The organism is Peribacillus sp. NPDC101481 (assembly GCF_044767165.1).
Taxonomy (GTDB): Bacteria; Bacillota; Bacilli; order Bacillales; family DSM-1321; genus Peribacillus.
Window position 1 is genome coordinate 1,716,824 of record NZ_JBIWNJ010000002.1, and the last position, 57,671, is coordinate 1,774,494.

At 39.3% G+C, this 57,671-nt stretch carries 50 protein-coding genes, 1 other RNA gene and 2 pseudogenes (1 of these 53 cut by a window edge); 40 read left to right on the forward strand and 13 right to left on the reverse strand.

The features are described 5' to 3' along the window. Window positions 1-495 precede the first annotated feature (495 nt). The 3 genes from ACIROD_RS18240 (at window position 496) to ACIROD_RS18250 (ending at window position 2,502) form a co-directional block, all read left to right on the forward strand. A complete protein-coding gene (locus ACIROD_RS18240; RefSeq protein ID WP_101221999.1) occupies window positions 496-732 on the forward strand; it encodes a hypothetical protein in 237 nt (78 codons plus the stop codon). Window positions 733-1,198: 466 nt separating this feature from the next. Next, complete coding sequence (locus ACIROD_RS18245) at window positions 1,199-2,077, forward strand: YitT family protein (protein WP_230176572.1); 879 nt, start codon at window positions 1,199-1,201, stop codon at window positions 2,075-2,077. 236 nt (window positions 2,078-2,313) lie between these two features. Then, window positions 2,314-2,502 (forward strand): PepSY domain-containing protein, encoded by a 189-nt coding sequence (locus ACIROD_RS18250; RefSeq protein WP_260357585.1) that lies wholly within the window; start codon window positions 2,314-2,316, stop codon window positions 2,500-2,502. 420 nt (window positions 2,503-2,922) lie between these two features. Here ACIROD_RS18250 and ACIROD_RS18255 read toward each other — a convergent pair whose 3' ends face one another. Then, window positions 2,923-3,984: a DUF3900 domain-containing protein gene (locus ACIROD_RS18255; protein ID WP_402942715.1), complete on the reverse strand. Its 1,062-nt coding sequence runs from the start codon at window positions 3,982-3,984 to the stop codon at window positions 2,923-2,925. A 508-nt stretch (window positions 3,985-4,492) separates the two neighbouring features. Between ACIROD_RS18255 and bcaP the strand changes: the two genes are divergently transcribed. Together bcaP and ACIROD_RS18265 are read left to right on the forward strand one after the other, a co-directional pair. Beyond that, window positions 4,493-5,908, forward strand: a complete 1,416-nt coding sequence (gene bcaP / locus ACIROD_RS18260) for a branched-chain amino acid transporter BcaP (protein ID WP_402942718.1) — start codon at window positions 4,493-4,495, stop codon at window positions 5,906-5,908. 373 nt (window positions 5,909-6,281) lie between these two features. Next, window positions 6,282-7,580 carry a globin-coupled sensor protein gene (locus ACIROD_RS18265; RefSeq protein WP_260357588.1) on the forward strand — a complete coding sequence of 433 codons (1,299 nt, stop codon included), beginning with the start codon at window positions 6,282-6,284 and terminating at the stop codon, window positions 7,578-7,580. Between the two features lie 296 nt (window positions 7,581-7,876). Here ACIROD_RS18265 and tatA read toward each other — a convergent pair whose 3' ends face one another. Continuing rightward, the gene (gene tatA / locus ACIROD_RS18270; RefSeq protein ID WP_101222064.1) at window positions 7,877-8,083 is read right to left on the reverse strand and encodes a twin-arginine translocase TatA/TatE family subunit; all 207 of its coding nucleotides are present in this window, start codon (window positions 8,081-8,083) and stop codon (window positions 7,877-7,879) included. A 361-nt stretch (window positions 8,084-8,444) separates the two neighbouring features. On the opposite strand from tatA, the gene ssrS reads away from it, so the two are divergent. From ssrS to ACIROD_RS18295, 5 genes and pseudogenes are all read left to right on the forward strand, one after another. Further along, a non-coding RNA gene (ssrS, locus tag ACIROD_RS18275) (6S RNA) lies at window positions 8,445-8,632 on the forward strand. A gap of 285 nt (window positions 8,633-8,917) precedes the next feature. After that, window positions 8,918-10,285, forward strand: a complete 1,368-nt coding sequence (locus ACIROD_RS18280) for an MFS transporter (RefSeq protein WP_101222065.1) — start codon at window positions 8,918-8,920, stop codon at window positions 10,283-10,285. A gap of 311 nt (window positions 10,286-10,596) precedes the next feature. After that, complete coding sequence (locus ACIROD_RS18285; RefSeq protein WP_063233876.1) at window positions 10,597-10,785, forward strand: hypothetical protein; 189 nt, start codon at window positions 10,597-10,599, stop codon at window positions 10,783-10,785. Window positions 10,786-10,910: 125 nt separating this feature from the next. After that, window positions 10,911-11,068 (forward strand): annotated as a pseudogene (locus tag ACIROD_RS18290) (IS1595 family transposase); the annotation flags it as partial. Between the two features lie 532 nt (window positions 11,069-11,600). After that, window positions 11,601-12,944, forward strand: coding sequence for an MFS transporter (locus ACIROD_RS18295; protein WP_260357589.1), 1,344 nt, complete (start codon window positions 11,601-11,603; stop codon window positions 12,942-12,944). Window positions 12,945-13,053: 109 nt separating this feature from the next. On the opposite strand, the gene ACIROD_RS18300 is transcribed toward ACIROD_RS18295, so the two are convergent. After that, window positions 13,054-13,380: a YnfA family protein gene (locus ACIROD_RS18300; RefSeq protein ID WP_101222067.1), complete on the reverse strand. Its 327-nt coding sequence runs from the start codon at window positions 13,378-13,380 to the stop codon at window positions 13,054-13,056. Between the two features lie 292 nt (window positions 13,381-13,672). Here ACIROD_RS18300 and ACIROD_RS18305 point away from each other — a divergent pair, with 292 nt between their 5' ends. Further along, window positions 13,673-14,620, forward strand: coding sequence for a DMT family transporter (locus tag ACIROD_RS18305; RefSeq protein ID WP_230176332.1), 948 nt, complete (start codon window positions 13,673-13,675; stop codon window positions 14,618-14,620). 40 nt (window positions 14,621-14,660) lie between these two features. Here ACIROD_RS18305 and ACIROD_RS18310 read toward each other — a convergent pair whose 3' ends face one another. After that, window positions 14,661-15,746: an MBL fold metallo-hydrolase gene (locus ACIROD_RS18310; RefSeq protein WP_311735939.1), complete on the reverse strand. Its 1,086-nt coding sequence runs from the start codon at window positions 15,744-15,746 to the stop codon at window positions 14,661-14,663. A gap of 222 nt (window positions 15,747-15,968) precedes the next feature. Between ACIROD_RS18310 and ACIROD_RS18315 the strand changes: the two genes are divergently transcribed. Further along, window positions 15,969-16,715: a type II toxin-antitoxin system SpoIISA family toxin gene (locus ACIROD_RS18315; protein ID WP_402943000.1), complete on the forward strand. Its 747-nt coding sequence runs from the start codon at window positions 15,969-15,971 to the stop codon at window positions 16,713-16,715. Then, the gene (locus tag ACIROD_RS18320; RefSeq protein ID WP_230176330.1) at window positions 16,712-16,891 is read left to right on the forward strand and encodes a hypothetical protein; all 180 of its coding nucleotides are present in this window, start codon (window positions 16,712-16,714) and stop codon (window positions 16,889-16,891) included. Before ACIROD_RS18315 ends, ACIROD_RS18320 begins: the two co-directional genes overlap by 4 nt. 276 nt (window positions 16,892-17,167) lie before the next feature. Here ACIROD_RS18320 and ACIROD_RS18325 read toward each other — a convergent pair whose 3' ends face one another. After that, window positions 17,168-18,127 (reverse strand): sensor domain-containing diguanylate cyclase, encoded by a 960-nt coding sequence (locus tag ACIROD_RS18325; RefSeq protein ID WP_402942726.1) that lies wholly within the window; start codon window positions 18,125-18,127, stop codon window positions 17,168-17,170. Window positions 18,128-18,691: 564 nt separating this feature from the next. On the opposite strand from ACIROD_RS18325, the gene ACIROD_RS18330 reads away from it, so the two are divergent. Then, on the forward strand, window positions 18,692-21,262 hold the full coding sequence (locus tag ACIROD_RS18330; protein ID WP_260357591.1) for a helicase-related protein: 2,571 nt from the start codon (window positions 18,692-18,694) through the stop codon (window positions 21,260-21,262). Window positions 21,263-21,336: 74 nt separating this feature from the next. Here ACIROD_RS18330 and ACIROD_RS18335 read toward each other — a convergent pair whose 3' ends face one another. Beyond that, entirely contained in the window at window positions 21,337-21,546 is a 210-nt protein-coding gene (locus tag ACIROD_RS18335; RefSeq protein ID WP_101222258.1) for a YqaE/Pmp3 family membrane protein, read from the reverse strand. Window positions 21,547-21,841: 295 nt separating this feature from the next. Here ACIROD_RS18335 and ACIROD_RS18340 point away from each other — a divergent pair, with 295 nt between their 5' ends. Then, on the forward strand, window positions 21,842-22,513 hold the full coding sequence (locus ACIROD_RS18340; RefSeq protein ID WP_402942731.1) for a hypothetical protein: 672 nt from the start codon (window positions 21,842-21,844) through the stop codon (window positions 22,511-22,513). Window positions 22,514-22,625: 112 nt separating this feature from the next. Here ACIROD_RS18340 and ACIROD_RS18345 read toward each other — a convergent pair whose 3' ends face one another. Together ACIROD_RS18345 and ACIROD_RS18350 are read right to left on the reverse strand one after the other, a co-directional pair. Next, entirely contained in the window at window positions 22,626-22,937 is a 312-nt protein-coding gene (locus tag ACIROD_RS18345) for a hypothetical protein (RefSeq protein ID WP_101222074.1), read from the reverse strand. A gap of 213 nt (window positions 22,938-23,150) precedes the next feature. Further along, the gene (locus ACIROD_RS18350) at window positions 23,151-23,480 is read right to left on the reverse strand and encodes a four-helix bundle copper-binding protein (RefSeq protein ID WP_402942734.1); all 330 of its coding nucleotides are present in this window, start codon (window positions 23,478-23,480) and stop codon (window positions 23,151-23,153) included. A 171-nt stretch (window positions 23,481-23,651) separates the two neighbouring features. On the opposite strand from ACIROD_RS18350, the gene ACIROD_RS18355 reads away from it, so the two are divergent. Further along, entirely contained in the window at window positions 23,652-24,038 is a 387-nt protein-coding gene (locus tag ACIROD_RS18355; protein WP_402942737.1) for a DUF948 domain-containing protein, read from the forward strand. Window positions 24,039-24,130: 92 nt separating this feature from the next. Further along, window positions 24,131-24,496: a DUF948 domain-containing protein gene (locus ACIROD_RS18360; RefSeq protein WP_260357595.1), complete on the forward strand. Its 366-nt coding sequence runs from the start codon at window positions 24,131-24,133 to the stop codon at window positions 24,494-24,496. Window positions 24,497-24,690: 194 nt separating this feature from the next. On the opposite strand, the gene ACIROD_RS18365 is transcribed toward ACIROD_RS18360, so the two are convergent. Next, window positions 24,691-24,882 carry a DUF3934 family protein gene (locus tag ACIROD_RS18365; protein ID WP_260357596.1) on the reverse strand — a complete coding sequence of 64 codons (192 nt, stop codon included), beginning with the start codon at window positions 24,880-24,882 and terminating at the stop codon, window positions 24,691-24,693. A 172-nt stretch (window positions 24,883-25,054) separates the two neighbouring features. Then, the gene (locus tag ACIROD_RS18370; RefSeq protein ID WP_101222079.1) at window positions 25,055-26,386 is read right to left on the reverse strand and encodes an oligosaccharide flippase family protein; all 1,332 of its coding nucleotides are present in this window, start codon (window positions 26,384-26,386) and stop codon (window positions 25,055-25,057) included. 378 nt (window positions 26,387-26,764) lie between these two features. On the opposite strand from ACIROD_RS18370, the gene ACIROD_RS18375 reads away from it, so the two are divergent. After that, window positions 26,765-27,043: a hypothetical protein gene (locus ACIROD_RS18375; RefSeq protein ID WP_157830982.1), complete on the forward strand. Its 279-nt coding sequence runs from the start codon at window positions 26,765-26,767 to the stop codon at window positions 27,041-27,043. A 283-nt stretch (window positions 27,044-27,326) separates the two neighbouring features. Here the strand turns inward: ACIROD_RS18375 and ACIROD_RS18380 are convergent, their stop codons facing one another. Both ACIROD_RS18380 and rocF read right to left on the reverse strand, forming a co-directional pair. Further along, entirely contained in the window at window positions 27,327-28,763 is a 1,437-nt protein-coding gene (locus ACIROD_RS18380; RefSeq protein ID WP_096339573.1) for an amino acid permease, read from the reverse strand. 371 nt (window positions 28,764-29,134) lie between these two features. After that, the gene (gene rocF / locus ACIROD_RS18385; RefSeq protein ID WP_402942742.1) at window positions 29,135-30,085 is read right to left on the reverse strand and encodes an arginase; all 951 of its coding nucleotides are present in this window, start codon (window positions 30,083-30,085) and stop codon (window positions 29,135-29,137) included. 486 nt (window positions 30,086-30,571) lie between these two features. Between rocF and ACIROD_RS18390 the strand changes: the two genes are divergently transcribed. The 10 genes from ACIROD_RS18390 to ACIROD_RS18435 all read left to right on the forward strand — a co-directional run bounded on the left by ACIROD_RS18390 (window position 30,572) and on the right by ACIROD_RS18435 (window position 42,968). Continuing rightward, window positions 30,572-32,635, forward strand: coding sequence for a helix-turn-helix domain-containing protein (locus tag ACIROD_RS18390; RefSeq protein ID WP_402942744.1), 2,064 nt, complete (start codon window positions 30,572-30,574; stop codon window positions 32,633-32,635). A gap of 308 nt (window positions 32,636-32,943) precedes the next feature. Further along, window positions 32,944-35,127: an acetate--CoA ligase family protein gene (locus ACIROD_RS18395; RefSeq protein WP_402942747.1), complete on the forward strand. Its 2,184-nt coding sequence runs from the start codon at window positions 32,944-32,946 to the stop codon at window positions 35,125-35,127. 7 nt (window positions 35,128-35,134) lie between these two features. Continuing rightward, complete coding sequence (locus ACIROD_RS18400; protein WP_063593500.1) at window positions 35,135-35,593, forward strand: MaoC family dehydratase N-terminal domain-containing protein; 459 nt, start codon at window positions 35,135-35,137, stop codon at window positions 35,591-35,593. 76 nt (window positions 35,594-35,669) lie between these two features. Beyond that, entirely contained in the window at window positions 35,670-36,086 is a 417-nt protein-coding gene (locus ACIROD_RS18405) for a MaoC/PaaZ C-terminal domain-containing protein (RefSeq protein WP_402942750.1), read from the forward strand. A gap of 34 nt (window positions 36,087-36,120) precedes the next feature. Next, entirely contained in the window at window positions 36,121-37,284 is a 1,164-nt protein-coding gene (locus tag ACIROD_RS18410; protein WP_402942753.1) for a thiolase C-terminal domain-containing protein, read from the forward strand. Between the two features lie 11 nt (window positions 37,285-37,295). Continuing rightward, window positions 37,296-37,712 (forward strand): Zn-ribbon domain-containing OB-fold protein, encoded by a 417-nt coding sequence (locus ACIROD_RS18415; RefSeq protein ID WP_063593503.1) that lies wholly within the window; start codon window positions 37,296-37,298, stop codon window positions 37,710-37,712. Window positions 37,713-37,749: 37 nt separating this feature from the next. Then, entirely contained in the window at window positions 37,750-38,946 is a 1,197-nt protein-coding gene (locus tag ACIROD_RS18420; protein ID WP_402942756.1) for an acyl-CoA dehydrogenase family protein, read from the forward strand. A 14-nt stretch (window positions 38,947-38,960) separates the two neighbouring features. Next, entirely contained in the window at window positions 38,961-40,103 is a 1,143-nt protein-coding gene (locus ACIROD_RS18425; RefSeq protein WP_402942759.1) for an acyl-CoA dehydrogenase family protein, read from the forward strand. A gap of 55 nt (window positions 40,104-40,158) precedes the next feature. Continuing rightward, window positions 40,159-41,634 (forward strand): aldehyde dehydrogenase family protein, encoded by a 1,476-nt coding sequence (locus tag ACIROD_RS18430; protein ID WP_402942761.1) that lies wholly within the window; start codon window positions 40,159-40,161, stop codon window positions 41,632-41,634. Window positions 41,635-41,690: 56 nt separating this feature from the next. Beyond that, window positions 41,691-42,968: an MFS transporter gene (locus ACIROD_RS18435; RefSeq protein ID WP_402942764.1), complete on the forward strand. Its 1,278-nt coding sequence runs from the start codon at window positions 41,691-41,693 to the stop codon at window positions 42,966-42,968. Window positions 42,969-43,082: 114 nt separating this feature from the next. Here ACIROD_RS18435 and ACIROD_RS18440 read toward each other — a convergent pair whose 3' ends face one another. Then, entirely contained in the window at window positions 43,083-43,814 is a 732-nt protein-coding gene (locus tag ACIROD_RS18440) for a hypothetical protein (protein ID WP_402942767.1), read from the reverse strand. A 164-nt stretch (window positions 43,815-43,978) separates the two neighbouring features. Here ACIROD_RS18440 and ACIROD_RS18445 point away from each other — a divergent pair, with 164 nt between their 5' ends. The 12 genes and pseudogenes from ACIROD_RS18445 to ACIROD_RS18500 form a co-directional block, all read left to right on the forward strand. Continuing rightward, a complete protein-coding gene (locus ACIROD_RS18445; protein WP_402942770.1) occupies window positions 43,979-44,863 on the forward strand; it encodes a hypothetical protein in 885 nt (294 codons plus the stop codon). A 276-nt stretch (window positions 44,864-45,139) separates the two neighbouring features. Further along, window positions 45,140-46,759 (forward strand): amidohydrolase, encoded by a 1,620-nt coding sequence (locus ACIROD_RS18450; protein WP_402942772.1) that lies wholly within the window; start codon window positions 45,140-45,142, stop codon window positions 46,757-46,759. A gap of 105 nt (window positions 46,760-46,864) precedes the next feature. After that, complete coding sequence (locus tag ACIROD_RS18455) at window positions 46,865-48,097, forward strand: Zn-dependent hydrolase (RefSeq protein WP_402942775.1); 1,233 nt, start codon at window positions 46,865-46,867, stop codon at window positions 48,095-48,097. A 135-nt stretch (window positions 48,098-48,232) separates the two neighbouring features. Continuing rightward, entirely contained in the window at window positions 48,233-48,433 is a 201-nt protein-coding gene (locus ACIROD_RS18460; RefSeq protein WP_095393819.1) for a DUF3311 domain-containing protein, read from the forward strand. Beyond that, window positions 48,430-49,914, forward strand: a complete 1,485-nt coding sequence (locus ACIROD_RS18465; protein ID WP_402942779.1) for a sodium:solute symporter family protein — start codon at window positions 48,430-48,432, stop codon at window positions 49,912-49,914. The genes ACIROD_RS18460 and ACIROD_RS18465 overlap by 4 nt, the downstream gene beginning before the upstream one ends. A gap of 58 nt (window positions 49,915-49,972) precedes the next feature. Further along, window positions 49,973-50,839, forward strand: a complete 867-nt coding sequence (locus tag ACIROD_RS18470) for a nitrilase-related carbon-nitrogen hydrolase (protein WP_260357609.1) — start codon at window positions 49,973-49,975, stop codon at window positions 50,837-50,839. A 259-nt stretch (window positions 50,840-51,098) separates the two neighbouring features. Beyond that, window positions 51,099-51,416, forward strand: a complete 318-nt coding sequence (locus ACIROD_RS18475; RefSeq protein WP_101222095.1) for a DUF3870 domain-containing protein — start codon at window positions 51,099-51,101, stop codon at window positions 51,414-51,416. Window positions 51,417-51,584: 168 nt separating this feature from the next. Continuing rightward, window positions 51,585-52,744, forward strand: a pseudogene (locus ACIROD_RS18480) (DUF819 family protein). Between the two features lie 15 nt (window positions 52,745-52,759). Continuing rightward, window positions 52,760-53,842, forward strand: coding sequence for a dipeptide epimerase (locus ACIROD_RS18485; RefSeq protein WP_101222097.1), 1,083 nt, complete (start codon window positions 52,760-52,762; stop codon window positions 53,840-53,842). 25 nt (window positions 53,843-53,867) lie between these two features. Then, window positions 53,868-54,869: a C40 family peptidase gene (locus tag ACIROD_RS18490; protein ID WP_402942783.1), complete on the forward strand. Its 1,002-nt coding sequence runs from the start codon at window positions 53,868-53,870 to the stop codon at window positions 54,867-54,869. A 257-nt stretch (window positions 54,870-55,126) separates the two neighbouring features. After that, complete coding sequence (locus tag ACIROD_RS18495) at window positions 55,127-56,926, forward strand: S9 family peptidase (RefSeq protein WP_101222099.1); 1,800 nt, start codon at window positions 55,127-55,129, stop codon at window positions 56,924-56,926. Window positions 56,927-57,162: 236 nt separating this feature from the next. Next, window positions 57,163-57,671, forward strand: partial view of a histidine kinase N-terminal 7TM domain-containing diguanylate cyclase gene (locus ACIROD_RS18500; protein ID WP_402942786.1) — the 5' portion only. The gene runs 1,042 nt beyond the window's last position; the window shows 509 of its 1,551 coding nt (coding positions 1-509); the start codon lies at window positions 57,163-57,165; the stop codon falls past the right edge of the window.

Below are 57,671 nucleotides of genomic sequence, written 5' to 3' on the forward strand. Positions count from 1 at the left end.
TTTTTTTACTTTTAAATGAAAAAATAAACAAAAATTATTTTTCGTGGTATAACTTGTGTTTTTCCCAATTGAAATTTGGAAGGGAGATGGACAGTTATGTTAATCGTTTTTTAGTATAAGTATTAGTAGGAGTGTTCACGTTTAGTAATATTAATATTTCTTTTGCAGAAGAAACAGATTGGGATTGAGCGGAGTTTGAGAGATTGAAATAATTAGATACCATTGAATTTCAAGGAGAAGCCGCATTCTAAAAGAGTACAACAAGTGAAGTTATATATATTCCCATGTATGAAGATGGAACAACTTTGGCTGTAAAGTAGTGGACAACTAAAGACAAAGACTCTAATCAAGTTCAGGTTCAATATGCTAAGAGTCATGATTCTAATAGTAGCACTAAGGATACGTCAACAAAATCCATAGGGTTGTAATTAACAAAACTAAACCAGCTAGGAGTACTCAATATTCCTTATCCTTTAAAAACTAGGAGTGAAGAAAATGAAAATAAAAAAATGCCAAAAATTCGTACAGTTAGACATAAGGAATTGGGATAATACAGAGTTAGTAGAAAGATTATATGAGATTTGTGAGACTAGTAAAGAGTATGAAAATGATGAAGTAGAGGTTCATCAGGTTGTGGACTTAGGGAAACTTAAAAACGAGTGGAGATATTTAATCATTCTTAATATTTCACAAGATTTGGATAACCTAGGAGCACCAGTAGACCATTATTAAAATCTAAAATAGCAATTAACTCTGCATCAATAATATCCTTTAGTGGCAACATCCTATCCTAATAAACAGACACAGATTCAGCATCAAAATTCCTTAATAAGTTATGTTTTAAGGAATCGATTAACTGATTCATCTAGACATTTATTCAATCTCTTTTGGTGATATGTTGCTCGCCTTCTAAGTGTTATTAATGCTTCTAGGTTCGGCATGCTTATATCTGTTATATAATGAGTTCCTATTTCCCTGAGTAGCATTGGAAAGGGTTCATCAGGTGTAACAAGTAACTTAAAACTGTTTTTCATTCATTTACCCTCACTTGAAAATGAGTATACATAAAAATTCATCCATGAAATGTTAAAGTAGGAACAAACTGTGCGGTAGGTTAGAACTTCTTTTATTTAAATTTATTTTTCCTGATTTGATATTAGGATATAATAGAAAAAAATGAATAAAAGGTGTGATTTTTCTGACGGAAGCACTAAAAAAGCAGCATAGAAAGTTATCTAGTTTGATAATTATCCAACGGACCATTCTTATTACAATTGGTGCTTTGCTAATGGCCACGGGATTGGAAATCTTTTTAATTCCCAACCATGTAATTGATGGTGGCATTACAGGTATTTCAATTATGCTTTCTCACATTACTGGGATAAAACTAGGAATCTTTCTTTTTCTATTGAATCTACCATTTGTATACCTGGGATATAAACAGTTCGGAAAAACTTTTGCTATATCTACTATATATGGAATTATAATGCTTTCCATTTTTGCAACATATTTTCATCCTATTCCACCCTTCACTGAAGATATCCTTCTTGCTACAATTTTTGGCGGCATTTTTTTAGGTGTAGGTGTAGGAATAGTAATTCGTAACGGTGGTGCACTTGATGGTACAGAAATACTTTCGATTGTAATAAGTAAAAAAGTGCCTTTTTCTGTTGGCGAAATTGTTATGTTCATCAATCTATTTATACTTGGTTCTGCCGGATTCGTTTACACATGGGATAGAGCTATGTATTCAATCTTAGCTTATGTAATAGCTGCTAAAGCCATTGACATTGTTATTACTGGAATGGAAGAAACAAAGTCAGTATGGATAATTAGCGATGAGGCAAGAGAGATAGGTGATGCAATCAATAGTCGCTTAGGACGGGGTGTGACATACTTAAATGGTGAAGGTGCCTTTTCTGGAGAGGACAAGAAGGTTATTTTCTGTATAATTACCAGACTTGAAGAATCTAAGTTAACTACTATTGTTGAAGAGATTGACCCTTCATCCTTCTTAGCAATAGCAAATATTGCAGAAGTACGTGGAGGACGGTTCAAAAAGAGAGATATTCATTAATTTATAAAATAATACTTATTAACAGGGCCAACATTTTGATGCTGGCTTTTGTTTATGTTTTTTAATCTGTAGTAAGACTATTCACATGGGAATCTTCTGTAGTTCCTAAACATATATTCACAGAACTTGGGTCAAATGCATAGTGTAAATTGAATATATTATAAAAGAGGGGAATGTTCCCTCTGTATGATAATTACTACAATAATCAAACGCCTTTATATAGACAAAGATTAACCATGCAACAGGCACAAGAAATCGCACTTCAGAGAGTGACTGGCCAAGTACTACATGTTGATATGGATATGGAACATGGTGTTCTAGTATACGAATTCTTTATTTTGACAAACCAAAACAGAATTTATGAGGTTGAGATAAATGCCAAGACAGGAAAGATTATGAAAGTAGAAGAAGAAGATTTGGATTAGGGAAGTTAATGCGTTGAAAACTGCTTGAAAACTTGCGATAAATCAACAAAATACAAGCCGTCTCTTAATGAGGGAACGGCTTTTTATTATGCAATGAAAGGAGGGATCCGCTTCAGGTGAATATTTTACATACAACGTTGAAACATCCGAAGGGGTAGTTCAGTGGTTTACAGAGTCAAAAGATTACGAAGCTGCTGAGGATTATATTTGTGAATACCGGGTTATCAACTAAATCTTAATTTACATTAGGGGAATGAAATATAGTTCCCCCAATAAAAACCAGGAGGAGTAATAATAGAAGAAAAATAAAAAAGGCAGTCACAAAGACCGCCATTATCGGGATACAACACAGGTATTTTGTGACTCTAGAGTCACGTTCCGAGTCACAAATCATCAAATTTTCTTGTGACTCGGTTTTCATCAACTTTTATTTATGATTTTTTCAATTAGTACTTGTAAATCATCCGGTCTGTGAAATTCAATCGGCGAGACACCTTTATCGAACTCTATCGTATCGGATTCTATCATCAATACATACTTCCCATTAATCTTGCCTAAATGGATGCTATCGCCAAAATCGGCTAACAGTCCTTTGATGGATGTACTCCCAAGCTTCATTCGCAGTTCGGCTTCAGGTGTATGCTCGACAATCTGGGCTGTGGCTTCGACGACTTGGTGGGTTTCAAGGCGTTCTTGAATTTCACGCTTTTCGCTTGTTTCCCAGATTTCCAGGTCTTGTTCGAATTTCTGCAGTTCGTCACTGTTTTCTTCGAATTGAGCGGATACATGTTCATGGACCATATGGATGACCTGGTTTTTCATGATTTCCGGCATCGATTCACCGTATTCGACGAATTTCAAAAAGTCCTCGAAGTAGCGGGCATGTGAGGCCTGGTGGATTTTCAGTTCGGCTTCTTCGACCATTCCTTCTTCGGGCATGTATGGGTATTGAATGGATTTCATATTTTTAGTGGTGATTGCCATTTCAACGTGCCTAATCAAAGTTCGTTCATCCGATATGGAAGCAACTTTCGGCTCGAAATCACATTTTAATAAGAAAACGAATGGTTCATCAAGATATTTCGTTAATTTTGCCGATGCGATTATGAAGACTCCGCCACGGACGGCACTTGTATCGATATAAGACCGAGTGAATTGTTCATTTTCCTCTTGGAATTCCTGTTTTGTTTTAGCATATCGAACACGGTTAAATACATTGTAATTAGGGTTGGAATCAAGTGCATGTCCTTCTTCTACAATAAAAGAACCAATTTTCGTCGGTATTTGTTCAGTTTTTGGATGACGGTCGACTTTCCGTTTGGAAATCTTCATCAATTCCCCATCCAAAAAAACCTTTAGAGGACTTTCTTCGTATTCTTCAGTATCAAGAGTTTGGAAATGTTTAAAACGCTTATCAGCCTGATCGCCTTTTCCTTCGACTTGGATTAAATAAAAAGACAGATAGGTAATCTCAAAATCCATGAATGTCACCTTCTTCAAATATTAAGCATAATTCCCGTACTTTTTTTAAGACTTAATAAGTATAGTGATGTACTTTGATTCCGTCAAACTATTGGTGCATAAATGATCAGAATAATATTGAATTGTTATTTCATAATAATACATAAAGAAAAATAAATAATGATTCTTTATAGGATTAAAAATATTAGAACTCTTGCAAAATTAATTAATGGAATACAGTACATACACCAATAGCTCACTTTATTAATATTAAAATAATGAATTGTTAATCATTCTTTGTTAATTATGGATAAACCTGTTGAATATTATAGCTTACCTTCCAAAGGGAATAAAAAAACAGAATTTTAAAATAATAAATCATTGACGTTAAAAAGGTTAATACGTATAATTTAAAAGTCAGATAATTCAGGAATTGCAGAAATTTGTCGAAATTTCTCCGATATAAATGATAAGTGAAATTATTTGTCTATAGTTTTCAGAATAATTATAAAATTATGGAGGAGAGAACATGAGTATTTTTAGAAAGAAGTCCATTGAGGACTTGTTGAAAAACGCAGGTTCCGGCGGTAAGGGATTGAAACGAGAATTGGGAGCTTGGGATTTAACGATGCTAGGAATTGGAGCGATTATTGGGACTGGCATTTTCGTTCTAACAGGCACTGGTGCAGTGAATGCTGGTCCTGCACTTTCAATATCGTTCGTCATTGCTGGACTTGCCTGTTTATTCGCTGCACTTTCTTATGCAGAATTTGCAGCTTCCGTGCCGGTATCCGGTTCGACTTATACGTATGCTTATGCAACTTTAGGTGAATTCGCCGCTTGGATAATCGGCTGGGATTTAATCCTTGAATACTTATTGGCTGTCAGTGCCGTATCGGCGGGGTGGTCGGGCTATTTCCAATCATTTTTAAGTGGATTCGGAATTAACTTTCCGGAGAAATTGACGGCAGCACCGGGTTCGGTCGAAGGAGTCACGACTTATATGAACTTACCAGCCTTTTTGATAGTCATGGCGATTACCTTTTTGATTTCCATAGGTACGAAACAAACGACTAGAATCAATAATATAATGGTCGTTATTAAAGTGTTGGTAGTCTTGTTGTTTATCGTTTCTTCTATATATTATGTGAAACCGGAAAACTGGCAGCCGTTCATGCCATTTGGAATCGATGGGGTATTTTCAACTGCCGCATTAATGTTCTTTGCCTTCATCGGCTTTGATGCAGTTGCATCTGCGGCTGAAGAAACAAGAAATCCAGGTAGGAATTTACCACGGGGAATTCTTGGTTCATTAGTCATTTGTGTAGTGCTTTATATGGCGGTAAGTTTGATCATGACCGGTGTGGTACCGTATGCACAATTCAGCCAGGCTCTTGACCATCCGATTTCTTTGGTATTGCAAAGCGCAGGACAAAATTGGATTGCAGGTATCATTGATCTAGGTGCCTTCCTCGGAATGACAACGGTGATCTTGGTTATGTTGTATGGACAAACCCGAATCATGTTTGCGATGTCACGTGATGGTCTGATGCCTAAATCCTTATCAAAACTTCATAAAAAATATAAAACACCTTATGCGGCTTCATGGATATTCGGTTTATTAGCGGCCTTATTGGGGGCATTCATACCGCTTGGTGAATTGGCTGAGCTTGTCAACATTGGAACATTGACTGCGTTTACGATGATTTCCATTGCGGTCATCGTGTTACGGAAAACAAGGCCTGATATGAAACGTGCTTTTTATTGTCCGGCTGTACCGCTCGTTCCAGGCCTGGCAATCGTTTTTTGCGTATTCTTGATGGTTCAGCTAGGGAGTCATACATGGATGAGGTTCTTGATCTGGATGGCTATCGGAGTAGTCATTTACTTCACTTATTCCCGTAAACACTCGAATCTTAACCAGCAGCAGGAAAATGAACATTGAAAAAGACACTCTCTGGAGTGTTTCAGTTTGCAGACAAAAGGAGCTCTATCTAAATTTTTAAACATAGTTGATTGGAGCGGGTGTGCGAGACTCCTGCAGGAATAGCGAGTCCAAGGGAGACCCCACAGGTGCAAGTGCGCCGAGGAGGCTCCCGGACCGCCCGCGGAATCGAGTGCCAACGTTCCAATCAACGTCCAAATTTGTACAAGCAAAAAAAAAAACTGTAGATGCTCTTTGGAGTGTCTTTTTTTATTTGGACATAAATAGTTCATAAGTCTTGTGTAAGAAGAAAATTTATCGAAGTGAATTAAGATTAACAGACTTTATGTCGAAATAGTATATATGGGTAGAAAAAATTGGAGGCAATTCAATCATGAAAAGTATATGGAGAAGTAAACAAAAGATAGATTCGATGGACTATATGCAATATAAGGAACACGTCGGTATCAATATCAGGGAATATCCGAGCGTATTGAATCAAGTGGAAATGATTCATTTGACGATGGGGGATTTGTGCATAATTCGTTCTTTACAGGAAGAAGTGAAGAAACATTTGACCCAAATAGTAGGAAATTTCTATAAAAATCTAGAAAATGAACCCTCATTAATGAAAATCATATCAGACAATAGTTCTGTTGATAGGTTGAAAAAGACACTGCATCGTCATATGTACGAAATGTTTAGCGGGAACATTGATGATGCGTATATTAAACAACGTTATATTATCGCACAAGTACATGTGCGAATTGGATTGCAGCCAAAATGGTATATGAGTGCTTTTCAGGATTTATTGCAGTCATTAATCATTCATGTGATTTCCAATATGAAAAATATTGAGCAATATCAAGAAAACATTCTGGCTGTCACTAAAATTTTTAATCTGGAGCAGCAAATAGTTTTAGAGGCATATGAACTTGAAAATGAGAAGATTCGCCAAAAAAACCAATCAGAAAAAGAAACGATTAAACTGCAGGTCAATCATAATGCAGAGGAATTGGCAGCAATCAGTGAAGAGACTAGTTCAGCAACTCAATTAATGGCAAATAAGGTAGTCGAAATTCATGATTTCACTAAAAAGGGCTCAGAGATTGCGATACATGCAGAGGGAAAATCAAAAGAGGGAGTCGAACTGTTACAGGGATTAGAGAAAAGATTGGTAAAAACGCAGGAGCAAATGACGATCATCTCAAAAGATATGGAACAGCTATCCAATACTTCAAAGGAAATTGAACGAATTGTCACGATCATCACTTCAATTGCAGAGCAAACGAATTTGTTGGCGTTGAACGCAGCGATTGAAGCGGCAAGAGCTGGTGAAAATGGTAAAGGATTTGCGGTTGTGGCTGGTGAGGTAAGGAAGCTGTCGGAAAATACCAAGGACTCAGTTTCGGAAGTAGTGAAACTGGTTAATGGAATTGCTCATTTTACCAATGTCATGAACACATCAATTTCCATGGTTAGCGGGGAAATTACTAAAGGAACGAAACAAGGAAAAGAAACTGGCATATTTTTTACTGATATAGCAAAGGACATGCTTTCTGTTAAAGAGCAGAATATTAAAATCACCAAGGAAATGACAGAGCTGAATGATATATTCGACGAAATTAATGAAGCATTCAATCAAGTGGCGGTTTCCTCGGATCAATTAACTCAAATGACGATGAACTTGTAATGAAGTTCAACATTTTTATAAGAACAGCTTAATGGTGCTCATTCGTATTTTAATAAACAACTCGATAGAATATTTCTGAACAAACCCCAAGCGGTTTATAGCATAGGAATAAGGACTCCGTTAACAAGCTGTTCAATAAATCACTTGATATAAAATAAGTTTAATGTTATATTAATAAAGCGATGAGCTAATTTGTGTAAGTCGAAGAACATGCTTTTAGCTAAACGTCGGGATGTGGCCTGACGGTTCTGCGCCACAAACGCATCAAAGACGCCTGCTGCGTGCAGGCGTCTTTTTCATTTTATCGATTCTTTTCTTGCAGCTTGTACGTCATCCTTGAATTCCTCTTGTATTTCTTCTGTTATTCCCTTGGTTGCATCCTTAAACTCCCTAAGCGAGGTGCCGACTGCCCGTCCGATTTGAGGTAGCTTGTTCGGTCCAAAAACAATTAAAGCTAAAAGAAGTATTAAAATTAAACCGGGAAAACCAATGTTTGAAAGCATAACTAGTCACTCCAATCAAATCTGTTAGTTAATATTATAGACTCCTTCCATGTATTTGCCAATGTTATTTAGGATATATTATAGAGTTCAGCAACCGATGATTCTCACAAGACAACACTTTCAATTCCGTCCAATTTTATCTTGCACATTCTATCTAAAAATTACTTACCCAAGTATGCTATTACATAATAATTTATCAATGAAAGTGGGGGACGGTAACATAAATCAGAGTGCAGCCGTTAGTTTTGCCGTTTGCGCATGAATAATTTGGATTCACCTGTTTAATGTGTAATATGAAATTTTTTTGTTGTCTGGGAATGATTTAACTTGCAAGAATGAAGATATTTCGGTATTATAACTATACAAGCTGCGTTGTTCGTAATGATAATTAAGTTTTAACCTTTAAGCTGTAATAGGGAGTTTTATATTGAAACAGGAATGTTATGCCTCGTCACTGACTTGGACAACAGGATTGCTTCTGCAAACACCCACTTTGAGGAGTGGTGGTTTAAAACTTTCTTACTTGAATACGGCAATGGCGGCTTCCTACTTCACTAATTAGAAACCAGTTCCGATAAGGGACTGGTTTTTTGTTGTTTTTACGCATGTTCAAAACTTGTAATTAACGATAGCATCAGAAAACATATTAAGATTTTATGAAAAATATGCGAAAGTTTTTATTGAAATATCAGATAATTAGCATTTATAATAACAATTAGATAACTCGGTTCACTATTTGTATAAAAATAAGTGAGTCGAATATTTTTTACATGATTACGTAAGCGCTATCATTTGGATGGAATTACTGCAGTCACCTAGAGAGGAGAAAATTTTATGGCTAAAATTAATACGACAGAGGTAATTAGCAACAGTAAATTTAACCGCTTTCATTTTGGATTGCTGGCATGGTGTTTTATCATTATCCTTTTTGACGGCTATGACCTTGTCGTTTACGGTACGGTTGTCCCGTTATTGACGGAGGAATGGAACCTTACTTCCGTGGAAGCGGGGGCTATGGGTAGCTACGGTCTATTTGGAATGTTGTTTGGGGCGATCTTCTTTGGTACATTAGCAGATCGGATTGGCAGAAAAAACGTAATCGCGATTACACTCATTTTATTTAGTTTATTTACGCTTTTATGTGGATTTGCGGATACGCCTACGATGTTTTCAACTTTCCGATTTCTAGCGGGATTAGGGCTTGGGGGCATCATGCCGAACGTCATTGCCTTATTGACGGATTATGCACCGAAAACGATGCGGAGCATGGTCGTTTCAATCGTATTATGCGGTTACTCATTCGGAGGGATGCTTGCTCCGATACTGGGTATCCTGGTTATGCCGACACTAGGTTGGGAATCAATATTCTGGTTTGCAGGAATACCATTGTTATTTTTACCCTTCATGATGAAGCGTTTACCAGAGGCTTCGACGCATCTGATCAGAATTAATAAAAAGGAAGAACTGATCAGAATACTATCAAAAGTAAGTCCGGAAAGTAAATTCGACATCAATGACGAACTTGTGGAAGTGAAAAAAACAGAAGCCAATATGCCGATTGTTGGATTGTTTAAGGATTCCCGTGCCCTTAGCACATTGATGTTCTGGATCGCCTTTTTCATGTGCCTATTGATGGTATATGGATTGAATACATGGCTTCCAAAGCTAATGATCGAGGCAGGGTATGCGCTGAATTCAAGCTTAGGTTTCTTGATCGTCCTTCAAGGGGGCGCTATCGTAGGCACGCTTATCATCGCTAAACTTTGTGATCGTTATGGATCCAAGAAAATGCTTGTGCCGATGTATGCGCTTGGAGCTGTCAGTTTGACGCTATTGGGAATGGGCGGAAGCCCCTTCGTGATTTACACATTGGTAGCCATTGCAGGAGCCTGTACCATTGGTGCCCAAAACCTTGTACAAGCCTATGTTTCCCAGTACTATCCACCAAATATAAGATCGACTGCACTAGGGGTGGCATCTGGTATCGGAAGGATTGGCGGTATGCTCGGGCCCATACTCGGCGGATTTTTATTGTCCATCTCGCTACCCATCCAATTGAATTTCATTGCCTTCGCCATACCTGGTCTCATTGCTGCGGTTGCCTTATCATTCGTTCCAGTGAAAATGGCTTATTATAAACATGATCATTCGGAGCCAACTGAAGAAATGGTCGTAGAATCCAATAAAATGAACGTCCTGTGATTTAAATGCATGAAATGCAGTGCTGGGATACCCTCGCTGTCATTTCATGCATATTTGTATTAGCTTCCTTTTTTCCTTAGCAAAGGGTCTATATAAAAACCGCAAATTCACAAGAATTAGTGTAAAGATTTTCCGGGAATTGCTTCGCTTGACCTATCCTTGAGAAAAGTTGCTTAAATGTTCATAATTTCGCAATATGAGTCACTCTTAATATAAAGAATAAATGTTAGAATGATGATATGGATAATTAATTCCTCCTTGAAGTGGAGCGAACTATAAATTAATCTCATCTTTTGTGAGGAGTCATTACTTTGAAAATTTTAAAACATGTAATTTTTTGGTTAAGCATTATAGGGACATTATTCTCTATGATTTATTTCTTTGTAGCGGACATTCCGTTATATGTTAAATTGTTAGGCGGAGCCATTATCCTTTATCTAGGTTATGATCTTATAACAGAATCAAGGAAAAGAAAGCGTAAAGAAGCCTTGGACGCTTAATCTTATCTTCATTAAAAAGCCCTCTTTGATAAGAGGGCTTAGTTTGTGTCCAAAAGGGTTCGGAATGGGATAGACAAAGGTAAATTAAACAAGGTAAACGAAGGGCAGAATGACACATCAAGAATAAGCTCTTTAATGGCCATATAGGGGATAACTCTTTCCTTTGCACTGATAGTCATAAGAGTTATGTTCAGTTCGCCCAAGATTTTCGTTAAATCATAAGCGTGTACAAAGAGGAAACCATGAAGAAGGAATATACTATATTCAACACATAAATTCTGTTCAGCGCTAATTCCAAATTCACTGCCCATAAATAGAAGCTTCTTGCCAGGATGCGTCATGAAATACCCAAAGAGTAACCGTAAGGAAGTGATTGAATAGGTTTAATGGTATGGCGATAAATATATCAGTACTATATGTACTGGTTCTAATGGATGGAACTCCTTGAAAATCGCTGTAGCCAAGACCCCACAGCCGCTTACGCTGAGGAGGCTTGACAGACAGCTGGCGGATAGGAAGCGGATTTCTGAAATCAACTGAAACGTATCAAGAAATATTGCAGGTAAGCTGGAATTTCTTCCAAGTTTGTCTATTGCCTGAACCCTCTTCGATAAGAGGGTTTTTTTGTTGATTAATAGGCAAATCATCAATGAGTATTGACAATATTCTGAAAACTAAGTTAATATATAGTGAACACAGTTCTATATACGTATAATTTTTTATTTGTAATCTATTGTCATTAAATGTTAGCTCGAACCAAAAAAGAGAAATCCTTAAGACCACGTCAAAAGGAATACCAGAAAGAGGGGAAGGAAATGCGCACGATCCAAGTGTCTGAAATGATGGATGAACAAAAATTTAACCGTTTTCATTTACAGATTTTATTATGCTGTATCTTTATCATCATCTGTGACGGGTATGATATGTTCATGCTTGGGACGATCCTGCCATCTTTGATGGCGGAGTGGAGGATAACTGCCGTAGAGGCAGGGTTATTCAGCAGCTATGCTTTGTTTGGAATGATGATAGGAGCGTTGGTCTTTGGACCGCTGGCCGATAAATCCGGCAGAAAGAAAGTCATAATGATTTGTACGATCATTTTTTCCGTATTTACATTTACTTCAGGTTTCGCCGATGATCCAATATCTTTTGGAATACAGCGTTTTATTGCAGGACTAGGCTTGGGAGGAGTCATGCCTAATCTAATTGCAATCATTACTGAATATGCCCCTAAAAAACTTAGAAGTACCCTGGTAGCGATCATGTTCAGCGGGCACGCTCTAGGGGGAGTTGTAGCATCACTGGGAGCGATGTACCTGATTCCGAACTTTGGTTGGCGGGCAGTGGTTTGGCTCGGTGCACTTCCATTAATATTCATGCCAATATTATATAAGTTGTTGCCAGAGTCAATAAGTTTTTTCATGAAAAATAATAAAAAAAGCAAATTGGTGGACGTTCTGAATCAAGTGAATGTAAACGGTCAATATACGATGAATGATCATTATGTTCTTCAGGAGCAACTCAAAAGTGAAATGAAAGGGTTTCCAGTTAAACAGTTATTCAAAAATGGGAGGACTTTAAGCACGCTCATGTTCTGGATTGCATTTTTCATGTGTTTGTTCGTAATGTATGGCTTGAGTACATGGCTTCCAAAGATCATGGGTGGGGCAGGATATGAATTAGGTTCAAGCCTGACATTCTTAGTCGTATTGAACCTTGGAGCGGTTTTTGGAGCGATCGTTGGAGGGAAGCTTGCAGATAGATATGGTTCCAAGAGGATTCTGGTTACTTTCTTGGTCATTGGATTCATTACCCTTACGATGCTGAGCTTCAAGCCAAGCATGATCATGCTTTATATACTGATTGCGATTGCAGGAGGTACGACAACAGGTACACAAATTGTAACGAATGCATATGTATCTCAGTATTATCCGAATGAAATCCGTTCTACTGGAGTCGGATGGGCATTGGGTATCGGCAGAATTGGCGGAATACTCGCTCCTACTTTCTGCGGGGTCCTGCTTGATATGAAGTTATCCTTGCAAGTCAATTTTTTAGCTTTTGCCATACCATGCATCATTGCAGCAATGGCGATTTGGTTCATTCAGGATAACTTCAGTAATATGACCGCCAATAGGCAGGAAAAGAAATTGATATAATAAACAACCAGCTTAATCACTTTATGAAAATGTTCAAATGAAGATAGGCCCAATCAACAAGTGGAGATCTTGGTAAAAGAATTAAAGGGCCTTATGCCCTTTAATTCTTTTATTGTCTGGGGCCCCATATAATGACTGAAACTCCGACCAAGCAGATTAAAGCTCCAATCCAATCATATAAATCAGGAGTTTTCTTATCGATGCCCCATCCCCATAAAACCGATAAAACGATGAAAACCCCGCCATATGCAGCATAAACACGTCCAAAGGTAGGGAACGTTTGGAAAGTTGCAATGATGCCGTATAACACCAACCCAAAACCTCCGGCTAAACCTAGATAAATGGATTTACCTTCTCTTAACCAAAGCCAAATAAGGTAACCGCCGCCAATTTCAGCTAGACCAGCCATAAGGAATATTACGGTAGTAACTAACATATATGTATACCTCTCTTCCTGGTTGAAATTTTATCATATATGAAACTGCAAATGACATACTTTACAGAGTTCTTAATAATTGAAAGTTAACTGGAGCATTTCCATTAAGGCATGAAAATGATCTTAATCTTTAAAAAGTTATTTTTTAAAAGGTTGGTTTTGTTGATAGTTGAACAGTTTAGCTTAAAAAAATGCCATATTTATTTTTTGACTCTAACTTGGATTGCAATACAGATGCAAAGGGTACTATACCTAAATAGGAATATAGTAATTTAGTTGAGGAGTTGCAGCCATGAAAACCCGAACATTTGCATACATGTTAGCGCTAATTCATTCAAGTATTGTCGGCCTATCTTTCTTATTTACGAAAATGGCGATTGCAGAATCGAATCCGCTGGATACTTTGGCGTTCCGGTTCTCCGTTTCTTTCGTCATCATTTTATTCCTGGTCGTCTTTAAAGTCATTAAGGTGAACTATTCCTGGGAGTCGGTTAAAAATCTTGTTCCGTTATCTTTGTTATTCCCAACTCTTTTCTTTGCCTTTCAAACTTTCGGACTTAAGTATTCGCAATCCACCGATGCTGGAATTCTGTCTGCGGTCACCCCGATTCTAACATTGATGATAGCTGGATATTTCCTTAAGGAGAAAACATCTTTATATCAAAAACTTTCGATTGTCTTGTCGGTAGTTGGGGTATTATTCATTTTTGTGATGAAAGGGAGCACAATCAATTTTTCCGACATGCTAGGGATGGTGTTGATCCTGCTATCCTGTATTGCAACTGCATGTTATACAACGATGACCCGTTCCCTTGCCAAGGACTATACACCAGGTGAAATGTCCTTTTTCATGATGGGAACAGGCTTTGTCATTTTTAACGTAGCTGCGCTTTTCACCCACTTAAAACAAGGAACGATGCCGAATTTCTTTACACCATGGTCGAGCATGGAATTCATCAGTTCCATTTTGTATTTGGGAATATTGGCTTCATTGGTCACTTCGTTATTATCCAATACGATCTTATCAAAAATCAAAGCGTCCCAAATGAGTGTGTTTGCAAATCTTTCCACTGTTGTCACGATTGCAGCAGGGGCTCTCATTTTAAATGAAAAGATTACAATCTACGATATATTGGGTTCGATACTAATCATTTTAGGTGTAATAGGAACGAATTATTTTGGAGTGAAGAAAGAGCATTCAATAAAAGTGAATCTTGAATATAATGAAGGGAAACTGTGAATGAATGAAAAAGATCCATCCCATTTGGGATGGATCTTTTTCATTTCCACCATCTTGTTTGAGGGAAATCCGTTGAACCAATGGCCACTGGTTCGCCTATTTGAGGTGTGCAGACCTGGACTCCAAGATCATTGGCCGCTTTTGTTACCCGTTCTATCGGATCTGTCCAGTCATGAAAAGACAATGTGAAACCAGCCCAATGAATGGGGAGCATCCGTTTACCTTGCACATCTATATGTGCTTGTACAGTTTCTTCTGGAATCATATGGATGGTTGACCAGCGTTCATCATATTGGCCGCATTCCATTAAAGTAATATCAAAAGGCCCGAATTTTTCGCCTATTTCTTTAAAATGGCTGCCATATCCACTATCTCCGCTAAAAAATACCTTTTCTTGTTTTCCTTTAATTACCCAAGAGCACCAAAGTGTTGTATTGCCATCGCGTAAACTTCTTCCAGAAAAATGCCTTGCAGGCGTGCAGACAAATCGCAAACCCTTGAATGAAACCTCATCCCACCAATTATGTTCCTGAATCAGTTCTTGTTTAACTCCCCATCTTTCAAGGTGTCCGCCGACACCTAGTGGAACAATGAACTGACTGACCTTATCCTTTAGTTTCTTTATTGAGTAATAATCCAAATGATCGTAGTGATCATGTGAGAGCAGGACGGCATCGATAGGAGGCAGCATATCCAAATCAATAGGCAGCTCCCCGCTGAAACGCTTGTTCCCAAACCAAGGAAAGGGAGTTGGTGCTTTGCCAAACATGGGATCCACTAAAATGGTTTTCCCATCTAACTCCAACATGAATGCAGAATGACCAAACCAGGTGATTTTATTGGCATTCATAGATCCAGGTTCTTTTGTTCCAATTACGATTGGCTGGTCGGGCCTCCTTTTTGGATTGGGTTTTATGAAATCACGTAAAATCGAACCAGTATGCTTAAGACTCATCGCTTGACTGGCTGGAATCTGATTTTGGAATTTTCCCTTGGAAAAATTCTCTTTTGTAGTGAATCTTCTCACTTTTTCTTTGTTTATCCTTCTTCCAAGTGGAGGATAGAGGTTTAGGAAAAGTAATAATAGTATAAAAGAAGAAATGAGGATCTTAATAATTTTCATCATGATAGTTTCCTCCCATATTAATCATGCCTTTTTATTAAAACATATCATATCACAGAATATATAGGGTTATTTACTATGATGTCATTCAGCTAGTGAAAACTTCTGGCAAGTGTTTAAGTTTCACCCGTCTTAGGCAGGGAATAGTGGTATATATAATGAATAATATAGAGAGCGGGATAATGAATGTAGCTGCTGAAGGGTAGGGTGATAAATCGATTGTTAATGTTTTTCAGAGTCTTTGTATGGGTAGTATTTATTGCTTTATTGGCATATGTCATACTTTCTTGGAAATATAAGGACAAGGTAAGTAAAAGGATTGAAGCGATTCGAAAAACCTGGTATATCATTTTTGTACTGGGAGCTTTGATTTATTGGAATTTCTATCCGATGAGCATTTTTAATGAGTGGAAAAATTTCTTGATTATGGCTATCGTATTCATCCTTATTGATATGTTTGTATTCTTGAGCATGTATATATCGAAGATTGGCGATAACGAGCTGTCCTATGCAACAAAAGCGGTTGCGGAAAGTGACAAACTTTTAACGGATAATAGGGAAAAGGTCAAAAATATGTTTCATCTCCTAAAGAAAGAAGGAATACCTGAGTATTATCAATCGAATAAGGAATACTTGGCATATTTGAGCATTCTCCTTCAAGCATATGCAGCTAAGGAAGGCATGAACGTGAAAATTCTTCCTTTCAAAACGGAACAGGACAAGCAATTGGTGATTAATGGGCATCCGAACTTGAATGGCAGTAACATCCGTGCTACATTGGAAAGAGAAGATACGTATTATAATGATGAAGAAAAAATGGCTTTGCAGCCAGTAAGCATTTTGATGGAACCCTATATCATTGACGTTAAATCGGAAAGCTTCGTTTCAGAAGTCGATTGTTTATTAATAGCATTACTAATCATGATGTTCGATATGGTCATAAAACAAAAACCAGGTGGTGAGGATAAATGAGCATTTATGATAAAGCCGGCAATGATGTGTCAGTTGCCGTAATCAAACCACAGGTGAAAATACCTGATGTAGGTTTAAGTCCCCACACTAAAAAAGTGATGAAACAGAACGAACGCATTATCCTGAATCAAAAAGAAAAAGCTGCACGCTTCAGCCGGTTAAAAAATGTTTTATAAGGGGAAGGGGTTTTTCCTTTCCTTATGATATTTAATGGAAAACCCGCATATACTATTCAAAATCAAAGAATAGGAAGGGTCTTTCAGAATATGAACAAAAAACCCGAGAGAGTTAACATCCCGATCCCCTCCGCTTCACCGTCCGAAAAACGGATACATAAGGGAAATGCTGATCTGCTCAAGCTTTTGCAAAGGCTGAAAGCTAAACGTTGGATTTTTTTAAGGTAAAAGAAAGCCAGTCTCTAAGGAGAACTGGTTTTTTTATTTTTAAGATAATCACTGCGGGTGGTAGTATTGAATATTCTTACGGCCGGATTTCTTAGCCATATACATGGAACGGTCCGCTTTTTTCAAAAGTGAGTCCATTTCCGTACCTTGATGAGGGTAAAAGCTTATCCCTATGCTAGCTGATACAAATTGCTCATTTCCATTAATGGTAATGGGCATGGTGGATAAACGGTTCAATATTAATTCAGCGTTTTGCTGAGTGCTTTTCATTAAATCCTCACAATGTGCTGGATGTAATAATACAATGAATTCATCACCACCAATTCGAGCCACATGACTGCCTTCGGGAACGGCTTGCAAAAAACATTCGGCTGCCTTTTTAATAACTTCATCACCAGTATCATGACCATAGGAATCATTGAAAAATTTAAAATGATCAAGATCGATGTAAAGAAGAGCCATTTCATCGTTTGTTTTATCTTTATGATAATCAAAATAATTATAAATGAAGTTCCGATTATATAGACCTGACAAAGGATCCCTGATAATCCCTTTTTCAAGATTGATGGTATGACTAATCAAAGCTGCCATGGACTTAATGAGGATCAGATCATATTCTTTAAAATCATGAGGTTTAATGTCGAATGCACATAATGTTCCAATGATTTCACCCTCAATAGTAAGGGGAGCTCCCATAATACACCCATTTCCTATAAGCTTCGTTACGGGGTGACAACTAGTCAATTCATGTTCCCCCAAATTCGGGATAACGAGTGGTTCCAAGCCATTCTCAGCAACTAATTTGCAATAAACCATATTATAAGGAAGGATGTCACCTTCACAAATCAACTTTGCATTTCTATTTAAGGATTTGATCATGAAACTATGTATCGGATTCAATATAGAAACGAAGAATGTATTGACCTCTATGGTTTGATCTAATAGTGCTAATACTTCTTTAGCGATGGAATCGAAATTCTTATAATAGTTGATATCTTGCTGAATCATTCTCAGGCTCCTCATTTATTTATAGTCTTTTTAGATTTCCGGATGTTAATTCTCATATTGAACGCCAAGGACACAAAATCGGAATCTCAATACCGTGACAGTTGTCCGAATTTCCACTAAACTCAATTAAGGGGATGGATTCGTTTTATGGATGAATAATGTTATCGAGAAAGTTTAAAAATTTACCTTTACTTTATTTTCGGCTTTTTTTTAATATCATTAAATTTTAATTTACCTGATTACAAAATTACTAAACCTATGTATCCATTTCCGGGTTTCCGGGATGGGCATAAACCAAAAATTCCAAATCAATGATCAGTCTATTCTTCATGAATTATACTTTAAATGAATTGGTAAGAGTAACTCCAAGGTGCATATTTGGTGGATTTTGCATATTTACCTTGGAGAGAATAGTATTTGGCATTTCTTAACCTTCTCATGTTAACAGAGCACTTGAATTTAAATAGATAAAACGAATATACCCACGCTCATTTTAAACAATAATTTGGGGAGGATAAAAGGAAGTATTAAAGTACATATTGGATAATTCAAAAGGGGATCATTATGGGAAAATTAGAAAGTATATATCCTATTGCGATTGAGAATACAAAGGAAAAAATAATCCAGGATATGGATTTTTATTTAGAGAATCAAGAGACAATGCCTTCTTATTCAGCATATATATCAGACAGGACGACCTTTATAGAGCAAATTTGGATAAATGTTTGGATAAATAAAGCGTCAAATGATGTGCCCAGAAAGGAAAAAAAGGCATTTTTAAGCGAAAGGGGCTTTGTAACGGAAGGTTCAGATCATAAACTGATCAATAGCATGTTCCGGAACGAATTAAAGAAGTATCGTCCGTTTGATAGCTTAACATGGATTAAAAAAACCTTTGCTGACAATCAGGAAGATTGGGAAAAGAGATATAAAAATGCAAGGGAAAAATTCTTTAGGCGACAAGAAGAACAGCGGCTTGCCAAGCAACGTTGGAAAATACGTGCGAGGCTTCAAGAAGAGGCAAATACATTTTTCGAAAATAACTCCCTTCTATTATATTTACATGCCAGGTATTATATTGCCGGTATATTGACAAAAGATCTTAAGAATAAGCCTAAATTCCAATATGTCGATCCATACTTGCTTGAAGAACAATTGGTGGAAGAGGGGGACTTTCAAGCTGCCGAATACTTAATGGTCACTGATTTTTTTGAAGAGCTGACAGGCGATATTCACTCGTTAGTCGGTTGGGGAAGGAACCGTTATGAATATGAAAATTACTTCTTCAGGTATGAAAGATTAGTTTCGGATTTCATAATGAAAATAGCCCCTGACAAATACTTGAACAATCTATCTGCTGCACTGCATCATGATTTTTTAGAGTCATATGGGGAAAGGCTGACGGTTGAAGCCCTTCAAGGTATACTAAGCGATGAATTGGCCGATTTGTCTCAGTCCTGTTTTGATGAACTTCAGGAAGAATACCTTTCTGATTTACTGAAGCTGGAAGGAATTCCTTTTAATGAAACATTGCACGAAGAAATATACGAAAAAGACGTGGAGAACAGAGAGAGAAGAAAAGCTGAAGTATTGGCAGAGCAAGCCAGGAAGCTGGCAGAAGAGCAAAGGATGATCAATGACATCATCGGTAAGGCCTATACTCCATCATTAGGGAAAAAAGTTCGATATGTTTTGCATATAGGAGAGACAAATACTGGGAAGACGCATAAGGCCCTGGAAAAAATGAAAGAAGCGGAAAGCGGTTTGTACCTAGCTCCACTTAGACTGCTGGCCCTTGAAGTGTTTGATAAATTAAATGCTGACGGTGTACCTTGTTCATTAAAAACAGGTGAAGAAGAAAAGGCAGTGGCGGGTGCTAAACATGTCTCCAGCACCGTTGAAATGTTTCATGAAAAGGATTACCACGAAGTAATCGTCATAGATGAAGCCCAAATGATTGCCGATAAAGATCGAGGCTTTTCATGGTTTAGGGCAATCACGCAAGCTAATGCGAAAGAAGTACACATTATCGGGAGCAATAATATCAAAAAGATGCTTCTGAACCTTCTGAATGAAGCTGATTTGGAACTCCACGAATACAGACGGGAAATACCGCTTGAGGTAGAACAAAGGGAGTTTGGCCTGAAGTATACGAAAAAAGGAGATGCGCTTATTTGTTTTTCGAGAAGGCAGGTACTCGAGACCGCGTCCCGGCTAAAAGAGAGTGGACATAATGTGAGCATGATATACGGAAGTATGCCTCCTGAAAATAGGAAACGGCAAATAGAGCTATTCAATCGCGGTGAAACATCAGTTGTGGTTGCCACCGATGCAATTGGAATGGGATTGAACTTGCCAATACGCCGTATCGTCTTTCTTGAAAATGAAAAATTCGACGGGACACGAAGAAGAAGGTTGACTTCTCAAGAAATCAAACAAATCGCAGGTCGAGCGGGTAGAAAGGGGATTTATGACACTGGAAAGGTAGCATTTACAGCAGATATCAAAATTATGAATAAGTTGCTGGAACAAGTTGATGAGCCAGTTCAAACCTTTACAATCGCCCCAACTTCTGCTGTATTTGAACGTTTTCAAAAATATTACCGGAACCTAGGGACATTTTTCGAAATGTGGGAGAGGTTTGAGCCCCCTAAAGGCACGAAAAAGGCATCACTATCGGAAGAAAGGGAGCTTTACGAACTAATACGGGATACTGAAATCGAAGCCCGTTTTTCATTAATGGATTTATATGGTTTCCTGCATATTCCATTTTCCGCAAAAGAACCAAGTCTTATCAGACAGTGGCTGGAGACAGTCGAAGCGATTGCCGAGAACAGTGACCTTCCTGAACCGGTCATCAAAACAAGGAATCTGGAGGAATTGGAGCTATCTTATAAAGCGATAGGTCTTCATCTATTATTTTTATATCGCATGGGTAAGCGGACCGAAGCTGTTTATTGGGAGCGTATCCGTGAAGAAATCAGTGATGGCGTTCATGATCAGTTAAAAGACGAAATGTTGAATTATCAAAAAAAATGCAAGCGCTGTGGAAAAAGGCTGCCGGATGACTCGCGTTTTCAAATATGTGACGCTTGTTATCATAGAGGGCTTAGGAAGACGCACAGATTCAATTAAACGAATCTTTCGATAGTAATAACCCGAATAAGATGCACCTTGTGCTTCATTCGGGTTATTAGTGGTTGTCTAAATCACTTAGTTGTTTGTTTCGATTTAGAAATAATCGCTGCTTGCTGCTTCATTCGTTTATCAGCTTTCTTATCATGCACCACTAAGATTGCATGAATTAAACCAGGTACATAAAAAAATAGTGTGAGGACCAAATTTAGCACTGCCTGAACGGGTTTACCAGCTAATAATACGGCTAATGGAGGGAAAATAATCGCAATTAAATAAAGAATGGTGAACACTCTCCAATATAAATATTTTTTATCTACTATTACAGTATAATTCTCTCATTTTGATAATTTTTTTATTCCGTTTTCTGATGATACCTCTTGCTATCGACTTGATAAATATATGCTCGAGAGTAGGATTCATACCAACTGAGCCTTCTGGCTCAAAGAAGCAGTCTTTTTCCCCCGATAATGGCAGGAGAGGGCTATGGCAAATGATCGTTTTTTCCGGAGCGGTCAATGTACCGCCGCTTTTTGTGTTAGAATAATCAGAATACTAACTGATGAAAGCGGGAGATTTATGAAAAAAAAGATAGGCTGTTTGCATGCACACTATACAAATATAAAATACATCGAAGCCGCATTCTCGAAATTTGATATTGAATGGCTTCATTTTGTTGAACCGGGATTGATGCATCGGGTGTCATCTGATGCAACTTTTAACAATTCGGATGCTCAAAAAAGGGTAAAAGAACAAGTCGAATGGATTGCCGAATGTAAAGTGGATGCCATTCTGATAACCTGTACAAACTACATCGCCTTTTTAAACGAAGAACAACTATCCTTACCCATGCCTATCATTAAAATCGATGAACCATATTTTGAGCAAATTTGCCAATTGCAGCAACCGCAAATGATTTTATTCACGAACCCAGCAACTGTTGAAGGAACAATCAAACGTTTAAATGCCCATGCTGAAGAATATGCCGCTGTGGATTTTGAAGTTATCATTATCGACAATGCCTTTGAATTGATTATGCAGGGATTGGGAGAGAAATATAACCAGGAAATCATGAACTTCCTTTACCAGTTTAATAACGAAGAAAGACCGATGTCGGTCGCTCAACTGTCAATGGTCGAAGCAGCTATGAGTTATGAGCTTGAGACAGGAAAGGCAGTTTTAAATCCATTACATGCATTAGTGGATTACATGATCGATCAACTGGAACTAAAGTCATTGAGTGTTGAATAAAGGATTTCTGGTGTCGCATGATCGTAAATACAAAAAAATATGTGTTTATATATAATAAGAAAGAAAAATTCCCTGCATGATTAGGTTAAATCCCGATCCAGGGAATTTTTTATTATTCCTTCGTGCGGATTTGTTCACGGATGTTTTCAAGTTCTTCAAGGGATAGGTTCGTTAGGGAATTTTTTATTTCTTCTTCGACCCGTTTTCGATCAAGCTCCCTATATTCGCTCCACCAATCACGCAGCCCTTCGGTGTTTTCGAGAAGATACTCTATATCAATTTCTTCTTGCTCATCATCTGATAAATATCGCATGACCGCACCTAGTAACCGATTGAGTTTGGCTGTTTCGCTTTCCTTATCAGGTGAAGCCGTGGTATCTTTCACTTCTGCATCATCTTTAGCAGGAACATTCCGAGGTGTCATAATATCCTCCTGTTTTTAATACTAGTGTGCCTAAAAAGGGCGGTTTTCAATATATGTTTTTCGTATTGTTAAAATTTCTTGGTATATAAATTTTAACATATACCTCGCTAGAATATATTAATAATATCATCATCCTTTAATAGTACTAACAAAATAATAGGTAGGTAAGGGGGGAGGATAATAAAAGGAATAGCTTAATTGCTATTCCTTACATCAAGCGACTAATTTTCTGCATTCTTCTGCACATCTCAAGCAGGCCTCAGCACATTTTTGACAATGTTCATGATCGTGTTTTTTACATTCGTTTCCGCAGCTTTCACAAATCTTGGCACACACTTCAGCCAACTCTGAAATAAACGGTGTTCCTCTCCCGATCGCCTGTCCTAAATAAGAGCAAATATCCGCACATTCCCGATCCAAGCGAATGCATTCCACCATCATGTTTACATGATCTTCTTTTAAGCATGCGTCGTAGCAATGATTACACGCGGTCATACAATCATTTAAAGTTTGGATAACAGATGAATGATACACATGTGACATGAACAAATCTCCTCCTAAATATGGTCTCACCCTTACTATTAACCTTTAAACTACCCTTAACTTCTTTTAGGATAAAGGTAAAAGGTTCATTAAAACTGAACGGACAAGTGATGGACTTTAGGGAATGAATGGAAGGGACAGTGCATAAATTTAAATGAAGGGAGTGGATATATGAAAATGTTTATTAAATTAAGTGTTGCCAGTGTCTCCGGAGCCGTCGTGTATTTGATATATAATGTCAACCAGACGCTGCGTAAAGGAATGGGAACGCTTGAAGAAACAAATAAGACACTGGAAGAGGTAAGGAATGCAGTACATGGATTGACGCAAGAGTCCAAACAATTGATCCACTCTGCCAATCAAATTACAGCGGATGTAAAAGGGAAGATGGAAAATGTCGATCCATTGCTAGAATCCGCTCAAGATGTTGGGGAAATGATTCATAATGTAACCAATTCCATGAAAGAAGCCAGTTTGGAAGGCCGCCACAAGGAATTATCTCCGACAGCTCCTTTGACTCGAACTGAAGCTGAGGGGGTGCAAATCAAAATCAAGTAGTACCATTTAACATTAAAAACAGGCACCCCGGGATACACTAACATATTTGAAGCAATCGTTTCTATCATTTATTTTAGAGGGGGAGCTTTATCATGATTATTGAATATAGTGTGGCTGCGATAGCCTTAGCCTTCATTTGGTTGGTCGTATTTTTAATCGGTACCCTTCAAAAGGGAATGGCCACGATAGGAGAAGCCAATCAAACCTTGGCTGAAGTGAGAAATGCCATTCATGATCTATCTGGCGAATCGAAACAACTATTGCAAACTGCAAATGAAATCACAGACGATGTAAAAACTAAAATGAAAACGGTTGAACCATTATTGGATTCTGCACAGGATGTTGGTGAAGCGATACATTCAGTTACAGACTCTGTTAAAAAAGCCACTAACGGCTTCCGTACAGATTTTTCCCCGAAAAAAATCAATGCCATCAAACCCAAAAGCCAATTTAGATAAAAAGAAAATATTAAAAAAAGTGAAAGACACTACCGGGAATTGGAGTGTCTTTTTTGATGATATGTATAATAGGCGTGATATGGATATCGCCCGTGGTTTATTATATATAAGACCCATTTCTCTCATACAGATCACTTAACACCCTGTATGAGAATATGGAACAAACATAAAATTATGGGCTTTAGGACAAGCAATTATTTATCTGTCTTGTCACCTTCAGCATGACCGGATGCTTTTGAGTCATTGGAATGTTTGATGCCTTTACTTACATATGGTTTGGCGCTTTTTTTCTTATTGGCACCTGTTTTCCAACGATTCCAGCCCTTCTTGCCCGTTCCTGTGCCGGTACCTTTACCCGTTCCGCTCTTAGCCTTAGCTTTACTCATGAAATCACTCCATTACTATTGTATGGTTAGTTTAAACCATTTTACTTGATTATTACCCAAGTATGTTGAAATATACAGTAACGAAGGTGATATGTACAGGGAAAGGCTCAATTTTTTTAATCTAAATCTTTATATACCAATAACAGCAAGAGATTTTGCTTTGGTTTTTGCCTCACTTTATCGATATCGATCTTGATTTCGTCAGTAAGATGCTTATGCCGATTTTTTTGCAAATGGTCAAGTAGTGCATGAAAGTTAATAATACAGCACCAGTATTCATTCCTAAAATGATTCCTCCCATATTAAGAGAAGCCTGGGAGCCTAGGATATACATCATTAAAAAGGCAACAATATGGGACCATACGGTATGAATGAAAGCATCCTTCACTAAACCAAGGCCGATGAGATAGGCTTGCATGGGAATGACAAAAAAATGAAAAAGGAAATAAGGACATAATAATTTTAAATAGTATGCGGCAGATGTTGAAGAAAAAAAGAGGGAGGTCAAAGGTTCCGCAAAGAAATAAATGAAGATCACAGCCGGAACTCCATACAGTACGGTGAAAGACATCGATTTTTGCAATAAAACCCTCAATTTTTCCTTATCCTGCCTTTTGTAAGCATTCGAAACATTCGGAATGAGCATGATCATTAAGGAATGTGCGATAAAGGCTGGGAAGAAGCCGATCGTCATCGCTACTCCAGTAAGCATCCCAAAATGCTCTGTAGCCACTACCGCACCGAATCCTGCCGAGAGAAGGGCAGTGTGGATCAAAAAAGGTTGGATCGCATTTGTTATCGCATGAAAGATCCTTAACCCCATGGTGGGCAGCGAAACCGCCAATAACTTTTGCCGGGCATGTTTACCGGTTGTCCGTGAGTTTGTACCGCGCCTCATGATTCGCATTTGAAGAATCAAAAGGTTGATCAAGTATAGAAAAACGAGGAACTCACTGCCAATCAAAACAAAAAAGGCCATCAATAATGACTTTTCCTGGTTAAAATGAAATAAGTTAAAGATAAGGAAAAGTAAGCCGAATTGAATGATATCCTTCAAAAAGTTGGAAAAAGCAATCTTCCCCATTTGCTGGACACCCATGAAATAGCCTCTTGCAATTGACGAAAAGGCAACTATTGGGATCACTGTGATGAGCAGCCATTTAATATAGGGATGGTATTTGTCCATTATGGATGAGAAGGAAAGTATGAAAGGCATGACTACACACATTACCAATACGACGACTGCAGCCATTTTAAGTGCATGAACGATAAGATTATAATGCATTGCCTGTTTATTTTCCGCGACGAATTTTGAAATGGAAATATGTAATTCAAGGCTGGCGATCACATATATCAAAAAGAAAATTGGCAATATGGACATATAAAGCCCCATGCCCTCTTCGTGTAATTCCCTGGCTAGGAGCATGTTCACTAAAAATTCGATACATTCACCAAAAAACGCTGCAACAATCAAAATGAGCGTTCCTTTATAAAAAGACTTCATGTTGGACCACTCCTAACAAGGTGTTTGTATAAAGATATGAGACATGCCATGGAATATTCATGAGGAACTGCATATCCCGGCGATACAAAATGCGATTATGCCTATGGCAATCCTTATTAATCGCTTAAAAATTAAATCAGGATAAAGGTGGAAAATTGTATGAAATCGATTGGTTACATACATTTATAATGGGGAAATCCTTACCCATACATCTTCATCAAATGGCTTCATATGGTGAAATTACAAACAAGGGCAAGTTTTTATGTCATTTTCCTTTTCAAAAGTGTCAGATGAATCATGAATATAAGAATGGGACATGAATTTCGCTTTGAAATTCATGCTTTATTTTGCTATCCTTTAGCAGAGGGGATGATCAATATGAAATTCACATCTATTAGTCAATCAAATATAGATGAATTGTGCATTGCGTTTGAAAGTTGTCTTACGAAACATGACATTACATTTAAGTATGTAGATATGACTGAAGAGAACGGAATCATATCGTTCATTTTTTGTGATGACCCGGAAAATGCGAGATCGGTCGACATGGAAAGTGAACGTTTCATTGGATTGGATACCGATTACATAGCCAAGGAAATTTTAGAGCCAATCCTGCCTAAATTAAAGGAATTTGCACAATATAAAATCATCGATTAAGATGATTTTTTTTGTTTTGATATTTGTTTTTATTGCCTAGATGGAGCTGGAAATTTAACTTCCTATTATATGCGCATTATTATAGTCAGGGTATAGTTTGTGGAACTAAAAAAGCTGGAAGGGAAAAGGAAGAGTTCTAACAGCGGTTTACAATTGGCTAGCTATGCAGGAAATGGTGATTATATAAAAGAAATACCCTGGGTGTGATTACATCCAGGGTATTTCTTCTTTGAAAAGCCAAAGATCGCTTTTCACCACTAACTATACTCCACGGTATTCTGGATCAAATGACCATTTTTTTACCGGCATTTAATTCAACTTCCTGCTTGGGAGTTTCAATTTTCTTGATTTTCTTCACTCTAAAGTGATAAACCGCATAACATCCAATGAAGAATGCTCCCCCGCAATAAAGGGCCATTCGCTGCTCAGGAACAAATGCTAAACTGATCATTACGATGCAGTTTGTTATTAATGCAAGTATGGGGATGAATGGGTATAGCGGAACTTTAAATTTCAGATCTTCTATCTTGCCGCCTTGGCGGGTATAGGATCTTCTAAAAGCAAGAAGACTAGCCGAAATGGCAATCCAGCCAATTTGTGCACCTAACCCTGCAAGGGAGAGAAGAAAGACAAATATTGTGTCCGCAGCTACTACACTTGAAAGTAATGACAAACCGGCAATCGCCAGGGTGATGAGCAGGGCATTGAGCGGAATCCCTCTCTTATTCACCAAACCGAGCTTCGGACTTGCCATACCTTCCCTTGAAAGCGAGTAGAGCATACGTGTCGCAGCATAAAGACCGGAGTTCGCCACTGACAAAAGTGCTGTAAGAATGATGAAGTTCATGATGTCAGCTGCATACGGAACTCCGAGACTATCAAGTACAACAACGAATGGACTTTCTGAGATACCGGCTTTTTCCCTTGGGATCAGCGCAGAAAGTACAGTGACAGAAAGAACAAAGAAGAAAAGGGTTCTCCAAACGGTTTGTTTGATGGATTTTGGTATGACCTTTTCCGGGTTTTCACTTTCTCCTGCGGCTATTCCGATTAATTCAGTGCCCTGGAAGGAAAAGTTCACTGTAATCATTGTGATTAGCAGGGCCGATATCCCATTGGGGAAAAGACCCTCAGCGAAAAAGTTTGAGAAAAATGGAGCTTCTTGTCCACCTTTCATATCAATCATACCAAACATAGCAGCACCGCCAACGATGATGAAAAGAATGATGGCCAATACTTTTATGCTGGAAAAAACAAACTCCGATTCGCCAAATGCCTTTGCTGATAAGGCGTTTAGTGAAAAGATGAGAAAAGCAAAGATTGCACACCACATCCATACGGGTGATTCAGGAAACCATCTTTGCATTAGCTGTCCTGCTGCCAGAAACTCTAAGGCGACTGTAACGGCCCAACCTAACCAGTATAGCCATCCGATGGCAAACCCGGTTCCTGGACCGATGAACTTAGTCGCATATGTCTGAAACGAACCGGAAACAGGCATGGCAACGGATAGTTCACCTAGGCAAAGCATCGTTAAATACATGATGAAGCCGCCGACTATGTAAGAGAGGATGGCACCGAAGGCTCCAGCTTCATGAATGGTATAGCCTGAACCGATGAAAAAGCCCGTACCAATACATCCCCCTATTGAAATCATAAATAAATGTCTTGCTTTCATGCTCCGTTTTAATTCATTTGGTTGATTTTCTGCTGTTTTCATTGAAAAACTCCTTTACCTGATGGGTGCAAACGGTTTCATTTATGTTGGGACGTTATTAGGGAATTTGTGTTCTTACAAGTCTAATAGCTTTTGATTTTGATTCTTAGATGATGTCGAATTCCCTCCGAAAAGAGATTACTTCTGCATTAAAGAAGCATGATTCAATGAACATAGGTACCTATGCAGAATTAATTTCGAAAGCGCCGCTTAATAAAGAAAGAGAAGCCAAGCGTCAGGAAACTAGGGATGTAAATTGATTCATGTCGATCATCCGCCAATGGGAAGAAGCTCATAAAAGAAGTATGGGCTTTTCCCTATGGAGCATCACTTTAACGAACTCTCTATATTTCTATCAAAATCATAGAGTCCGATTATTTAACATGAGCCAATAAATCAGGAGTGATATGATCTTCCGCTCCATATAATAATTTTTCCCCAAGTAATGAGCCCATTAATGCGACAGCAACTTCAGCCGTTTTATTATGCTCGTCCAATATTGGGTTTATCTCAACAAACTCTGCTGATGTAATGATATTAGCTTCAGCTAGCATTTCCATGGCAAGATGGCTTTCGCGGTAACTAATACCTCCCATTACAGGCGTTCCTACACCTGGTGCATCATCTGGATCAAGACCATCAAGATCAAGTGATAAATGGACAAGGTCCGTACGTTCTTTCAGGTAGGCAATCGATTCTTCCATCACTTTTGTCATACCCATTCTATCAATCTCATGCATAGTATAGACTTTAATTCCTTTTTCCCTGATTAACTCTTTTTCACCTTGGTCTAAAGAACGGGCACCAATGATGACAATGTTCTCTGGTTTGACTTTTGGAGAATATCCGCCAATTTTAGTCAGTGCAGGGTGGCCAAGGCCCAAACTTACCGCTAGGGACATACCATGTATGTTTCCTGATGGGGATGTTTCGGCAGTATTTAAATCTCCATGTGCATCATACCATATTACCCCTAAGTTTTCAGAATGCTTCGCTAAACCGGCTAATGTCCCGATAGCAATGCTGTGATCTCCACCTAAAACTAAAGGAAAACGATCTGCTTGGATGACTTCATCCACTTTTTGACTCAATTTTTCATTACCTTCTGCTACGTCCTGCAGATTCTTTAAATTTGTGTCACTATCACTTTGTGCTCTTTCCTGTATTTCTACTTTAATATCACCTTCATCACGGACAGTATAGCCAATGTTTTCAAGTCTTTCACTCAACCCTGCATATCTAATGGCACTAGGCCCCATATCTACTCCTCTTCTAGTTTGACCAAGATCCATCGGCACACCAATAATTGAAATTTCCTTCTTCATATGTAATTCCTCCTTCGATTTTTCTTCCCTAGTATAAGGGTAAAAGGAGTGATGACTCAACTCGACATTTTTTTGAATATTTATACGATTGAGAAAAGGGTAAAGGTCCTGGGTTAAAATTCCTATTATTGATTTTTTATGAACATAATATTATACCTTAAGGGGTATTAGTGACAATGGGTGATTCCTTGTAAAAACTGCAATTGTTGAGATTTTTATTCCAGGAATGGAAGTGATAGCGCTGCCAATCAGAATCTTTCGCCAAGGGTGATTCAGAAGATATTGAATATAATTTACTAGATACATTTATTCAGGAAATGGGGCCGTTACACCTATAATGTATGGAAGGATTTTTCATTTTTATATGGAATATATAAAAAAAAACTAAAAATATTTTAATTGCAGTTAGAATATCACGACTTTTTTTCATCTAAACACACTGAGTACTTTGTATTTAGACGCAGTTTGAACTAGGAGGTATTCATGTTGAATAGCAATGATAGACAGAGTGGAAAAATGGAACCGAACCAAAAGAATGAGAGCCTTAAGTATTTATCGAACCGCTGGTCAAGCAAAATTAATAATTTTTTGGTTCTTTGCATATATGAGCAAAACAGTCAATATCATGATTTCAATAATAAATTCAAAACACACAAATTAAAAAATTCGAAGGGGTTTCTAACCTTTAAAGATGGATTGAACAATAAAAGTTTTGTTATTTGGGAACAAGCATATAAAGAGAATGAAGAGCTATTTGCCAAACTGAGGTTAACGGCGAGAAACGAAACATTGTCACATATTGCCCAACATGTCGTATTCTATCTATTAAGTGAATATGAAAGGGTTTCTACAAAAAATCATGCTGTTTTAAAAGAAAAACATTTAATGGAAGATTCAATTTACCAAATGGAAAAAAAATTAAAAAATGAAACTTTTTTGGCAGAGAGATCGGTTTGGGAGGAATTTTACAGCTGGTTTAGACTGCTAGTAAAAGAATGGGTCCTTGAAGAAATAGCCTTATCAATAGGCTTTAATGAAATGGAAAGACTTGATGATCAAGCATTAAATAAGTTATTTTACGAGCATCTCACAAAACATTTTACTGAAAACACTGGATTTTTATCGAGAGTAACAGATATCGTTAATGAATATATTAAAGAGTGGATCGATAAAATCATGAGTGAATTTAATATCGAAAACAATACGATCGAAAAGATAGAAAACCTGCTATGTTTTAAGAGGGATTTTCAGACATCAGATTTATTATTATCCACAATGAGGGATTTTACTTTCAACTTTACCGTCCAAGATCATTTGCTTGTTATGAATAGTGCTCCATATCAGTCAGTTAGAGATGCAATTTATAAAAAAAATTTCGAAATCATTGGAAACATTCCTTACCCTGCAACCCCAATATTAAAGGGTAATACAGAAGGCTTCATACAAATAATCCCTTTTGGTAACGATCATATAACCTATGGGCAGACGAATGTGAAAGAAGCTTGGAACCGAGTCCACTCTTTATCTGATGTGGATGTAGATGTTTTTGATGCTCTTTGCAGCCTTTTCCTGTCAAAGGCTGCTCATAATGAGGAAACAGTGGAAATTTATTTAAATGACCTCCTTTCAATTCGAGGATTAAAGCCAAAACTTGGTGGGTTTGGGCGTCGAGGTGGTTACGAGGCCAAACAGCGTGCTCAAATTTTGAAATCGCTTACAAATATACAAAGCATATGGATTAACATTAACAAAGCTACCATCTATGAAAAAGGTAAGCCTGTTCAGACAAAACTACAAGGGAGGACGTTTATCTTTAAAGATCGTAATGGCGTTGAATATGATATATCAGAAGAAGCAGACAGGAAAAAGATAACGTTCACGATCGATAAGGTTTTCGCCAAATATCTTAATGGTTCTGCACGGCAAGTTGCCCTACTTTCAATAAAAGCACTTCAATATAATCCATATAGGCAACTTCGGGAAAAACGGCTTACAAGATATCTAAGCTGGCGTTGGAGGACCCAAGCAAGAAAAGGAGACTTTTTACAGCCGAATAAAACCAGTACCCTATTGGAATCGATCGGTGAAAAATTAAATGACCGAACACCATCCCGAACTAGGGAACGTTTCGAGAAAGCTTTGGATGTTCTACTGGATGATGGCGTAATTGCATCATGGCATTATGAAAAGTGGGATGAATCCATAGCCGATTATAAAGGATGGGCCAGTATTTGGCTGAATTCGATGATATTAATAGAACCGCCTGATATCATAAAAGAGCAATATTGCTCCATAGAAAAGAAACAAAAATCACACACTGGCAATCGTCTTGCAAAGCAAGACCAGGCTAACCTGAAGAGCAGCGATCATATTGGTGAGCAAATAAGAATCACAAGAAAAAAACTCAACCTCTCTTTATATCAATTAGCAGAAGAACTGGAGATATCAGCCCCATATGTCAGTAACATTGAGAGAGGGATGAAAATTCCATCCTCCAAAATTCAAACGAAAATGAAGAAATGGCTGGAAAAACAGGAACATATTAATTGATCATGAACAAATTAACCCTATTCCTTTATCAGGAGGAGGGTTGTTTGTGTTGCCATATACATAAAAAGTATTGGCGTTTATCTTGTTCCAATGTCGGGGCTATGAATGTAAGAAGTCGGGGTCATCAAGAACACATATTTTTCATTCTATTCTTTTGACCCTGCTGTATATGAGAAATTTCGCCTTTTAAAAATAATTAACTTCCTAATGTTTTAAATGAATTTAACAAACTATCAATTTCTAGAATATTAACCCCCTCCATGTAAGATTAGTTCAAAGATATCTTTTTTAAGTAGGGGGGAAGATTCATGATAGAAAATAAACATTCAAACAATTCTCATGAAACGCTTGAGCCGTTATTCAATCCAAGATCCATCGCAATCCTAGGTGCCTCCAAGAGTGAATACAAAATCGGGAATTTACAGGTCAAAGCCCTTTTGGATGGTCAATTTAATGGGGAGATTTACCCAATCAACCGTAAAGCAAAAGAGATTGAAGGGATTAAGTGCTATGAATCTTTGTCCGATGTTCCGAATGAAATTGATTTAGCCATTTTTTGCCTTGGGGCGAATCAGGTGCAGCAAGGATTAGAGGAATGTGCACGAAAGAAAGTGAAAGCAGCCATCATTTTTGCTGCTGGTTTTTCTGAAACAGGAAAAGAAGGCATCAAGCAACAGGAATTGTTAACAGATATTGCAAGAAAGAATGGAATACGGATAGTGGGTCCCAACTGTGTTGGATTAGTGAATTTGTCGAATGGCTTGATTGGCACTTTTTCCCCTGCCATTCAATCAGTGCCAATAAATGACCAAAGAGGGGTAGGATATGTCTCCCAAAGCGGTGCGTTTGGTGTTTTGACTTATATGGCAGCAGCTCAGAATGGATTGAGTTTCAATTATTTCGTGAGTGTAGGAAATGAAATGGAAACTGAATTCTCGGATGTCATTGAATATATGATCCATGATTCAAAAACAAGTGTGATAAGCGGCTACTTGGAAGGTGCAAAAAACCCGGAAAAATTACGAAGCCTGGCAAAAGAGGCATTGGATAGAAATAAACCCATAATTGTCATGAAAACCGGAAGGAGCAAGGCTGGAAGCAGAGCTGCTGCTTCACATACAGGTTCACTTGCGGGATCGGATCAAGTATATGATGCCTTTTTTAAGCAGGCTGGCATCGTAAGGGCCGATGATTATGAAGATATCATATCTTTTTCAAAGCTATTCCTATCAAAGAAGCTTCCAAATGGACGCAATACGGTTATTATCACCAGTTCAGGCGGGAGGGGAATAAATGAAGCGGATCGCTGTGAATCATACGGACTTACCATCAACCCACTGAGCTCAAAGACAATAACAGAAATCAAACGTAATATACCCGAATATGCAAGCGCTTCCAACCCTGTGGATTTAACAGCGGCCGCATCTGTTTCCAATCCTGAGTTATTTCTTGCACCATTGAGGGCACTTGTAGAAGATCCGGATGTCGATAACATCATTTTTACTGAGTTTCCCTTTAATTGGACTGCCGAGCACCCTTTACTTCAAGAGTTTATTGAAATTTGTACAAGCTCAGATAAATTTGTTTTCATTACCACTTTTCCATTAGACGGCATGACCCTTCCCCTTGGTACCGATGAGCTCGTGAAAAATGGCATACCGGTGATCCCTGGGAACCTTAATCCGATAAGAGGGCTGGCGAAACTAGTTGAATACAGTGAATTTTATCGAAAAAATCTTGAAAATCAAGTTTCCAATAGTACAAAGAAAATAGAGAAACAAAACTTACAGGACATGCTGAAGCCCGGTACTGCTTTAAGTGAATCCGAAGCTAGTATGGTTTTGGAAAGATACAGGATTGCTACCACGAAGCGTGTTATAGCTGCAAATGAAAACGATGCAGTACAAATCGCTAACAGTATCGGTTATCCGGTTGTGTTAAAGGTCGATTCACCGGATATACCACATAAGACGGAAGCTGATGCCATTCGATTGAATGTAAAGACCGATCTTGAGGTCAGGAAAGCTTTTACAGATATTAAGCGGAATGCACTAAATTATAAACCTGAAGCTACAATAAACGGCATTTCCGTTCAGGAAATGTTACCTGATGGAGTGGAGATCATTGTTGGTGCAAGTGATGATCCTGTATTTGGACCGGTTATCATGTTTGGTCTAGGGGGAATATTCGTTGAGATCTACAAAGATATTTCGTTTAGAATTGCTCCACTGTCAAGGCAAGATGCACTTGAAATGATTGAAGAAATCAAGGGCAAGGACATTTTAATGGGAGCACGCGGGAAAGCACCGGTTGATATTGAAGCCATCATTGATGTGTTATTAAAGGTTTCCTCTATAGTTACAGATTATAAACATTCCATTGACGAATTGGATATTAATCCATTGCTGGTCTATGAAAATGGAATCAAGGCCGCTGATGCCATGATTGTTGTAAAAAATAATGTGGATGATAAAACCGTTATTAGGGGGTAGAGAGCAAATGGAACTTGATCATTTGACCGGATTAACAGGAGCTGAATTTATATTTGAAGTCGAAAAGAGGCATATCCGCCAATTTGCTGAGGCAATTGGTGATTTTAATCCCTTATATGTGGATGAAGAATATGCTGCGAAAACTTCATATGGTGGCATTATAGCACCGCCAACCTTCCCGATTGCCATTGGTCAGGATAGCGGCGAAAGCCTTGACTTGGGCCTCGAACAAAAGAGAATGCTGCATGGTGAACAGGAGTTTATTTATTCCCGCCCCATTAGGCCAGGTGATAGATTGCATTGTCAGATGAAAGTATCAAATGTATACGAACGGGAAGGAAGAAAAGGAAAGATGCAGTTCTTGGTACTTGATACAGAAATGAAAGATGAGTCAGGTGAAATGGTGGTCATAAGCCGAACAAATATCATCTATCGGCCCATTAGGAGTGATCACGCTCCTGTCTGAAAAAACATGATGATAATTAATGGCATTAAAGTATCAATATCAAATTCCAGCAAACTGAAAACAGGAGGAATCAGGGATGTTGAACTATGAAAGTTTACATGAAGGTCAAAGACTTGAATCTCTCTTCAAGCCACCTGTAACCAAGGTACAACTTGTTAAATATGCCGGAGCTTCAGGGGATTTTAATCCATTACATACCGATGATGCATTCGCACAAGAGATTGGCATGCAGGGTGTGATTGCTCATGGGATGCTTGTAATGGGCTTTCTCGGTGAATATGTAATGAAACTGGCTGGTGATCAAGCTGTACCGGCAAATTTTAAAATGAGATTTGGTGCTGTAACCGTACCAGGAGATCGGATCACGTGTTCTGCTTTCGTTAAAAATTGGTATGAAGAAAGAGGTCAACGCTTTGTAAGGCTGGACATTATTGCAGAAAAGGAACCAGAACAAGTTGTCGGTTCAGGTGAAGTGGTTTTACGGATTAAATAAAGGTTACAAGTTATCAATAGTAGGAGGGTTTATTATGGAAAGCATTAAAAATCGCTATGCCATTGTCGGTGTAGGGGAAAGTGAGCGTTCTAAGAATTCCGGTACAACCCCGTTACATTTGGCGTTGGACGCTGCTCGAGCTGCATTGAATGATGCTGGGCTTCAAGCGAAAGATATTGATGGGTTCATGAGCTATTCGGAAAACGATTCTTGTACATCTCATCAATTAGCAACATATTTAGGGGTCCGTCCCAAATATGTTAAGGATATTTTGGGCGGGGGAAGCAGTACCGAAATGCTGATAGCTGACGCTGTTGGATTAATCGAATCAGGTCAATTGAATACGGTGTTGATTTATCGTTCCATGAATGGACGCTCAGGCGTGAGGATGGGCGGAGGCGGATGGGATGTAAATATGCTTCAAACAGCCATAGAAGGCGGAAGCTTCATCATTCCTTACGGTGCTGGCAGTCCGGCTCAGTGGTTCGGACTTTTTGCGACGCGACATATGCATGAAACCGGGCTGACAAAGGAACATCTTGGGCATGTCTGTTTAGCTTTTTACGAACATGCTCAAAGGAATCCTAAAGCATACTTTTATGGTAAACCATTAACGATGGAGGAATATCTTAAAACGCCCTATTTAAGCTATCCATTTAAAAAACATGATTTCTGCCTGGAATCCGATGAAGCAAATGCAATCATTGTCACTTCAGCAGAAAGTGCTGAAGGATGCAAGTCCAGACCGGTATACATCATGGGTTTATCTGCTAGGCAGTGTGTGTCCCATGCACATTATTGGAATGATTTAACCGAAGTGGCTGCTGACTATGTCGCGCCTGAAGTATATAAAATGGCTGGAGTGAAACCTGAAGATATTGACGTTGCATCCATATATGACTGTTATAGCTGGGTTGTACTTCGGCAGTTGGAGGCTTATGGATTTGCACCGCGCGGAGAGGTCGGTGACTTTGTAGCCGAAGGAAACTTGCGGATCGGCGGGAAATTACCTTCGAATACAGCAGGAGGAATGCTATCGGAAGGATATACACATGGAATGAATAACGTATTGGAAATCGTACGTCAAGTTCGTCACGAATACAAAGGAACCGATCGGCAAGTGGAAAATTGTGAAATCGGAATCTGTACTGGCTGGGCTGGACCGGATATGGCCGGTGCCATGATTTTAAGAAATTAGGAGGGAACAAAATGGAATACCAAAAACCTATTCCGCTAAAAACACAGGATAATAGTCCATATTGGGATGGCGCAGATCGTCATGAACTGATTCTTCAAAAATGCAATTGCTGTCATCAATATTCCCATCCTCCCGGTCCGAGCTGTGCAAAATGTGGCAGTTCGGAACTTAGCTGGGAAAGCCAAGGCAGCGATATTAACGGTAAAGTCTATTCATATATCGTTTCCTATCGGCCCTTCTTACCTGGATTCCAGGATGATTTACCGCTTGTAATTGCCATAGTCGAATTAGATACTCTGCCCCAGGTCAAGTTAATCGGAAATATTCTGCATTGTTCACCAGAAGATATTGAAATGGGTATGCCAGTTAAGATGGTTTGGAAGGAAATTACGGATGAACGGTCACTGCCGCAATGGATTCAGTCATAGAAGTGTAATTTGCAAGCATTAAAGGAGGAAGATATCTATGGATTTTTCGTTTACAACCAAGGAAGAAGAATTCCGTCTTGAATTGAGAGCGTGGCTTGAAGGAAATTTACCTGAAGGTTGGCATGAAGGAACCAGTAATGTTTCAAAAGATGAAGGTGAGTATGCCGTTTTCCTCAGGAATTGGCAAAGGAAATTATATGAAGGAGGCTGGGCAGCGATTGCCTGGCCAAAAAAATACGGCGGACGAGAAGCGACGTTGATGGAGGAAATAGTTTATCAACAGGAAATGGTTAGAGTAAAGGCTCCGGCGCTTGTGAATTATGTAGGCATCCATATGGTGGGACCCACTCTAATGCAGATTGGAACGGACGAACAAAAAGCAAAATATATCCAAAAAATTCTCACAGGGGAGGAAGTATGGTGTCAAGGATATTCCGAACCGAATGCTGGATCCGATTTATCCGCCATTCAAACAAGCGCCGTAAAGGACGGAGATCGGTGGATCATTAATGGTCAGAAGGTTTGGACAAGCTTTGGCCACTTAGCTGATCGATGCTTTTTACTGGCTCGGACGAATCGTTTTGATAAAAAGCATAAAGGGATAACGGTTTTCCTATTGGATATGAATCAGCCGGGGGTGGAAACAAGGCCCATCATTCAAATGGATGGTCAGCATGATTTTAATGAAGTCTATCTGAATGATGCGATTGCATACGATGCTGAAATAGTTGGGGAGGTAGATGAAGGCTGGAAAGTTACGATTGCATTGCTTATGCATGAAAGAACGGGAATCGGAGCGCAAGTTTTTACATTGGAGCAACAATTTAATGAACTTGTAGGGTTAGCTAAAGAATTGAAGGAAGATGAAGAGCCATTGATGGACAATCCGCTTGTTCGTCATACAATGGTAGATTTATATACTCGCTCACGCGGTTCACTTTTGAACTATTATCGTAATTTAACTAAGACATTAAAAAATGGTCATCCTGGTGCAGAAGGTTCGATGGATAAATTGATGGTAAGTGAACTTACTAAAGAGCTGTTGTCCCAATCCATTTCATTACAAGGACATAACGGTATTCTGTGGAAAGAAGATTCAATCACCTCCAACTCATATTGGCAGGATAATTATCTTTATTCTTTTGGACAAACAATTGGAGGTGGAACGAGCGAAATTCAAAAGAACACTATTGGGGAAAGAATTCTAGGTCTACCAAAAGATATGGGACGTTAAGTTGAAAAGGGGGAATGAAGGTGGATTTTTCTTTAAATCAAGAACAAGAGATGTTCCGCGGATATGTCCGGAAATATTTAGATGGTGCCGGGCAAACAAAAACGGCCCGTGCATACATAGAGGGTGAAACTGGATCTCTAAGGGCCTTATTTTCGGGGCTTGCCGAATTAGGATGTACAAGCATTAATATATCGGAAGATTACGGGGGAATGGGCTTAGGTCACCTTGATTTAATACCTGTACTTGAAGAAACCGGCCGTTCTTTATTCCCGGGTTTATACTTAGAAACCAATGCACTAGCTGTGCCATTATTAGAGAAATTCGGTACTGAAGAACAAAAAGGTAGGTATTTATCAGAAATTTCTGCTGGTACAAAAACATTCTCGCTAGCTTGGTTAGAACCAGGTGGAAGTTACGATCCTTCTGGTATCAACCTGGAGGCAAAATCCCTAAACGGTCGGTTGATATTAAGCGGAGTGAAAACAATGGTTCCCGATGCTGAGTTGGCTGATCATTATATAGTGTTAGTCCGCACAGGCAAAGGTAACCGAAATGAAGGGATTACATTACTTATCGTCGATCGAAATGAAACGAATTTGACGCTTGAAAGCCAGAAAAACATTGACGAAACCCGACAATTGGCAGCATTGGCTTTCAATGATGTTGAAATTCCAATGGATCAGGTACTTGGATCGATGCATCAAGGGTGGGATGCCATCCAAGAAGGATTACTCTCTTTCAATGCGGCTCTCTCGGCAGTAATAGTCGGGTGTATGGAGAAAGTGGTGGAAATGGCAGCAGAGTATGCGAAGATTCGTGAACAGTTTGGTCAGCCGATAGGGAGATTCCAAGCGATTAAACATAGTATCGTCGATATGAAAATGGATCTCGAAACAGCCAGATCTTTAGCTTATTATGCTAACTGGGCATTGGAAAGCGGTGCAGAAGATCGAGTGCAAGCCATATCCTGTGCACGAATATTTGCCACGAAAGCATTCATACGTATTTCGTCAGACAATATTCAAATTCATGGTGGAATCGGGTTTACAGAGGAAATTGATTGTCACCTTTTTGTTAAGCGTGCAAGGTTCTATGAGAATTATTTAGGAAGCACTGAACAATATTACAAACAGGCCGCTATGGCATTAGGTTGGTAGAAAAGCAGAAGGGGTTACATTCATGTCTTACTAAGCCGAAGGGTGGAGATGAAGGTTGGAAATTTCATATAAAGTGAAAGAGTACCAGAATATGATTAATGGCGATCTCGTTCCCGCTTCTTCCGGGAATCGGATTGAGAGCTACGATCCGTCAACAGGCAGGGTTTGGGCAACCATTCCTTGCAGTATGGCCCAAGATGCTGAAGCGGCGGTAGAAGCAGCCCGGAGCGCTTTTGCCGATTGGTCTTCGAGACCAGCTATGGACCGGGCAGCTTACCTGAGGAAAATAGGTGACTTGGTCGTAAAGCATGGTGAAGAGCTAGCTGAGTTGGAATCAAGAGACAATGGTTGGGTGATCAGGGAAACGAGCCACGGCCTAATTCCCAGTTTAGCAAGCCTTTGGTATGATGCAGCAGGTGCTACAGCTATTGGAAGTAAGGGAGATACCGTCCAATTGGGACCTTCAAGTGTAGGTTATTCATTGAGGGAACCTCTAGGGGTAGTAGTAGGAATCCTTCCATGGAACTCACCGCTTTTCACTTTTACCATTAAAGCGGCTTATGCGATTGCGGCAGGAAATGCTGTCATTATCAAACCATCTGAATTGGCTTCTGTCGCTTCATTACGATACGGAGACCTGATTAATGAAATCCTCCCGCCAGGAATCCTCAATGTCGTATCAGGAACTGGAGCGGAAGTGGGAGATACTCTAGTAAGCCATCCAGATGTGAACAAAATCAGTCTGACAGGTTCTGGAGGAACGGCAAGGGCGATAGCACAAACGACCGCACGAAATCCTAAGCCCATGATTTTGGAACTTGGCGGAAAATCGCCCAACATAGTCTTTGCGGATGCAAACCTTGAAAAAGCAGCACAAGGGGTGACAAACTTTGGGATATTTAGCGGCAACGCAGGCCAACTATGTGTAGGTGGATCGAGGATTCTAATTCAAAGGTCCATATTCGATGAAATGATCATTAGGATGAAAGAAGTGATGGAACAGCAAATTCAACTGGGTGATCCAATGAATCCAGCCATTTCAATGGGACCGATCGCTAACGCTGCTCAATATGAAAAAGTCCTCTCATATATAGAGTTAGGCCAAAAGGAAGGAGGGGATATCATCATCGGTGGCCGTCATGGAGGTGTAAGCCTATTACCTGATGAACCCAAATTAGCTGACGGCTATTGGGTTGAGCCAACATTGATCAAGGTCAATAGTAATTCTCTCCGTATCTGTCAAGAAGAAATCTTCGGTCCGGTAGCGACCGTTATCCCCTTTGATACGGAAGAGGAAGCCATCACCATAGCTAATGACAGTGATTTTGGTTTAGGAGCTGGAGTATGGACCTCGAATTTGGATCGGGCACACCGTATGGTCCGCAAACTGGAATCGGGTAATGTGTGGGTGAACTTGTTTCGCAGGGTGGGGCCTGAACTCCCATTTGGAGGCCAAAAAAGCAGTGGATTTGGAACGGATACCATTCTTGAATATACCCGTGAAAAGACCGTTTATATGGAAATAGGATGAGTTCTTATGAGATTAGCACGGAATTTGCTGTAAATAGTGGACTGGGGGTTCTGTAAATGGCACAAGATTCTAAAGGCATTTTTTATGGATGGTATGTAGTGTTGTGTGGCTTTTTCATCATGTTCGCCGGTTTCTCGATAATAAATTCCCTGCACAGTTTGTTCATGGTCCCGGTTACAGAGGATCTAGGAATAAGCAGAACCACTTTTTCCATTGCACTTTCCATTGCTGGCCTTGGAGTGGCCGTTGCTTCTCCGATCATGGGTAAATTACTCACAAAAGGGAATATGAAATTGATCATGTCAATTTGCGTAGTAATGGCCGGAGCAGGATTCATGTCATACTCGCTTGCAAACTCAGCTGTATATTTTAGTATCATTGGCTTTGTAATTGGCGTCTGTGTTGCAGGCTTTTCCAATATTCCCATATCAATCATGTTAACCAATTGGTTTTATGAGAAAAAAGGGAAGGCCATGGGTTTGGCATTTGCGGGATCGGGAATTGGGGCAGCGGTACTCAGTCCGATCATTACAAAATTAATCTCAAATTATGGTTGGAGAACGGCCTACGTAATAGCAGGGATACTGATAATTGTCTTAACATTACCCTTGGTTCTTCTATTTGCAAAGAAAAGTCCCGCAGAAAAGGGCCTTGTTCCATTGGGCTCTGACAAAATGGAAATGGCCGAAACTAATGTGGAATCTGAACAGAATGGCTTAACGATGGGGGAAGCAAAGAAGACAGCAATGTTTTGGATTTTCGTACTTGGAATCGTTTGTTTTGCATTAGTCGCTGGCGGGGTGCAAATGCATATCCCGGCATACTTGATAGATATAGGGCATCCAGCCATCTTTGCTGGCACCATTTTTGGAATACTTTCTTTGGCAAATACGGTTGGGAAATTGATTTTAGGAGCTGTTTTGGATAAGTACGGTACGGCAGGCGGCGCCATTTATGTAGGCGCCTGCATGACGATTGCTATGGCAGCGCTATTGTTAGCGAAGACACAGGCATTCGCATTCTTATTCGCCATCGCCTTTGGCTTTAGCATTGTGATATCCACTCTTGGGCCTCCCTTCATGACAAATGATATCTTTGGAAAGAAGGACTTCGGCTCCATCTTTGGCATAGTGCAAGTTTTTTTTGTGGCGGCAGGCTCATTGGGTGTGATCGTTTCGGGTGTAATCTATGATTTGACAGAAAGCTACCGTGCAGCCTGGATCTTCTTTCTTTGTTTATTCATCTTCAGTATGGTTTGTGTACTAGCGGCAAATAGCATGAAAAAAAAGACGATCAGAAGAATCAAAAATATTTCCGACCAAAAAATTGGATAGTTTGACAGGGCTAAAAGTCATATGGAAGGGTTTGTTTTCCATTAAACAAAACAGGATAAAGAGCGGCAGGCTGGATTGCTGCTCTTTACCTTACTGTTAAACTATATGATTGTTTTAAAATTTTTCACTCCATTCCTCATCTTCAAGCGGCACACCATTAGTACTGATATATTCTACAATCATGTTTCCATGTTTAAGGACTCTATCGTTTTTTAAGGCATTGATGACTGCGGTAAAACGGTCTTCATCTGCGTCCTGTTTCTTACGTGAAAGGGTAATCCGTATGGTTGGGGAAACATCATAATCTTTATAGCTGGCCGGTATATTCGGATCAATCTTCAATTCTTTCCCGACACCCTCATCAAACACCAAGAGTAATTGATTATAATCGCCTATTTCTTCTTGAATCTCCTCCCAATCTTCATTCTCTGTAATATCTCCCAGTTCCTTGGATATCAACACGTCACCCAGTTCTTTTTCAACATAAGGCCGGATTTCTTTTTCTGCATCATCTTGCCATTTTTCAGATAGGAATGTATCCTCCATTTCCCCTGTTTCATCATTGAAGAAAACTAGAAATTGAGTCCCATATTTTTCATGTTTCACTTTAGCTGCGTATTCAAAATGGCCCCAGTTTCCCATATTATCGTATAAGACATCATATATTTCGGTTCCTTCATCAAAAGTTTTCTCTAAATATCGTTCAGCTTGATCCCGGACTTTCTTTTCCTCATCAGGATCTGCTTTCATACTTTGTGTGAATGAAAACATAAGAAGCATCACACCGGACAAGATGATAAAAAAAACACCTAGTAAAGCCAGTAAAATCTTTTTTGTTTTACTCAAGGAACACCCTCCTGTTATCTCTGCTATTTCTCAATAATTCCCATATTATTCTAACATTTTTACCGCTTATTTTACTATGCGAAATCTAAATTACCTTACCTCCAAAATATCGGGATACTTTGTTACAATATTTAAATGGTTAATACCCAAAGGGGGAGATCAACTTGGAAACCTATCAAAGAAAAATGAATCATAATCGGGATGAATACAGAAAGTTGCGTTGGAAACAGCATCGTCTACAAGTTACAGGTTTATTCGATGTCGTATTTTCGAAAAAAGCGTTCGTTGATAAAGTGGCTATCGTTGGTGCAGGCAATTGCGATGATTTGGATTTAGAATATCTGGCAACTAAGTGCAACTCCATATATCTATTTGATATTGATATGGAAAGTATGGAAAAGGGTACGGCGAATTTGCCTGAACGTACCCGTGAGAAAATTCAACTTGTTGCAATTGATGTAACAGGCCTCGATAAAGTGGATTTTGATCGCCACCTATCTTCCATGCTGAATCGTGGTGAAACGGCAAAGGGAATTATTCAATATTTAAAGGATACCGGGAATCGGTTAGGTCAGCTTTCTGAAAGGGTTTTTGCTAATTATTATAATGATTTTGATATCGTGGCAACTTCCGCCATTTATACCCAACTATTTTATAATTGGGCCAAGGAACTGCTTTCTGATCATGCAAACCACTATCAGAATAAAGACGCAGAAGAGCTGAAAAATGGAATTTTAGATTTAAGGGATGAAATCGTTCGTACAATGAATCACTCTATATCTAAATGTGCCCAGCAAAAAGGATTCTGTATTACATGGTCCGATATCTTAAAAATCGAACCTGAGTATATGGATACCATTAATGAAGGGCTGAATGCCATCTTTGCATTGGCCTCGAACGTGGGATACGGGGCAGCATTGATAGGGGTAAAAACGTTTATAGAAAGAGTGGAAAAAAGTGAATTAAGCCTTCGATACTGGACATGGGATTTTAATGCTAACAAACAGTATTTGACCATTGGCATTATCGGGAGATTGAATGGGTTGTAAATTGAAAAATGGAGGGATAGATAGGCATATCAGCAGCTATCTATCCTTTTTTTGTCCTTTAAGCGACTGGGCCAGCAAACCATTGGAAATAAGACATAATTATATAAAAGGTATAAAAAAACAATGGAATTTTTGACTATTTGTCTAATGATTTCACTAACTGGTGTGGATATAATGAATCTATTAAAAACAGAATATTCCGATATGTGAAAGTGGAAGGCAGTAAATGATGATGAAGTGGTAATGAGTATGACCAATAAGGAAGGGGTGTGTTGTTTGAAAGCAGATATTGTGTTCATAAAAGGCGAGGTCATAACCGTAAATCAAAAAAATGAAGTAGCAGAAGCCCTTGCTATTAAAGGTGATCGTATCTTGGCAGTCGGAACGAATCAGGAAATCAAGGTATTTATCGGTGATGAAACAAATGTGATTGATTTGCAGGGAAAGTCATTACTACCTGGATTTATAGATTCTCATATTCATCTTATATTGTACGGTGTCAATCAATTGGCAGTAAGTTGTAAAGCTGAACATATCAAATCGGTAGAAGATCTGTTAGTCGATCTGAAGAAGCAAGCTTCGACAATCCCTAAAGGTGAATGGATTCGTGCCTGGGGCTTCAATGAGACTGCTGTGAAAGAAAAACGTTATCCTACAATAGCGGAATTGGATGCTATTTCAACGGACCATCCCATTATTGTAACCCGTACATGCAGCCATATTAGTGTGGTGAATAGCAGGGCGTTAGAGATTGCCGGAATAGATGAGAACTCAGAGAATCCAACTGGAGGAATCATTGAAAAGGATAGGAAGGGAAGAATTACAGGCAAACTCATTGAAACAGCAAATATGATAATGGCCGACAGAGCAAGTTATTCTGAGAGTGAACTGTTGAAAGCAGTGAAAATAGCATCTGAGCATTTCATAGCAGCAGGCATAACAAGCATTCATGAAGCAGGTGCCCATGGTCCTGAAAGTTTCCGTTTAATGCAGCAGGCCATAAAAAATAAGGATATTCGTGTTCGAATCTATGCGATGGTCGGTTCATTGAATAATTCCCATGAATTTGTAAATAAAATGGTGGATTCGGGAGTCATAACCGGAACTGGGGACGAAAGATTCAAAATCGGACCAGCTAAATTGTTTACGGATGGCAGCAGTACCGGTCCGACAATTGCTACCCGTAAGCCCTATTCGAGTGATCCAGGTTATTCCGGAATTCTTTATTATAAAGAAGAGGAAATCTATCAAGTATTAGGTCAAGCACATAAAAAAGGCTATCAGATCACAGTCCATGCCCAAGGAGACAAAGCGATAGAGATGTATTTAAATTGCGTGGAAAAGGCTTTGAATGAATCGCCAAGAAAAGATCATAGACATAGGATCGAGCATGCCGGAATATCTTCTCCAGATTTACAAATGAGGATGAAAGAACTTGAAATCATCCCAATCCCCAACCCCCCATTTCCTTATGAATTCGGTGATATATATATTGAACATTACGGTAATAGGGTCAACCACATGTACGCCGCCCGTGAGTTTATTGATAATGGAATCTTGGCCGCAGGCGGTTCCGATGCTCCTGTTACTGATCACGACCCTTTATTAGGCATACACGTTGCAGTTAATAGAACAAGCAGGTCAGGTACGAAAATAGGTACGGTTCAATCGATTAGCGTATTGGAAGCCATTAAACTATACACTTGGAATGGCGCGTTTGCGAGTTTCGATGAAGATGTCAAAGGCAGCCTGGAGGCAGGTAAGCTGGCCGATCTAGTAGTATTGAATGATAGTATATTGAAAGTGGATTCCCAAAATATCAAGGATTTGAAAGTTGAATCAACGATTCTGAATGGGGAGATTCTTTATCATAGGGAAACATTGGTAGAAATATAATCTAGCGTAACTACTCTAAAACAACAAGACCTTCACTTTCATTTTTTTGGCTTAAGCGAACGTAAGTGGGATTTAGCAAGTTATTAAAAAAGGGGGATATACGCTATGAAAAAGCAAAAATTATTAATTAATGGTGAGAGGCTGAGTCGAACGCTTGAGAAATTTGCTGATTTTGGACGAACAGAAAACAACGGAGTCACAAGGCTATCCCTTTCCGAAGAAGATCGATTAGTCCGTGATTACTTTTGCGCTTGCTGTAAAGAATTGGGTATGACAATTAAGGTTGATGATATGGGGAATATTTACGCTACTTTGGCGGGACTTGAAAATAAACCTCCTATTGTAATGGGATCACATATGGATACAGTAAAAAAAGGCGGTCGGTTTGATGGTATCTTGGGTGTAGCTGCTGGCTTGGAAGTCGTTCGGACTCTGGTCGAAAATAATATCCAACCTAAAATTCCGGTAATGATCGTCAATTTTACGAACGAAGAGGGAGCCAGATTCGAACCTTCCATGATGTCGTCGGGAGTTCTTTCAGGTAAATTCGAAAAATCCATCATGCTGCAAAAGACGGATAGTGAAGGAACCACTTTCAAGAGTGCTTTGAATGCCATTGGATATGCAGGGGATATAGAGTCTCGTTTAAAAGAAGCGACTGCATTTCTAGAGTTGCATATTGAACAAGGGCCCATTCTTGAACGTGAATCTCTCACGATCGGTGTCGTTGAATGTGTCCTTGGTATGGTGTGCTATGAGATAGAAGTTACAGGCGAATCCGATCATGCAGGAACCACCCCAATGAATATGAGAAAAGATGCTTTCTTCACTGCGAATAGCTTGATTATGGAGGCTCGTCAGAAGCTAGGCATGCTTGATGACGATTTGGTTTTCACGATGGGCAGGGTGAATGTGTTTCCCAATATCCATACGGTGATCCCTAATAAAGTGGTTTTTTCGCTAGAGGCAAGACATAAGGATTCCAAAGTCATCGAAAAGGTGGAGGAAGTCATTAAAAGCCTTATAACTAAAGGTTCAGAAGACGGCTGCGACATCCAAGCGAAAAAATTGTGGGACAGGGATACCGTTTGGTTCGACAAATCCATTTGCAATTTGCTTGAGCAATCGACCAATTTTCTAGACCTACCCTATAAAAGAATGGTAAGCGGTGCAGGACATGATGCACAGTTTATAGCTAGTTATATACCTACTGCCATGGTTTTCGTTCCAAGCATCAACGGTAAAAGTCATTGTGAAGAGGAACTTACTAGTTGGGAAGATTGTGAAAAAGGCGTCAATGTAATACTGGAAACGGTCCTGGCCATCCAGTCATCTTAAGACGAAAATATGGTCGGTTGTAAGCAGGTAATGAAAGTAAACAAAGGGTGCTTCAAACCATCAGTTCAGTATGAAAGTCAGCTTGACTGATGGTGATGCATCCGTGTAAGGAACCTAAATGGGGGAGGGTATAATTTGGATGCTATTAAGCTATTGCTTTTTGTTCCGTTTATAGGGTTTTTAGGTTTATTGCCCTACGCAAATAAAATAGAACCGTACATATTGGGGATGCCTTTTTTGTTATTTTGGGTTGCATTTTGGATGGTGATGGCATCGATTATCTTAATGATTGTCTATAAGTTCGATCCTGATAATAAAGGGAGTGATTCTGAATGAATATCTCATTACTCATCATTTCCATCTTCTTGGTTCTAGCACTTTATTTAGGGATAAAAGCAAGAAAAGGAAAGGATATGGACATGGAGCAATTTGCCGTAGGAGGCAGGGGCTTCGGTACATTCTTCATTTTTCTGCTGATAGCAGGTGAAATTTATACAACTTTTACATTCCTGGGCGGAAGTGGGTGGGCTTACTCGAAAGGTGCCGCTGCTTATTATGTTCCCGCCTATATATTCTTAGCCTACGTCCTATCATATTGGCTCGTTCCTAAAATATGGAGATATTCAAAACGTCATTCCATTATCTCTCAGCCAGAGTATTTTGCGGCTAAATATAAAAGCAGGTCAATGGGAATGATCGTTGCTGTGTTGGGAAGCTTAGCCCTCGTGCCGTACATAGTCATACAGCTCAAAGGATTAGGTATCATTGTTTCCGAAGCGTCTTACGGAGCAATTTCACCAGTTGCTGCAAGTGTCATCGGTGCTGTAGTTGTAACTACCTATGTGATGATCTCAGGCATTCATGGTTCAGCATGGACAGCCATACTGAAAGATTTCATGATTTTGGTGGTCGTTATCTTTTTAGGGATTTACATTCCATTTCATTATTTCGGAGGCATACAGCCAATGTTCGAGACCGTGCAGGCTGCTAAACCGGAAATGTTGGTTTTTGCAGATCAGGGATTGAGTCAGTCCTGGTTTGTGTCCACCGTTTTGCTGAATGCACTAGGATTTTATTTGCTGCCACAAACATTCATGGTCGTTTTATCGTCTAATGGGGAAAGGACCCTTCGCAAAAATGCGATTGCTTTACCGTTATACACATTGTTATTGCTTTTCGTTTTTTTCATTGGGTTTACAGCCATCATGGAAATCCCGGGTTTGCAAGGAGCTGATGGGGATCTCTCACTTTTAAGGCTGGCGATCCAAACATTCGATCCATGGGTGATTGGGGTTATCGGTGCTGCAGGTTTATTGACGGCACTTGTACCGGCTTCAGTCATGCTAATGGCTGCATCGGTAGGTCTGACAAATAGCTTTTATAAAGTTCTGGTTCCCGCTGCAACTGAAACACATCAATTGATTGTCTCAAGAATCATTATTATTGGTATCTCAAGCATTGCTTTAATTGTAACGGTAACGGGCGGCGAGGCTTTGGCCATCTTGAATATCATGTCATACAGTTTAATTACCCAACTGGCACCTTCCTTGTTTTGCAGCTTGCCAAAAACAAATATTATCAATAAGTATGGTGCAATGGCAGGAATATTGGCAGGCGTCCTGATTGTTTTATATGCGACAATTGCAGATGTGAAGGTTGCTACATTCCTGCCGGATACCCCACATGTAATTAATGATATCAGTACAGGCGTCATAGCTTTATTGATTAATATACTAGTAACATTCATTGTAAGTGCACTGACTAAACATATCTCTATGCAACAGACCGAAATGAATGATCTGGATAAGATATCCTGATTTCTTTTAAACAAGACTAATCGAAGTACGGATAAAAGCATGATTTGGGAGGGCTTTTGTGAAAATTAAAATAACGGCTTGTCAATTTCGTGTAGAAAAGGTGTCAGCCTTCAATGAATTTCAGGAACAAGTAGAAGAGTTGATTACCCAAGTTCCCGAAAACTCGGATTATATCATTTTTCCTGAACTGTTAACCATAGGGTTATCAGCGGCCTTTGGAGAACAGGATGCTTCGTCCCTTACCAGGATTGATGAATATACCAATCAATACAAAGATCTTTTCAGGTCACTCTCAAGAAAAAGAAAACAGGTCATCATTGCCGGCACGCATCTGGAACGACGCGAAAAGGAATACTTCAATATTGCATACATTTTTGATAAAGACGGATCAGTCGTTGAGCATAAAAAAACTCATATCTTTCCCGCTGAAGCAAATTGGCATACTTCTGAAGGTGATGATTTGGAAGTTTATTCCGTGGGTCCGGTTAAGATAGGGATAGCGGTATGTTATGAAGCGGAGATACCTGAAATTTCAAGGATTTTATCAGTGAATGGGGCCGACATCATTTTTTGCCCATCATACACATTTACAGAGGCTGGTTTTTGGCGAGTGCGCCATTGCGCTCATGCGCGTGCAATCGAGAATCAGGTATATTTTGTTCATTGCCCCACTGTTGGAGAACCAGGGGCACCCCTGCCGAACGGGTATGGCAGCGCCAGTATTCTTAGCCCCTGTGACAGCGCTTGGCCAGCAAATGGTATAGTAGCCGAGGCGGTAATGAATGAACATACGATCATAACCGGTACAGTCGATATGGACGAGCTTTATGAGAATCGAAAAAGTGGTGCAGCAACCACTTTCGAGGATCGCAATCGCCGAAAAGAGTTGTATGCGAAATATAAGCCGTATGAAGGGCTGAAATGATCTGTTGGATCCCGAACCATAGCCCGAATAATGATTGTGAAGGCCGAATTAATCCATGAACGGCCTAATAAAGTGCGGGGGAAGTCGAATCATGACCCTATTGCGCAGGAATCGGTAATTGACTTAATATACGAAATATATTGTCAAATGCTGGCTATATATATTAGAATATATGTAACCATTTCATATTGTAATAATATAGATAGTCACCCTATTTATACCTGTTATGATGTCTGTAATGGCAGGAGGCACAATAAGTATGTTTCAGCAGAATACAGTATATATAGTCGGCGAATCGAAGGCGGCGTCCAATAATCCAATTACACAGCAATTCAACTGCTTTTTTATCGGGTTCGTCATTGATCGAGAAACGCATGAAATAGTGGATGCGGAATGCTCGACCACGATATCGATTACATCACGCTTCATTCATTCCATGTTAGTTGGTAAATCCATTCTTAGGCCCGATGAATTGGAGAAAGAAATTGAGCAACGGTACTTTGGTTCATCTCAGAAAGCACTGACCGTCGCCCTAAGAAATGCCAGCATTAAATATCAGCAACTTTATAAGTTATAGCTGCTTCTTTTGTCAATCGCAATTGAAATCCAGCTGTTAAAGAGTGTGTAGGCGCTCTTTGGCAGCTGGATTTTTTTATGTAGGGCCATGAAGACTTCATTGGCGGGTTTGAATAGATTTTATTATCATGAAATCCCCTAAATCCCTAAATATAAGGAGGTATGGAATATGATTCAAGATGGTGTGATGTTTGTCTGTTTTTTATTGGCATTTACTGCCGTGATTGCCGTAGCGGAAAAAAGATTGGAGGAAAGTTCTTCAAGTATGTTCCTGGGATTGTCCTTATTTATATTGGAGCGGCTCTGATGAAAACATTTGGGGTCTTTTCAGATAGTGAGTCAGTCGAAAGTGCATATAGCACCATACGAGGACTCCTGCTGCCTGCCATGTTGATGCTGATGCTTTTGCAATGCGATATGCGGAAAATAATCAGACTTGGCTCAAAGATGCTGTTAACTTTTTTTGCAGCTTCATTCAGCATTATTGGAGGGTTCACACTTACTTAAGTTTTAATGAATGGCTTTTATGCGGAAGGAACTTGGAAGGCATTCTCGGCTTTGAGCGCAAGCTGGACAGGGGAATCTGCCAATATGGTGATCTTGCAAGGCATACTCGATGTGCCTGAAAATATTTTTGGCTATGCGTTGATCATGGATACAGTCAATTATTCCATTTGGGTCATGTTCTTGTTTTGGCTGGTGCCTCTTGCTGGAAAATTCAACATTTGGACTAAAGCGGATACATCTTTCATTGATCAAATGACTTCCGAGCTTGAAGCCGGTGAAACCGCCAAGGCGGAATTTGGATTCGTGGAATTGATCGGTTTCTTGGCGCTGGTATTAATTGTTTCAGCAGGGGCAACAAAAATTGGGGAGAGACTGCCGGTACTCGGTGCCGCTGTGAATGGAACCACTTGGACGATCATCATCGCTTCTACCTTAGGTTTAATTCTGGCTGTCACAAAGGTTGGACGTATTGCCGGTTCTATGGAAATTTCCAAAGTCATGCTTTACATAGTCATTGGTTTAATTGCTTCCCATGCCGATTTTTCACAGCTGTTTCAAGCACCTGTATATATTTTATCCGGATTTATGATTCTATTCTTTCATGGATTGATCATGGTCATTTTGGCCAAGATATTTAAATTGGATCTATTTACAATGGGAGTTGCCTCATTGGCCAATATAGGGGGTGTGGCATCAGCTCCTATATTGGCAGGTTCTTTCAACCGGGCGCTAATACCGGTCGGGATATTGATGGCTGTACTGGGCAGTCTTCTGGGCACCTATTTTGGAATTCTTACATCATATATACTCTCAAGCTTTTAAGGAAGGGTTGTTAATATGAAGATAGAAAGATTACAAGTATCAGTGGAAACCTTGCCGCTTGTCAAGCCATTCAAGACTGCATTACGTACAGCAATGGAAATTGAAAATATCATGGTTTCCGTAAAGTTGGAGGATGGGACGGAAGGTTTGGGGGCTGCAGCCCCCACGGTTGCCATCACAGGTGACTCTACAAAAGGAATCATGACGGTCATTGAAGAAGTGATCACACCACATCTAATTGGGCACGACATCGAGAATATCAATGCATTGTCTCAGCTTATCCAACGATCCTGTGTAGGTAACACAAGTGCAAAAGCGGCTGTTGAAATCGCTATGTACGACGCAGTCAGCAAACGATGGCAACTCCCTTTATATCAATATCTTGGCGGTAAATCGAACGTCCTTAAAAATGATATGACAATCAGCGTTGGAGAACCCGAAGAAATGGCAAAGGCGGCATTGTCCCTCATTGATGGCGGGTTTTCTACGATGAAGATAAAACTGGGGAAAGATTGGGAGAGTGATGTGGAGCGGGTTGCCTGCATTCGTGCTGCTGTTGGCGACCAGGTTATGATCAGGATTGATGCAAATCAAGGGTGGACAACAAAACAAGCGATTTCCATTATTCATGAACTCGAGGAAAGAAAGCTGAATGTTGATTTAGTGGAACAACCCGTCAAAGCCCATGATATCGAAGGGTTGAAAGAAATAAAGAGGTCTGTCCAAGTGCCGATCATGGCCGATGAAAGTTTGTTTTCACCTCGCGACGCCATGAAACTCCTTAATGAACATGCTGTTGATCTCCTTAATATCAAATTAATGAAAACAGGCGGAATTAGACGTGCACTCCAAATTGCCGATATGGCAGAAGCAGCCGGGGTGGAATGCATGATCGGGAGTATGATGGAATCATCCGTGAGTGTAGCGGCCGCGGCTCATCTGGCAACCGCCCACCCAAATATAACGAAGATTGATTTAGATGCCCCATTATGGATTAAGAATGAGCCATATGTAGGCATTCAATTTATGAAAGATCAACTTCTAATTTCCGATAAACCTGGACTGGGAGTCAAGAGGAAATCCTCTTTTTCTCAATAAAAACAAATTCGAAAGGGTGATTATTTTGAAAAGGTTAACCGTTTTTGTGCTGTCTTTATTTGCTATTGGTATTTTAGTATTCAGTCCTAATGAAGCTAGTTCAAGAGAGAAGGAGAGAATTGCCTATGTTGATGTAAGCGTGGCCACTCTTTGGACTGAGCCGGGATTACCAAGGGAAATCGATGCTCCTTCTGCATCGAATCCCGTTGATATGAATGCATGGATCGGCTCGATGAAATATGAAGACAAGCTGTGGCTTGTTGGTAACCTGGAAACACAAGCATTATACGGTTCTAAAGTGACGATTTTAGAAGAACGGGGTGAATGGGTGAAAGTAGCCGTTGCCAATCAACCAACGCCTCGCAATGATATTGGTTATCCAGGATGGATGCCAAAGGCACAATTAAAAGGCGGAAATTCTTTTGAGAAGCAATTTAAACGAGGATATGCCCTTGTAAATGCCCCAAAGACTTGGCTTTATTCGGATTCGAAACTTCGGTCCAAATTCATGGAGGTCAGCTTCGATACCCGCCTCCCGTTATTGCAGGTGAAAAAAGATAAAGTGAAGGTGATGACACCGAGTAATGGAGCAAAATGGATAGAAAAGCAGGACGTATCAGTCTATCAAAATGACAAACAAATAGCTGCTCCAACCGGAAATGACATCGTTGAATCAGGAAAAGGATTTTTAGGGCTTCCTTACCTATGGGCTGGAATGTCCGGTTTTGGATTTGACTGTTCGGGATTTACCTATACAATGTACCATGCTAATGGAATAACGATCCCAAGGGACTCTTCCGTTCAGGCGCAACATGGCAAAAAGGTAGAACAAGAAAATCTTCAACCAGGTGACTTACTATTTTTTGCTTATGAAAAAGGGAAAGGGAGGGTCCATCATGTCGGAATGTATATTGGTGACGGCAAAATGATCCATTCGCCTAACAGCTCAACACATGTAAGGATAGATGAAATAAAAACATCGGGATACGGGGAGGAATATGCCGGAGCAAGAAGATATATCGATTGATGCTTAAAAAGCTTAAGAGCCCAATACTCTTAAGCTTTTTTCGTATTTAAACTTGCTTTTAACATCATTATATCGGATGACAAAACGCTGAATAATCGTTTTTCCAAAATAGAGGCATAGTTACATAAGTTTTTTTACTAGAATAGCAAACTAGAATCCTCTGCTTCCATAGACAGTTTACTTATACCACAAAGGAAAAATATGGTATAATTAACTACAGATTTTTCTTTATATTAAAAATGTGAGGGGCTGCCAAAATGATCACTTTTCCAAAACCTGATGTTGAGCAATTTTTACGAACTTTTTCCATTGCTGATTTTGCCGTAAGTCCAGATGAAAAACATCTGGTTTTCAGTACCAATTTGAGCGGCAAGTATAATTTATGGGGAATGGATTTGCCAAACTCCTTTCCTTATCCGCTTACATCCATTGATCAAAGCTGCCAAGCGCTGATATATGATAAGAAGAGCCGGTTCATAATTGCTGGTTTCGATCAAGACGGTAATGAAAATACCCAGTTTTACGGGGTTCCTTTGAATGGCGGGACAATGAAGGGAATCGTTCATCATGAAAATACACGTAATTTCATGCCGAAATTATCGAATGACAGTAAAAAGCTCTATTACACGACATCCAGAGGAAATGCTTCCTTTCTAAATGCCTATTGTTTAGATTTAGAATCAGGACAGGAAAAGCTGGTATTGGAGGGGAAGGATGCAGCGACCTATTTATTTGGCTTTAGCCCTGATGAAGAAACCTTACTTTACTATAAACACTTTTCCAATACAAATACCCTACTCTATGCAAAAAATGGGAACGAAGATATCCTGCTCACTCCGCCCACTGAGAAACAGCACACAGTGAGTGATGGTGTTTTTGTTTCAGATTCGATGATATATTTATTGACTGATTATGATTCAGACTTTACCTATATGGCTTCATACAACCTTGAAACAAATAAATTCTGTAAAATTAAAGAATTGGAGAATGAGAGTTTTACTGCCATTAATTATAGTAAAGAGAATCAACTTTTATATATAACCAGCCAAAAGGGTGTAGAGGATCAATTATATGAATTCAATCTGCAAAATGAAAATTGGAGAAACATCCCCGTACCATGCAGCGTCATTAATAAGCTTGAGGTTGCTGCATCAGGCACGCTTTACTTATTTGGCATGGGCGCAACAAAACCTCATAATATCTATAAAAATACAGGTGATAAGTGGGTATCATTAACTAAATATACTGTTCCTGGCGTCGATTCTGATGCATTGGTTGAACCCGACATCATTACATACACTTCCTTTGATGGCCTGGAGATCGAGTCGTTATTTTTTAGGGCAAAAAAGGAAAATGACAATGGTGAAATCATTTTTTGGCCTCATGGAGGACCTCAAGCGGCAGAACGGAAGTCCTTCAGAGCTTCATTTCAATTTTTCCTGAATCACGGTTACAGTATTTTTGCGCCAAACTTCCGCGGTTCCACTGGTTATGGTTTGGAATTCACGAAAATGGTAGAGGGAGATTGGGGAAATGGGCCACGACTTGATAATGTAGCCGGCCTTGATTGGCTAATAGACCAAGGACATGCACAAAAAGGTAACATCTTATTGATGGGGGGAAGCTTCGGAGGGTATATGGCACTTCTGCTCCACGGAAGACATGCAGATTATTTTAAGGCAGTTGTCGATATTTTCGGTCCATCCAACCTCTTCTCATTTATCAATTCCGTTCCAGAAGACTGGAAGCCAATCATGGATCAGTGGGTAGGAAATCCGGAAAAAGATAAAGAAAAACTAATCGAGTATTCGCCTATCACCTATTTAGAATCGATGATAAAGCCAATGCTCGTCATTCAAGGAGCAAACGATCCCCGTGTCGTCAAAGAGGAATCAGATCAAATCGTTCAAGCCTTGAAGGGTAAAGGAAGAGATGTCGATTATATGCTTCTGGAAGATGAGGGACATGGATTTTCCAAAAAAGAAAATGAAATTGCGGTCTACCAAAAAATACTTTCATTCTTAAAGCGATTCACAGCAGTAACAGAGAAGGTATAATCCGTACCTAAATACTTCATTTATTTGAATTATCAACCCTGCCACTCACGTTCAAGGTGATGAAGCAGGGTTTTTCATGTTGTAAAAATGGATGTTTATTTTATTCGGCGGTTTGGGGTGTAAGTAAATAAGGGATTTAAAATTCAGAATTCCCTGAATAAACTCTAGTCACCTAGTCATAAAGTGCTATATAATATACGGAAAACTATTTTTTTGTTAAACGGAGTTGATTCGCATTGCCACGGGAGTTATTGTTATACATACTCGTACTTATAATAGCAGGTGCTTCAAGCTTGTTTCTGTGTTTATTTGCACACTTAAAGATCAAGGATGCACCTGGAGCAAAAGCCTATATTCTCGTGACATTATTGTCTTCCATCTTTACTTTTTCCTATGCTTTCGAACTTTCCAGTACATCGTTAGAACAAATCATATTCTGGTTAAGGGTCGAGTACTTGGCATTACCATTCATCCCAGTATTCCTTTTGTTGATGTGCATTGAATATGTAGGTCAGAGAATTAAGAAGGTCTGGCAATATGCACTCTTCATCATACCGTTCATCACCATTTTCATGCATTTTACAAATGACCTTCATCACTTATATTACAAATCAATGGAGTTGAGAAGCAATAGTCCTTTTCCAATTATTAAACTGGTGGGCGGCCCTTGGTTTTACGTACACTCCCTGTTTCTTTTTTTATGTGTGATGATAAGTATAATAATATTGCTAAAACAGGTGAAAAA

What these genes read in the sequence shown, in the direction of transcription:
- ACIROD_RS18240 (WP_101221999.1), top strand. Translation starts at nt 496, where the DNA reads ATGAAAATAAAAAAATGCCAAAAATTCGTACAGTTAGACATAAGGAAT.
- ACIROD_RS18250 (WP_260357585.1), top strand. Translation starts at nt 2,314, where the DNA reads ATGCAACAGGCACAAGAAATCGCACTTCAGAGAGTGACTGGCCAAGTA.
- ACIROD_RS18255 (WP_402942715.1), bottom strand. Translation starts at nt 3,984, where the DNA reads ATGGATTTTGAGATTACCTATCTGTCTTTTTATTTAATCCAAGTCGAA.
- bcaP (WP_402942718.1), top strand. Translation starts at nt 4,493, where the DNA reads ATGAGTATTTTTAGAAAGAAGTCCATTGAGGACTTGTTGAAAAACGCA.
- ACIROD_RS18265 (WP_260357588.1), top strand. Translation starts at nt 6,282, where the DNA reads ATGAAAAGTATATGGAGAAGTAAACAAAAGATAGATTCGATGGACTAT.
- tatA (WP_101222064.1), bottom strand. Translation starts at nt 8,083, where the DNA reads ATGCTTTCAAACATTGGTTTTCCCGGTTTAATTTTAATACTTCTTTTA.
- ACIROD_RS18280 (WP_101222065.1), top strand. Translation starts at nt 8,918, where the DNA reads ATGGCTAAAATTAATACGACAGAGGTAATTAGCAACAGTAAATTTAAC.
- ACIROD_RS18295 (WP_260357589.1), top strand. Translation starts at nt 11,601, where the DNA reads ATGCGCACGATCCAAGTGTCTGAAATGATGGATGAACAAAAATTTAAC.
- ACIROD_RS18300 (WP_101222067.1), bottom strand. Translation starts at nt 13,380, where the DNA reads ATGTTAGTTACTACCGTAATATTCCTTATGGCTGGTCTAGCTGAAATT.
- ACIROD_RS18305 (WP_230176332.1), top strand. Translation starts at nt 13,673, where the DNA reads ATGAAAACCCGAACATTTGCATACATGTTAGCGCTAATTCATTCAAGT.
- ACIROD_RS18310 (WP_311735939.1), bottom strand. Translation starts at nt 15,746, where the DNA reads ATGATGAAAATTATTAAGATCCTCATTTCTTCTTTTATACTATTATTA.
- ACIROD_RS18315 (WP_402943000.1), top strand. Translation starts at nt 15,969, where the DNA reads ATGTTTTTCAGAGTCTTTGTATGGGTAGTATTTATTGCTTTATTGGCA.
- ACIROD_RS18320 (WP_230176330.1), top strand. Translation starts at nt 16,712, where the DNA reads ATGAGCATTTATGATAAAGCCGGCAATGATGTGTCAGTTGCCGTAATC.
- ACIROD_RS18325 (WP_402942726.1), bottom strand. Translation starts at nt 18,127, where the DNA reads ATGATTCAGCAAGATATCAACTATTATAAGAATTTCGATTCCATCGCT.
- ACIROD_RS18330 (WP_260357591.1), top strand. Translation starts at nt 18,692, where the DNA reads ATGGGAAAATTAGAAAGTATATATCCTATTGCGATTGAGAATACAAAG.
- ACIROD_RS18340 (WP_402942731.1), top strand. Translation starts at nt 21,842, where the DNA reads ATGAAAAAAAAGATAGGCTGTTTGCATGCACACTATACAAATATAAAA.
- ACIROD_RS18345 (WP_101222074.1), bottom strand. Translation starts at nt 22,937, where the DNA reads ATGACACCTCGGAATGTTCCTGCTAAAGATGATGCAGAAGTGAAAGAT.
- ACIROD_RS18350 (WP_402942734.1), bottom strand. Translation starts at nt 23,480, where the DNA reads ATGTCACATGTGTATCATTCATCTGTTATCCAAACTTTAAATGATTGT.
- ACIROD_RS18355 (WP_402942737.1), top strand. Translation starts at nt 23,652, where the DNA reads ATGAAAATGTTTATTAAATTAAGTGTTGCCAGTGTCTCCGGAGCCGTC.
- ACIROD_RS18360 (WP_260357595.1), top strand. Translation starts at nt 24,131, where the DNA reads ATGATTATTGAATATAGTGTGGCTGCGATAGCCTTAGCCTTCATTTGG.
- ACIROD_RS18365 (WP_260357596.1), bottom strand. Translation starts at nt 24,882, where the DNA reads ATGAGTAAAGCTAAGGCTAAGAGCGGAACGGGTAAAGGTACCGGCACA.
- ACIROD_RS18370 (WP_101222079.1), bottom strand. Translation starts at nt 26,386, where the DNA reads ATGAAGTCTTTTTATAAAGGAACGCTCATTTTGATTGTTGCAGCGTTT.
- ACIROD_RS18375 (WP_157830982.1), top strand. Translation starts at nt 26,765, where the DNA reads ATGAAATTCACATCTATTAGTCAATCAAATATAGATGAATTGTGCATT.
- ACIROD_RS18380 (WP_096339573.1), bottom strand. Translation starts at nt 28,763, where the DNA reads ATGAAAACAGCAGAAAATCAACCAAATGAATTAAAACGGAGCATGAAA.
- rocF (WP_402942742.1), bottom strand. Translation starts at nt 30,085, where the DNA reads ATGAAGAAGGAAATTTCAATTATTGGTGTGCCGATGGATCTTGGTCAA.
- ACIROD_RS18395 (WP_402942747.1), top strand. Translation starts at nt 32,944, where the DNA reads ATGATAGAAAATAAACATTCAAACAATTCTCATGAAACGCTTGAGCCG.
- ACIROD_RS18400 (WP_063593500.1), top strand. Translation starts at nt 35,135, where the DNA reads ATGGAACTTGATCATTTGACCGGATTAACAGGAGCTGAATTTATATTT.
- ACIROD_RS18405 (WP_402942750.1), top strand. Translation starts at nt 35,670, where the DNA reads ATGTTGAACTATGAAAGTTTACATGAAGGTCAAAGACTTGAATCTCTC.
- ACIROD_RS18410 (WP_402942753.1), top strand. Translation starts at nt 36,121, where the DNA reads ATGGAAAGCATTAAAAATCGCTATGCCATTGTCGGTGTAGGGGAAAGT.
- ACIROD_RS18415 (WP_063593503.1), top strand. Translation starts at nt 37,296, where the DNA reads ATGGAATACCAAAAACCTATTCCGCTAAAAACACAGGATAATAGTCCA.
- ACIROD_RS18420 (WP_402942756.1), top strand. Translation starts at nt 37,750, where the DNA reads ATGGATTTTTCGTTTACAACCAAGGAAGAAGAATTCCGTCTTGAATTG.
- ACIROD_RS18425 (WP_402942759.1), top strand. Translation starts at nt 38,961, where the DNA reads ATGAAGGTGGATTTTTCTTTAAATCAAGAACAAGAGATGTTCCGCGGA.
- ACIROD_RS18435 (WP_402942764.1), top strand. Translation starts at nt 41,691, where the DNA reads ATGGCACAAGATTCTAAAGGCATTTTTTATGGATGGTATGTAGTGTTG.
- ACIROD_RS18455 (WP_402942775.1), top strand. Translation starts at nt 46,865, where the DNA reads ATGAAAAAGCAAAAATTATTAATTAATGGTGAGAGGCTGAGTCGAACG.
- ACIROD_RS18465 (WP_402942779.1), top strand. Translation starts at nt 48,430, where the DNA reads ATGAATATCTCATTACTCATCATTTCCATCTTCTTGGTTCTAGCACTT.
- ACIROD_RS18475 (WP_101222095.1), top strand. Translation starts at nt 51,099, where the DNA reads ATGTTTCAGCAGAATACAGTATATATAGTCGGCGAATCGAAGGCGGCG.
- ACIROD_RS18485 (WP_101222097.1), top strand. Translation starts at nt 52,760, where the DNA reads ATGAAGATAGAAAGATTACAAGTATCAGTGGAAACCTTGCCGCTTGTC.
- ACIROD_RS18495 (WP_101222099.1), top strand. Translation starts at nt 55,127, where the DNA reads ATGATCACTTTTCCAAAACCTGATGTTGAGCAATTTTTACGAACTTTT.